At 58.1% G+C, this 55772-nt stretch carries 57 protein-coding genes and 3 tRNA genes (2 of these 60 running past the window's edge); 27 read left to right on the top strand and 33 right to left on the bottom strand.

Features of this window, described 5'->3' with window-relative positions; translation table 11 throughout:
• On the bottom strand, positions 1-743 hold the 5' portion of the coding sequence (gene ydiK / locus ACJ8OK_RS23000) for an AI-2E family transporter YdiK (protein WP_033633195.1). Its footprint begins 358 nt before the window's first position; only the first 743 of its 1101 coding nucleotides appear in the window; it begins with the start codon at positions 741-743; its stop codon lies beyond the left edge, outside the window.
• Positions 744-988: 245 nt separating this feature from the next.
• Between ydiK and ydiJ the strand changes: the two genes are divergently transcribed.
• Both ydiJ and menI read left to right on the top strand, forming a co-directional pair.
• Positions 989-4045 carry a D-2-hydroxyglutarate dehydrogenase YdiJ gene (gene ydiJ / locus ACJ8OK_RS23005; RefSeq protein ID WP_082997590.1) on the top strand — a complete coding sequence of 1019 codons (3057 nt, stop codon included), beginning with the start codon at positions 989-991 and terminating at the stop codon, positions 4043-4045.
• Complete coding sequence (gene menI / locus ACJ8OK_RS23010; RefSeq protein WP_016927938.1) at positions 4042-4458, top strand: 1,4-dihydroxy-2-naphthoyl-CoA hydrolase; 417 nt, start codon at positions 4042-4044, stop codon at positions 4456-4458. Before ydiJ ends, menI begins: the two co-directional genes overlap by 4 nt.
• 45 nt (positions 4459-4503) lie before the next feature.
• Here menI and ACJ8OK_RS23015 read toward each other — a convergent pair whose 3' ends face one another.
• A complete protein-coding gene (locus ACJ8OK_RS23015) occupies positions 4504-4908 on the bottom strand; it encodes a hypothetical protein (RefSeq protein WP_004931369.1) in 405 nt (134 codons plus the stop codon).
• A gap of 526 nt (positions 4909-5434) precedes the next feature.
• Here ACJ8OK_RS23015 and sufA point away from each other — a divergent pair.
• The 7 genes from sufA to ACJ8OK_RS23050 all read left to right on the top strand — a co-directional run bounded on the left by sufA (position 5435) and on the right by ACJ8OK_RS23050 (position 12353).
• On the top strand, positions 5435-5806 hold the full coding sequence (gene sufA, locus ACJ8OK_RS23020; RefSeq protein ID WP_004931368.1) for a Fe-S cluster assembly scaffold SufA: 372 nt from the start codon (positions 5435-5437) through the stop codon (positions 5804-5806).
• A 14-nt stretch (positions 5807-5820) separates the two neighbouring features.
• The gene (gene sufB, locus ACJ8OK_RS23025; protein WP_004931367.1) at positions 5821-7317 is read left to right on the top strand and encodes a Fe-S cluster assembly protein SufB; all 1497 of its coding nucleotides are present in this window, start codon (positions 5821-5823) and stop codon (positions 7315-7317) included.
• A gap of 43 nt (positions 7318-7360) precedes the next feature.
• A complete protein-coding gene (sufC, locus tag ACJ8OK_RS23030; RefSeq protein WP_004931365.1) occupies positions 7361-8107 on the top strand; it encodes a Fe-S cluster assembly ATPase SufC in 747 nt (248 codons plus the stop codon).
• Complete coding sequence (sufD, locus tag ACJ8OK_RS23035; protein WP_135638149.1) at positions 8082-9368, top strand: Fe-S cluster assembly protein SufD; 1287 nt, start codon at positions 8082-8084, stop codon at positions 9366-9368. The genes sufC and sufD overlap by 26 nt, the downstream gene beginning before the upstream one ends.
• The gene (sufS, locus tag ACJ8OK_RS23040; RefSeq protein WP_442531106.1) at positions 9365-10591 is read left to right on the top strand and encodes a cysteine desulfurase SufS; all 1227 of its coding nucleotides are present in this window, start codon (positions 9365-9367) and stop codon (positions 10589-10591) included. The genes sufD and sufS overlap by 4 nt, the downstream gene beginning before the upstream one ends.
• Positions 10592-10627: 36 nt before the next feature.
• On the top strand, positions 10628-11044 hold the full coding sequence (sufE, locus tag ACJ8OK_RS23045; RefSeq protein WP_004931358.1) for a cysteine desulfuration protein SufE: 417 nt from the start codon (positions 10628-10630) through the stop codon (positions 11042-11044).
• Positions 11045-11339: 295 nt separating this feature from the next.
• A complete protein-coding gene (locus tag ACJ8OK_RS23050) occupies positions 11340-12353 on the top strand; it encodes a L,D-transpeptidase family protein (RefSeq protein WP_033633191.1) in 1014 nt (337 codons plus the stop codon).
• 142 nt (positions 12354-12495) lie between these two features.
• On the opposite strand, the gene ACJ8OK_RS23055 is transcribed toward ACJ8OK_RS23050, so the two are convergent.
• The 7 genes from ACJ8OK_RS23055 to ACJ8OK_RS23085 all read right to left on the bottom strand — a co-directional run bounded on the left by ACJ8OK_RS23055 (position 12496) and on the right by ACJ8OK_RS23085 (position 17100).
• A complete protein-coding gene (locus tag ACJ8OK_RS23055) occupies positions 12496-12732 on the bottom strand; it encodes a major outer membrane lipoprotein (RefSeq protein ID WP_004931354.1) in 237 nt (78 codons plus the stop codon).
• Between the two features lie 308 nt (positions 12733-13040).
• A complete protein-coding gene (gene pykF / locus ACJ8OK_RS23060; RefSeq protein ID WP_004931353.1) occupies positions 13041-14453 on the bottom strand; it encodes a pyruvate kinase PykF in 1413 nt (470 codons plus the stop codon).
• Between the two features lie 393 nt (positions 14454-14846).
• Positions 14847-15152, bottom strand: a complete 306-nt coding sequence (locus ACJ8OK_RS23065; RefSeq protein ID WP_033633190.1) for a cupin — start codon at positions 15150-15152, stop codon at positions 14847-14849.
• A 119-nt stretch (positions 15153-15271) separates the two neighbouring features.
• Positions 15272-15348, bottom strand: a tRNA-Val gene (locus ACJ8OK_RS23070).
• A 20-nt stretch (positions 15349-15368) separates the two neighbouring features.
• Positions 15369-15445 (bottom strand) — tRNA-Val (locus ACJ8OK_RS23075).
• Between the two features lie 20 nt (positions 15446-15465).
• A tRNA-Val gene (locus tag ACJ8OK_RS23080) sits at positions 15466-15542 on the bottom strand.
• A gap of 181 nt (positions 15543-15723) precedes the next feature.
• Positions 15724-17100 carry an MATE family efflux transporter gene (locus tag ACJ8OK_RS23085; RefSeq protein WP_033633189.1) on the bottom strand — a complete coding sequence of 459 codons (1377 nt, stop codon included), beginning with the start codon at positions 17098-17100 and terminating at the stop codon, positions 15724-15726.
• A 239-nt stretch (positions 17101-17339) separates the two neighbouring features.
• Here ACJ8OK_RS23085 and ACJ8OK_RS23090 point away from each other — a divergent pair, with 239 nt between their 5' ends.
• On the top strand, positions 17340-17990 hold the full coding sequence (locus tag ACJ8OK_RS23090; RefSeq protein WP_033633188.1) for a riboflavin synthase: 651 nt from the start codon (positions 17340-17342) through the stop codon (positions 17988-17990).
• Positions 17991-18044: 54 nt separating this feature from the next.
• Positions 18045-18338: an I78 family peptidase inhibitor gene (locus ACJ8OK_RS23095; protein ID WP_085058657.1), complete on the top strand. Its 294-nt coding sequence runs from the start codon at positions 18045-18047 to the stop codon at positions 18336-18338.
• A 73-nt stretch (positions 18339-18411) separates the two neighbouring features.
• Here the strand turns inward: ACJ8OK_RS23095 and cfa are convergent, their stop codons facing one another.
• Positions 18412-19563 carry a cyclopropane fatty acyl phospholipid synthase gene (gene cfa / locus ACJ8OK_RS23100; RefSeq protein ID WP_004931341.1) on the bottom strand — a complete coding sequence of 384 codons (1152 nt, stop codon included), beginning with the start codon at positions 19561-19563 and terminating at the stop codon, positions 18412-18414.
• A gap of 344 nt (positions 19564-19907) precedes the next feature.
• Entirely contained in the window at positions 19908-21119 is a 1212-nt protein-coding gene (gene punC / locus ACJ8OK_RS23105) for a purine nucleoside transporter PunC (RefSeq protein ID WP_033633187.1), read from the bottom strand.
• Between the two features lie 123 nt (positions 21120-21242).
• Between punC and punR the strand changes: the two genes are divergently transcribed.
• A complete protein-coding gene (gene punR, locus ACJ8OK_RS23110) occupies positions 21243-22187 on the top strand; it encodes a DNA-binding transcriptional activator PunR (RefSeq protein ID WP_033633186.1) in 945 nt (314 codons plus the stop codon).
• Here the strand turns inward: punR and purR are convergent.
• Positions 22184-23209, bottom strand: a complete 1026-nt coding sequence (gene purR, locus ACJ8OK_RS23115; RefSeq protein ID WP_004931336.1) for an HTH-type transcriptional repressor PurR — start codon at positions 23207-23209, stop codon at positions 22184-22186. The genes punR and purR overlap by 4 nt on opposite strands.
• A 324-nt stretch (positions 23210-23533) precedes the next feature.
• Between purR and cydH the strand changes: the two genes are divergently transcribed.
• Positions 23534-23623 (top strand): cytochrome bd-I oxidase subunit CydH, encoded by a 90-nt coding sequence (cydH, locus tag ACJ8OK_RS23120; RefSeq protein WP_099032796.1) that lies wholly within the window; start codon positions 23534-23536, stop codon positions 23621-23623.
• A 64-nt stretch (positions 23624-23687) separates the two neighbouring features.
• On the opposite strand, the gene sodB is transcribed toward cydH, so the two are convergent.
• Positions 23688-24266: a superoxide dismutase [Fe] gene (sodB, locus tag ACJ8OK_RS23125; RefSeq protein WP_021505464.1), complete on the bottom strand. Its 579-nt coding sequence runs from the start codon at positions 24264-24266 to the stop codon at positions 23688-23690.
• Positions 24267-24465: 199 nt separating this feature from the next.
• A complete protein-coding gene (locus ACJ8OK_RS23130) occupies positions 24466-25284 on the bottom strand; it encodes a C40 family peptidase (protein ID WP_004931330.1) in 819 nt (272 codons plus the stop codon).
• 416 nt (positions 25285-25700) lie between these two features.
• Between ACJ8OK_RS23130 and ACJ8OK_RS23135 the strand changes: the two genes are divergently transcribed.
• Complete coding sequence (locus ACJ8OK_RS23135; RefSeq protein ID WP_004931329.1) at positions 25701-26048, top strand: Grx4 family monothiol glutaredoxin; 348 nt, start codon at positions 25701-25703, stop codon at positions 26046-26048.
• 68 nt (positions 26049-26116) lie between these two features.
• On the opposite strand, the gene rnt is transcribed toward ACJ8OK_RS23135, so the two are convergent.
• From rnt to ACJ8OK_RS23165, 6 genes are all read right to left on the bottom strand, one after another.
• Positions 26117-26800, bottom strand: a complete 684-nt coding sequence (gene rnt / locus ACJ8OK_RS23140; RefSeq protein ID WP_016927925.1) for a ribonuclease T — start codon at positions 26798-26800, stop codon at positions 26117-26119.
• 79 nt (positions 26801-26879) lie between these two features.
• On the bottom strand, positions 26880-27287 hold the full coding sequence (gene gloA, locus ACJ8OK_RS23145) for a lactoylglutathione lyase (RefSeq protein WP_004931325.1): 408 nt from the start codon (positions 27285-27287) through the stop codon (positions 26880-26882).
• A 341-nt stretch (positions 27288-27628) separates the two neighbouring features.
• Entirely contained in the window at positions 27629-28732 is a 1104-nt protein-coding gene (locus ACJ8OK_RS23150; protein ID WP_033633184.1) for an alkene reductase, read from the bottom strand.
• 91 nt (positions 28733-28823) lie between these two features.
• Positions 28824-29444, bottom strand: a complete 621-nt coding sequence (locus ACJ8OK_RS23155; RefSeq protein ID WP_021505463.1) for a TetR/AcrR family transcriptional regulator — start codon at positions 29442-29444, stop codon at positions 28824-28826.
• A gap of 102 nt (positions 29445-29546) precedes the next feature.
• Positions 29547-31184 carry a phosphoethanolamine transferase EptA gene (eptA, locus tag ACJ8OK_RS23160; protein WP_033633182.1) on the bottom strand — a complete coding sequence of 546 codons (1638 nt, stop codon included), beginning with the start codon at positions 31182-31184 and terminating at the stop codon, positions 29547-29549.
• A gap of 138 nt (positions 31185-31322) precedes the next feature.
• The gene (locus tag ACJ8OK_RS23165) at positions 31323-31964 is read right to left on the bottom strand and encodes an NAD(P)-dependent oxidoreductase (protein ID WP_004931317.1); all 642 of its coding nucleotides are present in this window, start codon (positions 31962-31964) and stop codon (positions 31323-31325) included.
• Between the two features lie 139 nt (positions 31965-32103).
• Here ACJ8OK_RS23165 and ACJ8OK_RS23170 point away from each other — a divergent pair, with 139 nt between their 5' ends.
• The 3 genes from ACJ8OK_RS23170 to ACJ8OK_RS23180 all read left to right on the top strand — a co-directional run bounded on the left by ACJ8OK_RS23170 (position 32104) and on the right by ACJ8OK_RS23180 (position 34292).
• On the top strand, positions 32104-33033 hold the full coding sequence (locus tag ACJ8OK_RS23170) for a LysR substrate-binding domain-containing protein (protein ID WP_187212313.1): 930 nt from the start codon (positions 32104-32106) through the stop codon (positions 33031-33033).
• Between the two features lie 23 nt (positions 33034-33056).
• Positions 33057-33296 (top strand): DUF1289 domain-containing protein, encoded by a 240-nt coding sequence (locus ACJ8OK_RS23175; RefSeq protein ID WP_015377731.1) that lies wholly within the window; start codon positions 33057-33059, stop codon positions 33294-33296.
• A gap of 99 nt (positions 33297-33395) precedes the next feature.
• On the top strand, positions 33396-34292 hold the full coding sequence (locus ACJ8OK_RS23180) for an aldo/keto reductase (protein WP_004931312.1): 897 nt from the start codon (positions 33396-33398) through the stop codon (positions 34290-34292).
• Between the two features lie 59 nt (positions 34293-34351).
• Here ACJ8OK_RS23180 and ACJ8OK_RS23185 read toward each other — a convergent pair whose 3' ends face one another.
• Complete coding sequence (locus ACJ8OK_RS23185) at positions 34352-36196, bottom strand: polyurethane esterase (RefSeq protein ID WP_082997583.1); 1845 nt, start codon at positions 36194-36196, stop codon at positions 34352-34354.
• Positions 36197-36437: 241 nt separating this feature from the next.
• On the opposite strand from ACJ8OK_RS23185, the gene sodC reads away from it, so the two are divergent.
• On the top strand, positions 36438-36959 hold the full coding sequence (gene sodC, locus ACJ8OK_RS23190) for a superoxide dismutase family protein (protein ID WP_033633176.1): 522 nt from the start codon (positions 36438-36440) through the stop codon (positions 36957-36959).
• Here the strand turns inward: sodC and ACJ8OK_RS23195 are convergent, their stop codons facing one another.
• The 3 genes from ACJ8OK_RS23195 to ACJ8OK_RS23205 are packed head-to-tail and all read right to left on the bottom strand — an operon-like array spanning position 36960 to position 40097.
• Complete coding sequence (locus ACJ8OK_RS23195; protein ID WP_060559599.1) at positions 36960-38990, bottom strand: FUSC family protein; 2031 nt, start codon at positions 38988-38990, stop codon at positions 36960-36962.
• Between the two features lie 3 nt (positions 38991-38993).
• Positions 38994-39857, bottom strand: coding sequence for an efflux RND transporter periplasmic adaptor subunit (locus ACJ8OK_RS23200; protein ID WP_015377735.1), 864 nt, complete (start codon positions 39855-39857; stop codon positions 38994-38996).
• Between the two features lie 3 nt (positions 39858-39860).
• Positions 39861-40097, bottom strand: a complete 237-nt coding sequence (locus ACJ8OK_RS23205; protein ID WP_004931303.1) for a DUF1656 domain-containing protein — start codon at positions 40095-40097, stop codon at positions 39861-39863.
• 180 nt (positions 40098-40277) lie between these two features.
• Between ACJ8OK_RS23205 and slyA the strand changes: the two genes are divergently transcribed.
• Positions 40278-40709 (top strand): transcriptional regulator SlyA, encoded by a 432-nt coding sequence (slyA, locus tag ACJ8OK_RS23210; RefSeq protein WP_004931301.1) that lies wholly within the window; start codon positions 40278-40280, stop codon positions 40707-40709.
• Positions 40710-40801: 92 nt separating this feature from the next.
• Here the strand turns inward: slyA and ACJ8OK_RS23215 are convergent, their stop codons facing one another.
• The gene (locus ACJ8OK_RS23215; protein WP_004931299.1) at positions 40802-41266 is read right to left on the bottom strand and encodes a glycine zipper 2TM domain-containing protein; all 465 of its coding nucleotides are present in this window, start codon (positions 41264-41266) and stop codon (positions 40802-40804) included.
• A 359-nt stretch (positions 41267-41625) separates the two neighbouring features.
• On the opposite strand from ACJ8OK_RS23215, the gene anmK reads away from it, so the two are divergent.
• The 4 genes from anmK (at position 41626) to tyrS (ending at position 45251) form a co-directional block, all read left to right on the top strand.
• Entirely contained in the window at positions 41626-42747 is a 1122-nt protein-coding gene (anmK, locus tag ACJ8OK_RS23220) for an anhydro-N-acetylmuramic acid kinase (RefSeq protein ID WP_033633173.1), read from the top strand.
• A 45-nt stretch (positions 42748-42792) separates the two neighbouring features.
• Positions 42793-43095: an MliC family protein gene (locus ACJ8OK_RS23225; protein WP_004931294.1), complete on the top strand. Its 303-nt coding sequence runs from the start codon at positions 42793-42795 to the stop codon at positions 43093-43095.
• Positions 43096-43184: 89 nt separating this feature from the next.
• Positions 43185-43838, top strand: coding sequence for a pyridoxamine 5'-phosphate oxidase (gene pdxH / locus ACJ8OK_RS23230; protein ID WP_004931292.1), 654 nt, complete (start codon positions 43185-43187; stop codon positions 43836-43838).
• Between the two features lie 138 nt (positions 43839-43976).
• Positions 43977-45251, top strand: a complete 1275-nt coding sequence (gene tyrS, locus ACJ8OK_RS23235; protein WP_048323245.1) for a tyrosine--tRNA ligase — start codon at positions 43977-43979, stop codon at positions 45249-45251.
• Between the two features lie 48 nt (positions 45252-45299).
• Here the strand turns inward: tyrS and ACJ8OK_RS23240 are convergent, their stop codons facing one another.
• Complete coding sequence (locus ACJ8OK_RS23240) at positions 45300-48353, bottom strand: DUF4214 domain-containing protein (protein WP_442531114.1); 3054 nt, start codon at positions 48351-48353, stop codon at positions 45300-45302.
• A gap of 283 nt (positions 48354-48636) precedes the next feature.
• Between ACJ8OK_RS23240 and pdxY the strand changes: the two genes are divergently transcribed.
• Positions 48637-49497 carry a pyridoxal kinase PdxY gene (pdxY, locus tag ACJ8OK_RS23245; RefSeq protein ID WP_318161179.1) on the top strand — a complete coding sequence of 287 codons (861 nt, stop codon included), beginning with the start codon at positions 48637-48639 and terminating at the stop codon, positions 49495-49497.
• Positions 49498-49536: 39 nt separating this feature from the next.
• On the opposite strand, the gene gstA is transcribed toward pdxY, so the two are convergent.
• The 4 genes from gstA to ACJ8OK_RS23265 form a co-directional block, all read right to left on the bottom strand.
• Positions 49537-50142, bottom strand: coding sequence for a glutathione transferase GstA (gene gstA / locus ACJ8OK_RS23250; protein ID WP_025302671.1), 606 nt, complete (start codon positions 50140-50142; stop codon positions 49537-49539).
• 92 nt (positions 50143-50234) lie between these two features.
• The gene (gene dapA, locus ACJ8OK_RS23255; protein ID WP_048323255.1) at positions 50235-51119 is read right to left on the bottom strand and encodes a 4-hydroxy-tetrahydrodipicolinate synthase; all 885 of its coding nucleotides are present in this window, start codon (positions 51117-51119) and stop codon (positions 50235-50237) included.
• Between the two features lie 356 nt (positions 51120-51475).
• Entirely contained in the window at positions 51476-51739 is a 264-nt protein-coding gene (locus tag ACJ8OK_RS23260) for a DUF3811 domain-containing protein (RefSeq protein ID WP_019455965.1), read from the bottom strand.
• Between the two features lie 95 nt (positions 51740-51834).
• Positions 51835-52530 carry an HD domain-containing protein gene (locus ACJ8OK_RS23265; protein ID WP_004938376.1) on the bottom strand — a complete coding sequence of 232 codons (696 nt, stop codon included), beginning with the start codon at positions 52528-52530 and terminating at the stop codon, positions 51835-51837.
• A gap of 201 nt (positions 52531-52731) precedes the next feature.
• On the opposite strand from ACJ8OK_RS23265, the gene ACJ8OK_RS23270 reads away from it, so the two are divergent.
• Complete coding sequence (locus ACJ8OK_RS23270; protein ID WP_004938379.1) at positions 52732-53124, top strand: nuclear transport factor 2 family protein; 393 nt, start codon at positions 52732-52734, stop codon at positions 53122-53124.
• On the opposite strand, the gene ACJ8OK_RS23275 is transcribed toward ACJ8OK_RS23270, so the two are convergent.
• Positions 53121-53390 carry a hypothetical protein gene (locus ACJ8OK_RS23275; RefSeq protein ID WP_004938382.1) on the bottom strand — a complete coding sequence of 90 codons (270 nt, stop codon included), beginning with the start codon at positions 53388-53390 and terminating at the stop codon, positions 53121-53123. The two genes, ACJ8OK_RS23270 and ACJ8OK_RS23275, sit on opposite strands and share 4 nt — an antisense overlap.
• A 276-nt stretch (positions 53391-53666) precedes the next feature.
• On the opposite strand from ACJ8OK_RS23275, the gene ACJ8OK_RS23280 reads away from it, so the two are divergent.
• Positions 53667-54047 carry a nuclear transport factor 2 family protein gene (locus ACJ8OK_RS23280; protein WP_015377744.1) on the top strand — a complete coding sequence of 127 codons (381 nt, stop codon included), beginning with the start codon at positions 53667-53669 and terminating at the stop codon, positions 54045-54047.
• Positions 54048-54054: 7 nt separating this feature from the next.
• Here ACJ8OK_RS23280 and ACJ8OK_RS23285 read toward each other — a convergent pair whose 3' ends face one another.
• A complete protein-coding gene (locus tag ACJ8OK_RS23285; RefSeq protein WP_028128181.1) occupies positions 54055-54435 on the bottom strand; it encodes a RidA family protein in 381 nt (126 codons plus the stop codon).
• Between the two features lie 190 nt (positions 54436-54625).
• On the opposite strand from ACJ8OK_RS23285, the gene ACJ8OK_RS23290 reads away from it, so the two are divergent.
• On the top strand, positions 54626-55471 hold the full coding sequence (locus ACJ8OK_RS23290; protein ID WP_370456260.1) for an aminoglycoside phosphotransferase family protein: 846 nt from the start codon (positions 54626-54628) through the stop codon (positions 55469-55471).
• Here the strand turns inward: ACJ8OK_RS23290 and ACJ8OK_RS23295 are convergent.
• Positions 55436-55772, bottom strand: partial view of a cupin domain-containing protein gene (locus ACJ8OK_RS23295; protein ID WP_004938395.1) — the 3' portion only. The gene runs 167 nt beyond the window's last position; 337 of the gene's 504 nt are visible here — the last part of the coding sequence; the start codon falls outside the window, past its right edge; the stop codon is at positions 55436-55438. The two genes, ACJ8OK_RS23290 and ACJ8OK_RS23295, sit on opposite strands and share 36 nt — an antisense overlap.

Raw genomic sequence — 55772 nt, forward strand, 5'->3', positions numbered from 1 at the left:
AGCATCGTCAGCAGGGTGGCGGCAGGAATGCCGCTTACCGCCAGACCGATGCCGCCCAGCACCGACTGCACCAACGCCGTCACCACCACGCCCAGCGCGACGGCGCGGATCGCCTGGCCGCCCAGCAGCACCGCCGCATCGCCGCGCGCGGAACCGAGGCGCACCGCAAAGTGGCGGATACCCAGCGCCACCTGCTCACCGCGCGCATACAACAAGGCGCTGAACAGCAGCATCAGCGCGCAGTGCAGCAGCAGGCGGCCGATATGCGCCGCCTGCGCCACGAACCAGGTGGCGGTTTGGCCAAAGTACGGCTGCACCTTCGCCAGCAGCGCAGCGCCGCCGGCGTTAACCAGCGTGTGGTAGCTGGTATAGAGTTTGTCGCCGATCATCGGCACGGACTGCAGCCAGGCGAGATCGGGAATATGCAGTTTGCCCGGCGAACTGGCCCAGGCGATCAGCGGCGCGCTGTTATCCACCACGCTGCTGATCAGCAGTGAGATAGGCAGAATGAACAGCAGGATCAGCAGCAGGGTCATGACCAACACCGCCAGCGAACGGCGGCCCCACAGCAGCTTTTGCAGTTTGAGCAGCAGCGGCCAGGTGGCGATCACCACCATGCCCGCCCAGGCGAAGCCGAGAATAAACGGTTGGATCACCCAAAAACAGGCGACGATCATGATGGCGATAAACAGCACGCCGAAAATAATTCGCGGTAAGTCGTAACGCGATTGCGGGAGTGGCATCAGTGGGTTCTCATCCTGGTCAATTAAATCCCTGGCACCGGCGAATCGGGGTGCCTGTCGGTCGGTTTCTCACCGCTAGGCGGCCGCCTGTGGCGGCGCTCGCAGGGCGGTAATAATGTGAATGCCTTCACTAAACGAGTATGTTAGTTTTTAGTGTCACTAAAAAATAGGGTGGGTCTGAATTAAAGGCCCGATTCAGCGTACATCAGCGCATAAAAAATAGACGGACAGGGTCAAAAAAGCGAATGATCCCACAGATTTCTCAGGCGCCCGGCCTGGTTCAACGGGTGCTCGACTTTTTGGAAGCACTGAAGCAAAACGGATTCAACGGCGATACCGCCACCAGCTATGCCGACCGGCTGACGATGGCCACCGACAACAGTATCTATCAGCTGCTGCCCGATGCGGTGGTGTTCCCCCGTTCCACCGCCGACGTGGCGCTGATCGCCCGTCTGGCCGGAGAAGAGCGCTTCAACACGCTGACCTTCAGCCCGCGCGGCGGCGGCACCGGCACCAACGGCCAGTCGCTCAATACCGGCATCGTGGTCGATATGTCGCGCCATATGAACCGCATTCTGGAGATCAACGTCGAACAAGGCTGGGTGAAAGTCGAAGCCGGGGTGATCAAGGACCAGTTGAATCAATACCTGCGGCCGTTCGGCTACTTCTTCTCGCCGGAACTGTCCACCAGCAACCGCGCCACGCTGGGGGGAATGATCAACACCGATGCCTCCGGCCAGGGCTCGCTGGTGTACGGCAAAACCTCCGATCACGTGTTGGGCCTGCGGGCGGTGCTGCTGGGCGGTGAGATGATCGATACCCGCGCCATGCCGACGGCGCTGGCGGAAACGATTGCTCTGGAAGAGACCGCCGAAGGGCGCATCTACCGCACGGTGCTCAACCGCTGCCGCGAGCAGCGCGCGCTGATCCTGGAGAAATTCCCCAAGCTCAACCGCTTCCTCACCGGTTACGATCTGCGCCACGTGCTGAGCGACGATCTGCAAACCTTCGATTTGACGCGTATTCTGACCGGCGCCGAGGGCACGCTGGCGTTTATCACCGAGGCGCGGCTGGACATCACGCCGCTGCCGAAAGTGCGCCGCCTGGTTAACGTGAAGTACGACTCCTTCGACTCGGCGCTGCGCAATGCGCCCTTTATGGTCGAGGCCAAGGCGCTGTCGGTGGAAACCATCGATTCCAAGGTGCTGAACCTGGCGCGTGAAGACATCGTTTGGCACTCGGTGAACGAACTGATCGCCGACGTGCCGGATAAAGAGATGCTCGGGCTGAACATCGTCGAGTTCGCCGGCGACGATCGGGCGCTGATCGACGGCCAGATGGAGGCCCTGTGCCAACGGCTGGACGAATTGATCGCGCAGCGGCAGGGCGGCGTGATCGGGTACCAGATCTGCGGCGATCTGGCTGGCATCGAGCGCATTTACAACATGCGCAAGAAGGCGGTCGGGCTGCTGGGCAACGCCAAAGGGCGCGCCAAGCCGATTCCGTTCGCCGAGGACACCTGTGTGCCGCCGCAACATCTGGCGGACTATATCGTCGAATTTCGGCAACTGCTCGATGACCACAATCTGAGCTATGGCATGTTTGGCCACGTCGACGCCGGGGTGCTGCACGTGCGCCCGGCGCTCGACATGTGCGACCCGCAGCAGGAAGTGCTGATGAAGCAGATCTCCGATCGGGTGGTGGCGCTGACCGCCAAATACGGCGGCCTGCTGTGGGGGGAACACGGCAAGGGGTTCCGCGCGGAATACAGCCCTGAATTCTTCGGAGAAACGCTGTATGAAGAGCTGCGCCGCATCAAGGCGGCGTTCGATCCGGATAACCGCCTGAACCCAGGCAAGATCTGTTCGCCGCTGGCGGTGGATGCGCCGATGATGCAGGTGGATGCGGTCAAACGCGGCACCTTCGATCGCCAGATCCCGGTCGAGGTGCGCACCTCGTTCCGTGGCGCGCTGGAGTGTAACGGCAACGGTCTGTGCTTCAACTTCGACGTGCGCAGCCCGATGTGCCCGTCGATGAAGATCAGCGGCAACCGCATTCATTCGCCGAAAGGGCGGGCGACGCTGGTGCGCGAGTGGCTGCGTCTGTTGGCCGAGCAGGGGGTCGATCCGCTGGCGCTGGAGAAACAGCTGCCGCAGCAGCGCCTCAGCTTGCGCGGCCTGATCGAGAAAACCCGCAACAGCTGGCACGCCGGCAAGGGCGAGTACGACTTCTCGCACGAAGTGAAAGAGGCGATGTCCGGCTGCCTGGCCTGTAAGGCCTGTTCAACCCAGTGTCCCATCAAGATTGACGTGCCGGGATTCCGTTCGCGCTTCCTGCAGCTCTACCACACTCGCTATCTGCGCCCGGTAAGCGACTACATGGTCGCCGGCGTGGAGAGCTATACCCCGTTGATGGCCCGCGCGCCGAAGGTGTTCAACTTCTTCTTCCGCCAGCCGTGGCTGCGGGAGATGAGCCGCAACGCCATCGGCATGGTCGATCTGCCGCTGTTGTCCAGCCCGACGCTGCGTCAGCAGCTGTCCGGCCACCGCGCGACCACGCTGACGCTGGAGCAGTTGGAAGGGCTGAGCGCCGAGCAGCGCGCAGAACACGTGTTGATCGTCCAGGATCCGTTCACCAGCTATTACGACGCCAAAGTGGTGGCGGACTTTGTCCGGCTGGTGGAGAAGCTCGGCTATAAACCGGTGCTGCTGCCGTTCTCGCCGAACGGCAAGGCGCAACATGTGAAAGGTTTCCTGACGCGCTTCGCCCGCACCGCGCGCAAAACCGCCGATTTCCTCAACCGCGTGGCGCAGCTGGGCATGCCGCTGGTGGGCGTCGATCCGGCGCTGGTGCTGTGTTACCGCGACGAATACCGCGAGATCCTCGGCGCCGAGCGCGGCGATTTCCAGGTGCAGCTGGTGCATGAATGGCTGCAGCAGCGGATCGCGGATCGCGCCGAACAGCCGGCGACCGGCGAGCCGTGGTATCTGTTCGGCCACTGCACCGAAACCACCGCGCTGCCGGCCAGCGGCCAACAGTGGGCGGCGATCTTCGCCCGTTTCGGCGCCAAACTGGAGAACGTCAGCGTCGGCTGCTGCGGCATGGCGGGCACTTACGGCCATGAAGCCAGGAACCTGCAAAACTCGCTCGGCATTTATGAGCTATCATGGCATCCGACGTTACAGCGTTTGCCGCGGCAGCGCTGCCTGGCGACCGGCTATTCCTGCCGCAGCCAGGTGAAACGCATCGAGGGCAATGGCGTGCGCCACCCATTACAGGCACTTCTGGAGATGATTGAGTGAAATTGTGGAAACGTGAAACATCGCTGGAGCAGCTGAACCGCGCCGGCGACGGCTGCATGGTCAGCCATGTGGGCATCGAGTTTACCCAATTGGGCGAGGATTTCCTCGAGGCCACCATGCCGGTCGATGGCCGCACCCGGCAGCCGTTCGGGCTGTTGCACGGCGGGGCGTCGGTGGTGCTGGCGGAATCGATGGGATCGATGGCCGGCTACCTGTGCAGTGAGGGCGAGCAGAAAGTGGTGGGGCTGGAGATCAACGCCAACCACCTGCGCGCGGTGTTCGATGGCCAGGTGCGCGGGGTGTGCCGCGCACTGCACGTCGGCCGTCGCCATCAGGTGTGGCAAATCGAGATCTTCGACGCGCGCGATCGGTTGTGCTGCACCTCGCGTCTGACCACGGCGGTCATCGACTGATCCCCGCCGCTTTCCGCAGGCGAGCGGCCTGCGGAGCCTTTCGCTTTACAGCTGAAACGGCACGCGTTTGACGAAGTCCTTCTGAAACGCGTTCGCCTTCTCCCAGGTGCCTTCCATTGCATATTTTTGGCAGATCAGCGTCAGCGTATGGCGGGCGAAGTGGTAGCTTTGCACCCGAAACAGCTGGCAACGCTGTGGGTTGTTGATCTCGACGATCAGCCGGTTGTGCAGCTTGCTGAGCGCGTGCAGGTAGCTGTCGTCGTCGCCGTTCTCCAGACACAAATTGGCCATGGTAAGGCTGACGCTGTTGTACCGCTTCAGGTGGTCGATATTGCATTCCGGGCGCCGTAGCGCCGCTTCGGCCATGTAAAAGTCCACCGTGGCGTCGCGCACGCTGAATTTGTAGTCATCAATCTTGCCCAGCAACCATGCGTTGATCGAAAGAGTCATTGGCTTCGCGCTCAAATTCAAATTGAATGATAATCATTATCATATAAACTGCCGCGTTGCCGATCAATCCCCGGCGTGGCGTTTTTTCATCGCGCGGGGTGTAAAACGCCGCCGACGACCCAACTTGATGCTGAGCGACTAAACTTTAACCTGAGGGCGCGCGCTTGCGCTGCGCCACGAAATGCCGATAAACGCACATTTACGACAGACAGAATGCAGAAATAGGTATTTTCTATGAATGTTTAGATCGGCAACGTACCGCGGCGCTGTAACGCTGACGGGCCACCGGGGAGTGCGGTACGGTGATGCAGGATAAAGAACAAATTCATAGGGATAGCATGCACACCTTGCCGCCAGACGCCGCAAGCCGCCACGGATGTCCCGCTGGCTTGCCGCACGCCGCAGCGAAAAACCGCGCTCGCGGCGGATACCCCCGCAAAACAAACGGTTGAAGTGATAATCGTTATCACTAACATATAAGCAACCCAGATTGGCTGTGGCCAAACACGAGTGTGAGGTAGACCCTATGCAAACGGAAAATGTCGGCACTTTTTCTCTGGATGAAAATGTCTGGCAAGGCATTTCGCTCAGCGACAGCGCCGTACGACAAATAACCAAACTGATGCAGCAGGATCCGCAGGTGAAAGGGCTGCAGCTAGGGGTGAAACAATCCGGCTGCGCCGGCTTTGCCTATGTGCTGGATCTGACCCGCGAACCCGCCGATGACGATCTGCTGTTTGAGCGCGACGGCGCCAAACTCTATGTGCCGCTGAAGGCCATGCCGTTCATTGATGGCACCACGGTAGATTACGTCCGCGAAGGGCTGAATCAGATATTCAAATTCAACAACCCTAAAGCTCAGCATGCCTGCGGGTGCGGCGAGAGCTTTGGCGTTTGAGCGATGCAATCAACATGACACGAAGCAATGTAGAAATGCCTAATGAAGTGCAGGCTTGGGTCAGCGAAGGTCGCTACAAAGAAGGTTTCTTCACCCAGCTGGCAACCGATGAGTTGGCCAAGGGCATCAACGAAGAGGTGGTGCGCGCCATCTCGGCCAAGCGCAACGAACCCGAGTGGATGCTGGAATTCCGCCTTGAGGCTTATCGCGCCTGGCTGCAGATGGAAGAGCCGCACTGGCTGAAGGCCAATTACGAACGCCTGAACTACCAGGACTACAGTTACTATTCGGCGCCGTCCTGCGGCAGCTGCGACGATGCATGCGGTTCGCAACCCGGCGCCGAGCAGCAACCGGGCGCGGCGACGGAAAAAGATTACCTGACCAGCGAAGTGGAGCTGGCGTTCAACCAGCTCGGCGTGCCGGTGCGCGAGGGCAGCGAGGTGGCGGTGGACGCCATCTTCGACTCGGTCTCGGTCGCCACCACCTACCGTGAAAAACTGGCGGAGAGCGGGGTGATCTTCTGTTCGTTCGGCGAAGCGATCCAGGAATACCCGGATCTGGTGCGTCAATACCTGGGGCGCGTGGTGCCGTCCAACGATAACTTCTTCGCTGCGCTGAACGCCGCGGTGGCCTCCGACGGCACCTTCGTCTATGTGCCGAAAGGCGTGCGCTGCCCGATGGAGCTGTCGACCTACTTCCGCATCAACGCCGCCAAAACCGGCCAGTTCGAGCGCACCATCCTGATCGCCGACGAAGGCAGCTACGTCAGCTATATCGAAGGCTGTTCCGCCCCGGTGCGCGACAGCTACCAACTGCATGCGGCGGTGGTGGAAGTGATCCTGCATAAAGACGCCGAAGTGAAATACTCGACGGTGCAGAACTGGTTCTCCGGCGGCGAGAGCAAGGGCGGTATCCTCAACTTCGTCACCAAACGCGCGCTGTGCGAAGGCGCCGGTTCGAAAATGTCCTGGACCCAGTCGGAAACCGGCTCGGCCATCACCTGGAAATACCCGAGCGTGATTTTGCAGGGCGACAACTCGATCGGCGAATTCTTCTCGGTGGCGCTGACCAGCGGTCATCAGCAGGCGGATACCGGCACCAAGATGATCCACATCGGCAAAAACACCAGGTCGACCATCATCGCCAAAGGCATCTCCGCCGGCCACAGCGAGAACACCTATCGCGGCCTGGTGAAAATCCTGCCGGGGGCGGAAAACGCCCGTAATTTTACCCAGTGCGACTCGATGCTGATCGGGCCGGACAGCGGCGCCCACACGTTCCCTTACGTTGAAGCGCGCAACAACAGCGCTCAGCTGGAGCACGAAGCCACTACCTCGAAGATCGGCGATGACCAGCTGTTCTACTGCCTGCAGCGCGGCATCAGCGAGGATGACGCCATTTCGATGATCGTCAACGGTTTCTGCAAGGACGTTTTCTCCGAGCTGCCGCTGGAGTTCGCCGTCGAGGCGCAAAAACTCCTGGCCATCAGCCTGGAACACAGCGTGGGTTAATCGCCGCATTTTTAGCGCCGTCGGCGCTATCTGAGGACACAGCATGTTAAGCATCAAGAATTTGAAAGTCAGCGTGGAAGGCAACGAGATCCTCAAGGGATTGGATCTGGAGATCAAACCGGGCGAAGTGCACGCCATCATGGGGCCGAACGGCTCGGGCAAGAGCACGCTGTCCGCCACGCTGGCCGGGCGTGAAGAGTACGAAGTGACCGAAGGGGAAGTCACCTTCAAGGGCAAGGATCTGCTGGAGCTGGATCCGGAAGATCGCGCGGGCGAGGGCGTGTTCCTGGCCTTCCAGTACCCGGTGGAGATCCCCGGCGTCAGCAACCACTTCTTCCTGCAGACGTCGGTCAACGCGGTGCGTAAATACCGCGAGCAGGAGCCGCTGGATCGCTTTGACTTCGCCGATTTCATCGAAGAGAAAATCGCGCTGCTGGATATGCCGGCCGATCTGCTGACCCGTTCGGTCAACGTCGGCTTCTCCGGCGGTGAGAAAAAGCGCAACGACATTCTGCAGATGGCGGCGCTGGAGCCGGATCTGTGCATTCTCGATGAAACCGACTCCGGCCTGGACATCGATGCGCTCAAGATCGTCGCCAACGGCGTCAACTCGCTGCGGGACGGCAAGCGCGCCTTTATCATCGTGACCCACTATCAGCGCATTCTGGACTACATCAAACCGGATTACGTACACGTGCTGTCCCAGGGGCGCATCGTCAAATCCGGCGATTTCTCGCTGGTGAAACAGTTGGAGGAGCAGGGCTATGGCTGGCTTACCGACCAACAGTAATTCAAACGCGCTGCAGCAGCTGTATCGCCTGTTCGAAGGCCGCGGCGGCGAGCGTTCGCCGCATGCGCTGGCGCACTGGCAGCAGGCGCTGCGCCTCGGCTGGCCGACGCGCAAGCATGAAAACTGGAAATACACGCCGCTGGAGAGCCTGCTGGAGCAGCAATTCCTCGAGCCGCAGCCCGCCCCGGTGAGCGCAGAGCAGCTCGATGCGCTGGCGCTCGGCATCGATGCCTGTCGGCTGGTGTTTATCGACGGCCGCTACAGCGCCGCGCTGAGCGATGGCGACCTGGGCGACTACCAGTTCGAGTTGACCGCCTATGGCACGCCGCAGGCGTTGCCGGAGCCGATCCAGCCGGAGATTTTTCTGCACCTGACCGAAAGCCTGGCGCAGGAAACCAGCCTGATTCGCTTGGCGGCCGGCAAGATCCCTGCACGCCCGCTGTATCTGCTGCACATCAGCAGCGGACGCGGCGCAGCCGGGGAAGTGAACACCGTGCATCACCGCCATCATCTGGAGATCGGGCGCGGGGCTGAGGCGGACGTGATTGAACACTATGTCAGCCTGGGCGAGGCCGCACACTTCACCGGCGCGCGCCTGACCGCCAATGTGGCGGACAACGCCGGGCTGTTGCACTGCAAGCTGGCGTTTGAGAGCCAGCCAAGCTACCACTTTGCCCACAACGATCTGGTGATCGGCCGCGACGCGCGGGTGAAAAGCGACAGCTTCCTGCTGGGCGCCGGCCTGACGCGCCACAACACCAGCGCGCAGTTGAACGGCGAAGGCGCGAATCTGGCGATCAACAGCCTGGTGCTGCCGGTGGGCAAAGAGATTTGCGACACCCGCACCTATCTGGAGCACAACAAGGGCTATTGCGAAAGCCGCCAGCTGCATAAAACCGTGGTCAGCGATCGCGGCAAGGCGGTGTTCAACGGCATGATCAAAGTGGCTAAGCACGCGATCAAAACCGACGGCCAGATGACCAACCATAACCTGCTGTTGGGCAAGGTGGCGGAAGTGGATACCAAGCCGCAGCTGGAGATCTACGCCGATGACGTCAAGTGCAGCCACGGCGCTACCGTGGGGCGCATCGATGAAGAGCAGCTGTTCTATCTGCAGTCGCGCGGCATCGACAAGCACGCGGCGCAGCAGATGATCATCTTCGCCTTCGCCGCCGAGCTGACCGAAAGCATCGCCAACGACACCATCCGGGAACGGGTGCTGGCGCGCATCGCCCAGCGCCTGCCGGGGGAGGCTGCATGAGTTATCCGATTGAACGCGTGCGCGGCGATTTCCCGCTGTTGGCGCGTGAGGTGAACGGCCAACCGCTGGCCTATCTCGACACCGCCGCCAGCGCGCAGAAACCGCAGGCGGTGATCGACCGCGAGCTGGAGTTCTACCGCCACGGGTATGCGGCGGTGCATCGCGGTATCCACACCCTGAGCGCCGAGGCGACTCAGCAGATGGAAGCGGTGCGGGAACAGGCGGCGCGCTTTATCAATGCTGCCTCGGCGGAAGAGATGGTGTTCGTCAAGGGCACCACCGAAGGCATCAATCTGGTGGCCAACAGCTTTGGCCGCCACCAGCTGCAGCCGGGCGATGCGATTCTCATCACCGAGATGGAGCACCACGCCAACATCGTGCCGTGGCAGATGCTGGCGCAGGAGCGCGGGTTGCAGCTGCGGGTGTGGCCGCTGCAGCCGGACGGTACGCTGGATCTGGCGCGGTTGCCGGAACTGGTCGACGCGTCCTGTAAACTGCTGGCGCTGACCGAGGTCTCCAACGTGCTGGGCACCGTCAACCCGGTGCGTGAGATCATCGCCCGTGCCAGAACCCTGTCACCGGATCTGACGGTGCTGGTGGACGGCGCGCAGGCGGTGATGCACCAGCGCGTCGATGTCCAGGCGCTGGACTGCGATTTCTACGTGTTTTCCGGCCATAAGCTGTATGGCCCTTCCGGCATCGGCATGCTGTATGGCCGCCAGGCGTTGTTGCAGCAGATGCCGCCGTGGGAAGGGGGCGGCTCGATGATCCGGCAGGTCAGCCTGACGGCGGGCACCACCTTCGCCGATCCGCCGTGGCGCTTCGAGGCCGGTTCGCCGAACACCGCCGGCATCATGGGGCTGGGCGCGGCGTTTGATTACGTCGAAGCCTTGAGCCTGAATGCGATCCACAATTATGAACAGTCGCTGATGCATTACGCGCTCGAGGCGCTCAAGCAGGTGCCGACGCTGAAAATCTATGGTCCGGCGCATCGCGCCGGGGTGATCGCCTTCAATCTGGGAGAGCACCACGCCTATGACGTCGGCAGCTTCCTCGATCAGTACGGTATCGCCATTCGCACCGGCCATCACTGCGCGATGCCGCTGATGGCGTTTTATCAGGTGCCGAGCATGTGCCGCGCTTCGCTGGCGTTATATAATACCCGCGAAGAGGTGGACCGGCTGGTGGCCGGGCTGCAACGCATTCATCAGTTATTAGGTTAGGCCGGGGCGCGTCCCCGGCGGTACAAAAGGATCCCCATGGCGAATTTGCCGGACAAAGATAAATTGGTGCGTAATTTCTCCCGCTGTCTGAACTGGGAGGAAAAATACCTGTACGTGATTGAACTCGGCGCTAAATTGCCGCCGCTGGACGAGGCGGAGCGGCAGGCCGGCAACCTGATCTCCGGTTGTCAGAGCCAGGTGTGGATCGTGATGCGCCGCGATGAGCAGGGGCAGGTCGAGTTTCACGGCGACAGCGACGCGGCGATCGTCAAAGGGTTGCTGGCGGTGGTGTTCATTCTGTATCGCCAATTGACGCCGCAGCAGATCGTCGATCTTGATGTGCGGCCGTTTTTCACCGAGCTGGCGCTCAGCCAACATCTGACGCCTTCGCGCTCGCAGGGGCTGGAGGCGATGATCCGCGCCATTCGCAGTAAAGCGGCGCAGCTGGCCTGAACCATAACGCCTTCATCCTCAAGACTCATTGATACCTTTGCTTTGTCAATGAGTCTTTACAATTCACGATTTTCCTCCGGGCAACGCGCCCAATTCAGTGATATTTCAGCAGCTTAACTGTTGACGTTTCGTTGACAATCAATGACGGCGATTACGTTATAACGTGTTGATTTTTAGAGGACTTATTGCCTTTGATACCAGCGTTGCTAGTATTAATCAGGTATTGTCTGATTTACCCACCACCTGGCGCTCGTTAGCCTTGTGGGCGAACCGTCATAAAAATATAGGGATGATAATGAAACGTGCGTTGAGTTTAATGGGCATGGTCTTCGCCACCGTATTGGCCGGCACGCAGGCCGCCAGTGCGACCGAGTACCCGCTGCCGCCGCCGGACAGCCGTCTGATCGGCGAAAACACCACTTATACCGTGCCAAACGACGGCCGCCCGCTGGAAGCCATCGCCGCTGACTACAAGATCGGCCTGCTGGGCATGCTGGAAGCCAACCCCGGCACCGATCCGTTCCTGCCCAAGCCGGGTACGGTGCTGACCATTCCGACCCAAATGCTGCTGCCTGACACTAAGCGTGAAGGGATCATCGTCAACCTGGCCGAGCTGCGCCTTTATTACTACCCGAAAGGCGAGAACAAAGTGATCGTCTATCCGATCGGCATCGGCCAGACCGGGATGCACACGCCGCTGGAGGTGACCTCCATTAGCCAGAAGATCCCTAATCCGACCTGGACGCCCACCGCCAACATCCGCAAGCGCTATCAAGCCCAGGGCGTGACGCTGCCTGCGGTGGTACCGGCCGGCCCTGAGAACCCGATGGGGCTGTTCGCCCTGCGTCTGGCGATGGGGCGCGGTGAATACCTGATCCACGGCACCAACGCCAACTTCGGTATCGGCATGCGCGTCAGCTCCGGCTGCATTCGTCTGCGTCCGACGGATATCGAGGCGCTGTTCAACATGGTGCCGCGCGGTACGCGGGTGCAAGTGATCAACGATCCGGTGAAGATTTCGGTCGAGCCGGACGGCAAACGTTATGTGGAAGTGCACCAACCGCTGTCGCGGGTGGAAAGCGACGATCCACAGACCATGCCGATCGCGTTGTCTAAAGCGGAGAAAGCCTTTGCGGCCGATGGTCAGACCGATCGCGCCGTGTTCGATAGCGCGGTTGTACGCCGTTCTGGCATGCCGGTGCTGGTCAACGTAGGCGAGAGTCCGTCTGCGGTGAGTTTGACGCCTGCAGCGGCTCCTGCGGCGAATAAGAGCCCATTCAAGGCAGCGCCAATCAGTTCGGTGAACTAGGTTTGCAGGATTGAGCGGTCGAAGAGGGGTTCAGCGTGCTGAACCTCTTTTTTTTGCCTGCCGTGCAGGAAACACCCAGGGTGACGGACAGACAAAAAAAAACGGCGCACAATGTGCGCCGTTTTCAATAACCAAAGCTATCTTACTTTTTGTAAGCGTGAGCTTGGTTGTCCAGACGCTGGTTAGCGCGTGCTGCGTCGTCTTTAGCAGCTTGAACGTCAGAACGCATTGCGTTCACGTCGTTGCTCAGCTGATCAACTTTAGCGTTCAGAGTCTGAACGTCAGAAGACAGTTGATCGATTTTAGCGTTGCTAGAGCAGCCAGCCAGCAGAGTGGAACCCAGGATTACCGCGCCCAGTACCAGTTTAGTACGATTCATTATAACACCCTCTAGATTGAGTTAATCTCCATGTAGCGTTACAAGTATTACACAAACTTTTTTCGAAAGAGAATAATTTTTTAGTGTTGAGGTGCTTTATTTTGATCGTTCGCTCAAACTTGCATCTGGTTTTACAAATTAGTTAAAAAAACGAGGGAAAACAGCCGGCTTCCATGGGACTACTCCGATTCTTTATTAGCTAAATAATGAGCGGATCGCGGTTGCGTTTTGAGAAAAATAGTTTACTGCTGATAAAAAAAACGCCGCAAAGCGGCGTTTTGATCAAGACAATTATGTCACGTTTTATATTACAGCACGTGTACCGAGGCGGTGTTGGTGGTGCCGCTCGGCACCAGCGCGCCGGAAACCATCACCACGACGTCGCCTTTCTGCGCCAGGCCGCTGGCCAGGGCGGCTTCTTTACCGATGCGGTAGAAGTCGTCGGTGGAGGCGATTTCCTTGACCATCTGCGGGATGACGCCCTTGCTCAGCACCAGCTGATGCGCGGTAGTCTCATTGGTGGTCAGCGCCAGGATCACCGCGTTCGGGAAGTATTTACGCACGGATTTCGCCGACTTGCCGCCGCTGGTGGCGACCACGATCAGCGGCGCGTCCAGTTTCTCGGCGGTTTCAACCGCGCCGCGGCACACCGCTTCGGTGATGCGCAGCTTGCGACGATCGTTCAGGGTGTCGATACGGCTTGGCATCACGCGATCGGTACGCTCGCAGATGGTCGCCATGATGTTGACCGCTTCCAGCGGGTATTTGCCCTTGGCGCTCTCGCCGGACAGCATGACGGCATCGGTGCCGTCCAGGATGGCGTTGGCAACGTCGCCGGCTTCCGCACGGGTAGGGCGTGGGTTTTTGATCATGGAATCGAGCATCTGGGTGGCGGTGATGACCACTTTACGCGCGCGGTTGCATTTCTCGATCATCATCTTCTGGGCGAAGATCACTTCTTCTACCGGGATCTCGACGCCCAGATCGCCACGGGCAACCATGATGCCGTCGGACGCTTCGAGGATTTCGTCGAAGTTGTTCAGGCCTTCCTGGTTTTCAATCTTGGAGATGATCTGGATCTGCTCGCCGCCGTGGGCTTTCAGGTGCTCGCGGATCTCCAGCACGTCGGAGCGTTTACGGATGAAGGACGCCGCCACGAAGTCGACGCCTTGCTCGCAGCCGAAGATCAGGTCGCGTTTGTCTTTCTCGGCCAGCGCAGGCAGCTGGATGGACACGCCCGGCAGGTTAACGCCTTTGTTCTCGCCCAGGTCGCCGTTGTTCAGCACCTTACAGATGACTTCGTTCTCGGTCACGTTGGTGACTTCCATGCCGATCAGGCCGTCGTCAACCAGCACGGTGTTGCCGATCTTCAGATCGGCGGCGAAGCCGGCGTAGGTGACCGCCACGCGCTCGCTGTTGCCGATCACGCTCTGGTCAGTGGTGAAGGTGAAGGTTTGGCCGGCGACCAGCGAGGCGTCTTTGCCGCCTTCCAGTTTCATGGTGCGAATTTCCGGGCCTTTGGTATCCAGCAGGATGCCGGCGTTGATACCGGTTTTCGCCATCACGGCGCGCATGTTCTTGATGCGGTTGCCGTGCTCTTCATAGTCGCCGTGAGAGAAGTTGAGACGCATCACGTTCATGCCCGCATTGAGCAGGTTGGTCAGCATTTCTTCCGATTCGGTTTTTGGACCGATGGTACAAACAATTTTGGTCTTTTTCATGGCGGAGTTTTCTACAAGTTGTGATGGATAAAAAAACGAATTTGACCGGCGCGGTTTACGCCGGTAGGGAATTTGGGCCGTGCCTGGTGGTGAAAAACATAGTTAAGGATAGGTGACGACAGTTGAAGTGGGGCGGAAAAATTCAGCCCGCGCGGGGGCGCGGGGATGCTGCGCAACGGGGTAAGATCACATCGTGTTATTATTGCGTTTTCGCAGATCAAGGGCTGAAACCATTCAACTGATAGACGTTGCGCATTATAAAGGCTAAGCGGCGGGAAACAAAATAAAAAACCGCGGCGGTGCGGCGGATATGTCAAAACGAGGGCAAATGTGGCGCAAATGCAACGCGTTGCGTACAGCTTGTTGCGCAAATAACCTTGCTGCAAATGCGGCTTAGCGCGTTTGCGGGATTTCCAGCAGCACACCGGCGCTCAGGCAGAAGCAGCCGCTGGCGACGTTGGCCGGCAGGGTCAGGCTCTCGCCAGCACGTACTATCCGGGTGTCGCCGCCGAGGGTGAACTCGAATTCGCCGGATATCACCCGGGTTTGCAGCGCGTGCGCGGGCTTTTGCAGCTGGCCGAAGGCGCCGGCCTCGAAACGCACTTCCGCCGCCGGCGAACCGTCGCTCATCACGCCTTCACGGCGTGCAAGGCCATTGTCGAGCGGCAAAAAGGCGGTTTTGGCGGTGAAGGTGGTCATGTGGCGTTCCTGATGGCTGATGGCGGTAGTTCGGCGCAATCGACATGAAAAATCGAACGGTCGGGCAGAGACGATACAACGGGAAGTATAACGTGACAGGGAGAGATGAATCAGCAATATGGTGCGTCCGAGTGGACTCGAACCACCGACCCCCACCATGTCAAGGTGGTGCTCTAACCAACTGAGCTACGGACGCACTGCGCTGCTTCTGAAATTTGGTGCGTCCGAGTGGACTCGAACCACCGACCCCCACCATGTCAAGGTGGTGCTCTAACCAACTGAGCTACGGACGCACTGTACTGCTTCAGGAATTTGGTGCGTCCGAGTGGACTCGAACCACCGACCCCCACCATGTCAAGGTGGTGCTCTAACCAACTGAGCTACGGACGCATCTTTTCCTGCCTGTCATGGCTGACAGCGGGGACGAATATTAACGAGCTACCTGCGTGCTGGCAAGGGGAAAAGCGCAATTTTATTCGGTATTTCACGCGATTGCTGAGGTTGTGCGCAGTCCGGCGTTTTTTTCCGCAAACCGCAACCCGGCCGGGGAGGAAACCGGCCGGGAGCGGATTCAGCGCGTGGATCGCTGCAGGATAACGGCAGTCGGCTGTTTCTGCAGCCAGCGCATGCGCAGCGCCATCATGATGGCGGCGAAGGTCAGGCCGATGATAAAGCCGATCCAGAAACCGCTTGGCCCCATCGCCGGCACCAGCGCATCGGTTAACGCCAGCAGATAGCCGCTCGGCAGGCCCAATACCCAATAAGCGATAAAGGTGATGAAGAAGATCGCGCGGGTATCTTTATAACCGCGCAGCACGCCGCTGCCGATCACCTGGACCGAATCCGAGATCTGGTACAGCGCCGCAAGTAGCATCAACTGCGAGGCCATCGCCACCACCGCCGGGCTGTCGTTGTACAGCAGGGCGATCGGTTCGCGGAAAGTGGCGGTAAACAGCGCGGTGCAGACGGCCATGGTGATGCCGACGCCGATGGCGGAGTAAGCGGCGACGCGCGCGCCTTCGACAGAACCTTCCCCCAGACGATAACCGACGCGGATGGTGGCGCCGACGCCCAGCGACAGCGGCAGCACGAACATCAGCGCGCTGAAGTTAAGCGCGATCTGGTGGCCGGCGACCGCGACGATCCCCAGCGGCGAAACCAGCAGCGCCACCACCGCGAACAGCGTGACTTCGAAGAACAGCGCCAGCGCCACCGGCATGCCGATGCCGATCAGGCGCCTTAGCGCCGCCCAGTCCGGGCCGCCGAGATCGCCGGCCTGGCGTTTGATGTCGCGCTGCGACGGCGCGCGCTTCACGTACCAGCGCATCATCAGGAACATGATCCAGTAGACGCTGCCGGTGGCGACGCCGCAGCCGACGCCGCCGAGTTCCGGCATGCCGAACTTGCCGTAGATAAAGATGTAGTTGATCGGGATGTTCACCAGCAGGCCGAGGAAGCCGATCACCATGCCGGGTTTGGTTTTGGACAGCCCCTCGCACTGGTTGCGCATCACCTGGAAGAACAGGTAACCCGGCGCCCCCCACATGATGGCGTGCAGATAGCCGACGGCCTTATCCGCCAACTGCGGATCGATGTTGTGCATCATGTCGATGACAAACTTGCAGTTATACAGCACGACGATCAGCAGCACGGAGACGCCGGAGGCCAGCCAGAAGCCCTGACGCACCTGATGGGCGATGCGATCGCGACGGCCGGCACCGTTGAGCTGGGCGATAACCGGGGTCAGCGCCAGCAGCAGGCCGTGGCCGAACAAAATGGCCGGCAACCAGATCGAGGTGCCGACCGCCACCGCCGCCATGTCGGTGGCGCTGTAAGCGCCGGCCATGATGGTATCCACCACGCCCATGGCGGTTTGTGATATTTGCGCGATGATGACCGGGATAGCGAGAGCCAATAAACTACGCGCTTCAATTAAGTACTTCTGCACGCATACACCTTTTCTATTTATATATGTGGGAGGGAGGGCTGCCGCGAGAGGACAACAATTAAAATAGCGGAATTTTGTCAAAAAGATTGTACCTGCTCGGCGTCGTTAAGCAAACGCCGCAGATAAATAGTTATTAAATGCGCAGCCATTCTTTTTTTGCCGTCGCGGATTTGGTTTTCAGCGCCAACTGGGGCAAACTGCCGGTAGCGTTTTAACCTATTTAGCAAGAAGAGGCACATATGTTCACCGGTATCGTACAAGGCACCGCGCCGCTGGTCGCCATTGATGAGAAACCCAATTTCCGCACCCACGTGATCGAAATGCCTGACGAGCTGCTGCCGGGGCTGGAGCTGGGCGCGTCGGTGGCCCATAACGGCTGCTGCCTGACCGTCACCGCGGTGGAAGGCAACCGCGTCAGCTTCGATTTGATCAAAGAAACGTTGCGCCTGACCAACCTCGGCGATCTGGCGCTGGGCGACATCGTCAATATCGAGCGCGCGGCGAAGTTCAATGACGAAATTGGCGGCCATTTGATGTCCGGCCATATTATCTGCACGGCGGAAGTGGCCAAGATTTATACCTCGGAAAATAACCGCCAGGTATGGCTGCGCATGCCGGATGCGGAATTGATGAAATATGTGCTGCACAAAGGTTTCATCGGCATCGACGGCATTAGCCTGACCATCGGCGAAGTGGTGAATAACCGTTTCTGCGTGCACCTGATCCCGGAAACGCTGGATCGCACCACGCTGGGTAAAAAACGCCTCGGCGACAAGGTGAACATCGAGATCGATCCGCAAACGCAGGCGGTGGTGGACACCGTCGAGCGCGTGCTGGCCAATCGGGAAGCGACGTTGGCCGCGGCGATGGCGCCGGCGCACAAAGACTGACAGCGATTCTGGCGTGACCGCCGGCATCGAATCATAAGCAGAGAGGAGAAACGCGTGAAGTTTTATGGGAAAACGTTGTTGTTAACCGCGTTGCTGACGCTGAGCGCTTGCAGCAGTTCGCCTGAGCAGGGCGCGGGCGCGCAAATGGCCGATGCGGACGATACCTGCGGCGCTTCGCAGTATCAAAATTTTGTCGGCAAACCGATGACCTCGCTGGAAGGCGTGCGGATCGACGGCAAGGTGCGAGCCATTCCGTACAACTCTGCCGTCACCATGGATTTCAACCTGCGCCGTCTGAACTTCCTTGGCGACAGCGACGATAAAATTATTCGCGTTTATTGCGGTTAACCCGCAGGGTTCGAAAGAGCAAAAAAAAAGCCCCGGCGAAGATGTTGCCGGGGCTTTTTTATCGGGAAAGCGTTCAGCGGGCGACGCGAATGCCGCCTTCAACGCCTTTCGGGCTGAACACCACCTGCCATAACTGCAGATCGCGCGCCCGGAACGCGCCGGCGCAGGCGTTCAGGTAATAGCTGAACATCCGTTCGAAGCGTTCGGAATAGCGCTCGGCGAGCTGCGGCCACGCCTGTTTGAAGCGTTCGAACCAGGCCATCAGCGTGCGATCGTAGTCGGCGCCGATGTTGTGCCAGTCTTCCATCACGAAATGGCCTTCGCTGGCCTCGGCGATATGTCTCACGGAGGGCAGGCAACCGTTCGGGAAGATATATTTGTTGATCCAGGGATCGACGTTCATGTCGGTCTTGTTGGAGCCGATGGTGTGCAGCAGGAACAGGCCGTGCGGCGCCAGATTGCGCTCCACCACGTCGAAATAGGTGCGGTAGTTTTTCGGCCCGACGTGCTCGAACATGCCGACCGAGACAATGCGATCGAACTGCTGGTGCAGATCGCGGTAATCCTGCAACAGGATCTGCACATCCAGCCCGGCGCAGCGCGCCTGAGCCAGCTTCTGCTGTTCGGCGGAAATGGTCACGCCGACCACCGACACGCCGTAATTTTTCGCCGCATAGGCGGAAAGGCCGCCCCAGCCGCAGCCGATGTCCAGCAAACGCATGCCCGGCTGCAGCTGCAGTTTCTCGCAGATCATCCGCAGCTTGGCTTCCTGCGCTTCCTCCAGCGTGGTGGCGTCTTTCCAGTAGCCGCAGGAATACTGCATGTAGGGATCGAGCATCAGGGTAAACAGATCGTTGCCGAGATCGTAATGTTCTTTGCCGACGATCCAGGCGCGCTTTTTCGATTGCAGATTGGTCAGGCGCGCGGCGGCGATACGCAGGGTATCTTTCAGGTGGTGGGGGAGTTTCTTCTCCAACCCGGCGCTGACCACGCGCTGGAAGAACATATCCAGCCGCTCGCACTCCCACCAACCGTCCATATAGCTTTCGCCCAGGCCCAGTGACCCTTGCTGCAAAACGCGTTTAAAGAATTCGGGATTTTTAACCTGAATATCGAAAGGGCGCGATCCGTTGATTTCGATACCGGCCAGACCGAGCATTTCGTGCGCGATACGGTACCACTGGTTATCCTGGATGCTCAGATCTTCTATACACGATGAACTCATAGCTTCTCCATCACCTTCTTCTGACTGATGACCCGTTAGGAAACAGCTTAGACAATTTCTGCGGGTGCATACCTATACCAACGGGAAATAAGCCCGCGGCGTCTGATATCCGACTATGAACAGAGGAAATTTAAAGAAACGGCCCGACGCAAACGGCGCAGGATAAACGCCCCTTTAAAAAAAGAGTGTGACGCAAGGCGCGTACACAATAGCTGATTGAGATATAGAGATTATAAGGTGTTACTTTACAAGGTTGTTTTTGAGTATAGGCGTGCCGAGGCGTTGACTCAACTGTAAATCGCACTCGGCACGCATATTCTTTAAGTGATTATTAATCTTGGCAATTATGACGCTGAGTTAGCATGTTCCCGCTGTGCCTTTTGCTGCGCATCGGCCGCTTTTCCCCGCTGCAGGAAATAACCCAGCGCGGCCAGGACTACCGTAGATACCATCACCGTCACCGTCGCCAACAGCGGCTGGGCAATAAACGCCGACACCAGCATGCTTGCCACAAAACACAGCCCCAATTGCAGCGTATTTTGCAGCGCGGCGGCTTTGCCGCTGCTTTCCGGGAACGGCATCAGCGCATTCGCCACCATGATCGGGTAGCCGGCGCCGTTGACCAGCGCCATCGCGCAGAACGGGATCAGCAGCGTGGTGAGCGTCGGGGAGGTCAGGGTCGCCACCAGATACAGCGCCACCATGCTGACACCATAAGCTACCAGCAGCCACGGCAGCAGGGTTTTGCCATTGATGCGCTTAAGCGCGGCGCGGCAGCCGTAGCCGCCCAGCAGGAAGGCCAGCGTTTGCGGCACATAGCTCAGACCGATGTCGCTCGGGCTATAGCCCATATCGCCGAGGATGAACGGCGAACCGGTCAGCCAGGCGAAGAAACCGGCCGAGCAGGCGGCGTACATAGCGACGTTGCCGCTGAACACCGGAGATTTCAACAGTTGCCAGAAGCTGACGCCGTTTTTCGGCGCGTCGGCGGCGGGTTGCGTTTTGGCGCGCTCTTTGAGCAGTAACGTCGGCAGCAGCAGCAGCGCGGTGATCACCAACAGCGCGGCGAAGATCGCACGCCAGCTGGCGTGGTTCAGCAGCCAGGCGCCAAGCAGCGGCGCCAGCGCCGGTGACAGCGCCACCAGCGGCATGATGGTGGCGAACACGCGGTTGGCCTGGCCTTCGCGATAACGGTCGACCACCAGCGCTTGCCAGATGGCGGTGGCGGAACAGACGCCGACGGCCTGAATAAAACGCAGTATCCAGAGCTGCACGGCATTTTCTACCCACAGCATGCCCAGGCAGCCGAGCGCGAACAGCGTCAGGCCAATCAATAATACCGGTTTGCGGCCCAGCCGGTCGGAGAGCGGCCCCCACAGCAGTTGCGCGAAAGCGAAGCCGGCCAGAAAGATGCTCAGGCTGGCGCTGACCGCGCCGGCGGAAATTTGCAGTTCCTCCCGCATGGCGCCGAAGGCGGGCAGGTACATATCGGTCGCCAGATAACCCAGCATGCTCAGGCCGGCGAGGTAGAACATAAAGCCAAAAGAATTTCGCATGGTATTTCTCGTTAATATTTTAGTGTTGCAGGTTTTTAGCGCCGGCCAGTGTATCCGGCTGGATCTCTGCTTGTGAAACGGTAATATTTGCAAAGTGCTGTTAAAAAAATTGAAGGCAAAGCGATGTGGTCTGAATATTCTCTTGAAGTTGTTGACGCGGTGGCGCGCACCGGTAGTTTCAGCGCGGCGGCTCAGGAGCTGCACCGGGTGCCGTCGGCGGTGAGCTATACCGTGCGGCAACTGGAACAATGGCTGGCGGTGCCGCTGTTTGAGCGGCGTCACCGTGATGTGGAGTTGACGCCGGCCGGCGCGCTGTTTATCAAGGATGCGCGAGTTGTTATCAAAAAAATGCTCGACACCCGTCGCCACTGTCAGCAGGTGGCCAACGGGTGGCGCGGCCAGCTGAATATCGCAGTCGACATCATCGTCAAACCCCAGCGCAGCCGCCAGCTGGTGCTGGATTTCTACCGCCATTTCCCCGATGTTGAACTGATGCTGCAACCCGAAGTGTTCAACGGCGTTTGGGATGCGTTGGTGGACGGCAGGGTGGACATGGCGATCGGCGCCACGCGCGCGGTGCCGGTCGGCGGCGGCTTTGCCTTCCGCGACATGGGCTACATGAACTGGCTGTGCGTAGTCAGCCCACAGCATCCGCTGGCGCAACTGGCGGGGCCGCTGCACGACGATCAACTGCGGCCGTACCCCTCGCTCTGCCTGGAGGACACCTCGCGCAATTTGCCCAAGCGCGTCACCTGGACGCTGGATAACCAGCGGCGGCTGGTGGTGCCGGACTGGACGTCGGCGCTCGACTGTTTGTGCGCCGGACTGTGCGTCGGCATGATGCCGGCGCATCGGGCGCTGCCGCTGGTGCAGCGCGGTGAGCTGAAGGCGTTGCAGCTGCAGCAGCCGTTTCCCGCCAGCCCTTGCTGCCTGACCTGGCAGCAGGATAAACCGTCGCCGGCGATGAGTTGGCTGCTGGCGTATCTGGGCGATGGGGAGACGCTGAATCAGGAGTGGCTGAGCGAGGCGGCGCCGGAAGCCGTGCAGGCTTCCGGCTCAGGGGATTAGCGGCGGTAGTCGATGAACGGACCGTCGGCGACCGAACGGCGTTCCACCAGCTTCGGATGCACCTCGATCACCTGCGATTCTTCGCGCTTGCTGATGATGCGATCCAGCAGCATGGTGAAGGCCATTTCTCCCAGGCGCTCTTTAGGCTGGTGAATGGTGGTCAGCGCCGGGGTGAAGTAGCGGGCGTTGCGCACGTTGTCATAGCCGATCACGGAAATATCCTGCGGCACTCGCAGCCCCAGCTCATCAGCGGCGCAGATGGCGCCCATCGCCATGATGTCGCCGCCGCAAAATACCGCGGTCGGCCGCTGTTTTTGCGACAGGATTTGGTGCATCGCCTTGTAGCCGGACTCCGGCTCGAAGTCACCCTGGACGATCCACTCTTCGCGAATGTCGATATGCGCTTCCTGCAGCGCCTTCATAAAGCCCTGATGACGGCCGCCGCCGGTGTTGCGCGACAGCTGACCCGGGATGGCGCCGATATCGCGGTGACCGCGCTCGATCAGGTAACGGCCGGCCAGATAGCCGCCTTCGAACGCGTTATCGATGATGGTGTCGGTGAAGTCGCCGCGCGCGGCGCCCCAGTCCATCACCACCATCGGGATATTACGGTAGTCCTCCAGCATGCCCAGCAGTTGATCCGGGTATTCGGAACACATGACCAGCAGGCCGTCGACGCGCTTTTGCGCCAGCATCGCCAGGTAGGCGCGCTGCTTGTCCAGATTGTTGTGAGAGTTGCACAGGATCAGGGTGTAACCTTTGCTGTAGCAGCTGTTTTCCACCGCCTCGATCACTTCGGCAAAATAGGGCGCTTCGCTCGAGGTGGCCAGCAGACCGATAGACTTGGTGTGATTGACTTTCAGGCTGCGCGCCACGGCGCTCGGCGAGTAGTGCAGCTCTTTGATCGCGGCCCACACGGCCGCTTTGGTCTCTTCGGCGACGAAACGAGTCTTATTGATGACGTGCGAAACGGTGGTGGTGGAAACGCCCGCGCGTTTGGCCACATCTTTAATCGTTGCCATGTAAGGAATGACTCCTGAACTCACATGTTTACAGCATGTAAGTGTGATGTTAATCGTTTGCCTACGTAGATCCTTCTCCAGAGAAGCGAAAACTGAGTTTTTAGTGTGTTGAAGTCTTCAGCGCTTAATCAGGAGGGGCATGGATGCCGGTACGCAGTTGTGAACTGCGAATTTTGTCGCATATTGAACAAAAGTGGAAGAGGTAATCGAGATTATAAACCGGGAAATGATAACAAGATTTTATCGGCGAACTGTGGGAAAATGATTTGACGTACTAATTGTGCGCCTTTTATCCTTAGGAAAGCCCATTTTAAAGGAGTTGTCATGGATACCGATCTGAAGATGTCTCTGTTCACTACCATCGGCGCGTTGGCGATGATTATCGCTTTCAGCTTTGTCGCCGCGTTGAACTGATCTCCCGCCAGTTATAAAAAAGGCGCAGCCTGGCTGCGCCTCATCACTTAGGCAAGGCCTGCGTTTACGCCAGGTTTTCCGCCGCAAATTTCCAGTTGACCAACGCCCAGAAGTTTTCCAGGTATTTTGGACGCGCATTGCGGTAATCGATGTAATACGCGTGTTCCCACACGTCAACGGTCAGCAGCGGTTTATCTTCACCGGTCAGCGGAGTTGCCGCGTTGGAGGTGTTGACGATCGCCAGCGCGCCGTCCGGTTTTTTCACCAGCCAGGTCCAGCCGGCGCCGAAGTTTTTCACGGCGGCATCGGTGAACTGCTCTTTGAACGCAGCGAAAGAGCCGAAGGATTTGACGATCGCCGCCGCCAGTTCGCCCTGCGGTTCACCGCCGCCCTGTGGCGACAGGCAGTGCCAGTAGAAGGTGTGGTTCCACACCTGCGCGGCGTTGTTGAACACGCCGCCGTTGGAGGTCTTGATGATCTCTTCGAGCGATTTGCCCTCGAACTCGCTGCCTTTCACCAGGTTGTTCAGGTTAACCACGTAGGTATTGTGGTGTTTGCCGTAGTGGTATTCCAGGGTCTCGGCGGAGATGTGCGGCTCGAGCGCGTTTTTCTCATACGGTAATGCAGGTAATTCAAACGACATTGCTTCCTCCTTTACAGCGCCACTTTCTTCCCGCCCAGGCGGGAGCCAGATGGGCCGTTTTTTATTGTGGTCATTCAATCTTAACAATTTTCATCATAAAAAACAGGAGGAAAAGCGAGAAATGCGCGTGGGGGAGTGCGATGGGCGATAGCTTGAGCAGGCGGTTGCGACCGGGGCCGCAACCGCGCAGAACAGGGAATTAACGAATGGTTTTCGGCGTCACTACGCGGCGTGCGCCGATGTAATGGTTTTGCCAATAATCGTTGTCGAGCTGGCTGATGCGGATCTCTTCGCCGGTGCGCGGCGACTGGATGAATTTGCCGTTGCCGAGATAGACGCCGACATGGTCCGCCACGCCGCGGTTGTTGATGCGGAAGAACACCAAATCGCCGCTTTCCAGTTCGCTTTTCTTGATCGGCGCCGCGTCGCGCAGGTGATACATTTCGTTGGCGGTGCGCGGCATCTTGATTTTCACCACGTCCTTATAGGCGTAATAGATAAGGCCGCTGCAGTCGAAGCCGGTGCGCGGCGAGCTGCCGCCCCAGCGGTAAGGCTTGCCCATCTGATCCATCAGCTTGGCCATCGCGGTCTGTTTGGCATGCTGGTAACGTTTTTTGTGCGCCGGGCTGAGTTTTAACGGCTTTTCTTCACGCGCCAGTTTGGCGGTGGCCATACCGGCGTCGCGGTGGCGGCCATAGCCTTTTTTATAGCCCTTTTTCGGCGGGGTGACTTTAATCTTGGCGGTTTTTTGCGCTTTGGCCTTGGGTTTGGCGCTGACGATCTTTTTCGCGCTTTTCTCGCTTTTGGCCTTGGCGGTCTTGGTTTTTTTCTCGGGGGCCGTCACTTTGGCTTTTTTGGCGGCTTTATCCGCTTTCTTTTTTCTGCGGTCATCGGGCCGCGCTTCATTAGCATGGCTTTTACGCTGCTCGGCGGCAACGCGCGCCTGTGGCGCAGCGTGCGCCAAATTGAAGAAGAGCTGCGTAAACAGCAGCGCAAAGAGCGTAAGAATTAAACGCATGTCGACGTCACCAACCTTGGCCCCGAAACGGATATCGAAAGAGTTACAGTATTCCCGAACTTCACCATATAAAACAGCGAAGAACTCATAAATAATAATCCATATTGTGAGAAAACGTTAATGACATTTTTTTTGGTTTAAAATCAGCCCGTTGATGTATAAAAAAGCGCCAGGCGACGGTGGCGGATATAATTAAGCCGCGCCGGCATCGCGGCGCAATATATTAGTGAAATGGTCGGATTAAAAATGTTATTCTCAACGTATGTTTTGACCGGAATGACGTGGCCGGTGAAACGCGATCGGCGGCGGGCGAATATCCTTGCAAAAGATGGCGTTTTCTTGCGACTGTTCCAGCCGCTACAATAGCCCGCGTGATGCATGTTGTAGCCATGAAATGTGGCTTGAGGAAGCAATAAATGACGACGACACTTGAAAAAATTCAGCACCAGATCGCTGAAAACCCGATTCTGCTGTACATGAAAGGTTCGCCAAAGCTGCCGAGCTGCGGCTTTTCCGCGCAGGCTGTACAAGCGCTGTCCGCCTGCGGCGAGCGTTTCGCCTATGTGGACATTTTGCAGAACCCGGACATCCGCGCCGAGCTGCCAAAATACGCCAACTGGCCGACGTTCCCGCAGCTGTGGGTAGATGGTGAGCTGGTCGGCGGTTGCGATATCATCATCGAGATGTATCAGCGCGGCGAACTGCAGCAACTGATCAAAGAAACGGCAGAAAAGTATAAAGCGCAGGAAGACCAGCAGTCTTAATCGACGGGCTTGCGATTATCGCGTAACGGGCGGCGCCAGTGCAAACTGGGCCGCCTTTTTTGTTGGTTTTATTCGGCGAGATCGCCGGCGGGCAGCGGCCAGCCGCCGAGACGTTTCCAGCGGTTAACCAGCTCGCAAAACAGCAGGGCGGTTTGCTCGGTGTCGTACAGCGCGGAGTGCGCCTGGCTGCTGTCGAACGGCATGCCGGCGGCGATGCAGGCTTTGGCCAGCACCGTTTGCCCCAGCACCAGGCCGCTCAGCGCGGCGGTGTCGAAGGTGGCGAACGGATGGAACGGGTTGCGCTTCAGGCCGGCGCGTTCGGCCGCGGCCATCAAAAAGCTGTGATCGAAGTTGGCGTTGTGCGCCACGATAATGGCGCGATTGCAACCGCGATCCTTGAGCCCTTTGCGCACCGCTTTGAAAATGGCGTGCAGCGCGTCATATTCGCTGACCGCGCCGCGCAGCGGATTGTGCGGATCGATGCCGTTAAACGCCAGCGCTTCCGGCTGCAGGTTGGCGCCCTCGAAAGGCTCCACGTGGAAGTGCAGGGTTTCGTCCCGCTGCAGCCAGCCGTCCTCATCCATTTTCAGCGTGACGGCGGCGATCTCCAGCAACGCATCGGTATTGGCGTTGAAGCCGGCGGTTTCAACATCTATTACTACGGGGTAAAACCCACGAAAACGACCACTCAGGGCGTTAAGATCACTTTTCTCGGCCATCAGTTTCTTATCTTCATCGAATGCAGCGCGCATTATGGCAAATTTTGCGCCCGGTTGCAGGCGCTATCGCGCGGAGAATCAGCAGGGCGCCAACGCGCCCTGAAGGGGAGGCTTAGTGGCCGAGACCCTGACCGGCGTGTTTGTTTTCGATCAGCTCGATTTTGTAGCCGTCCGGATCTTCGACGAAGGCGATAACCGTGGTACCGCCTTTCACCGGGCCGGCTTCGCGGGTGACCTTGCCGCCGGCGCGACGGATGCTGTCGCAGGTGGCGGCGACGTCATCCACGCCCAGCGCCAGGTGGCCGAAGGCGGTGCCCATATCGTAGCTGTCGGTGCCCCAGTTATAGGTCAGTTCGATAACTGCGCCTTCGCTCTCTTCCGTATAGCCGACGAAAGCCAGGGAGTATTTGTACTCCGGGTTTTCGCTGGTGCGCAGCAGGCGCATGCCTAATACCTTGGTGTAGAAGTCGATGGCGCGTTGCAGGTCACCGACGCGGATCATGGTATGGAGTAAGCGCATAATTCCTCTGAATTGACTGTGCCGTGGCAGACGGCGGGTGGATTGAAGCACAAGCGAGTATAGCCTTGTCCCGCAAGGGAATTCAACGTGACGAACTGGTGACAATGTCACTTTGTGGTCTCGCGTCGAGGGTGTCTAAATATTGATCGAGTGTACCGATCGATACAGAGTAATTGATCTGCACAATCAATTATCTATTCCAGCGGCGATCGTGTAAAAATCGAACGGCAATAAAGATCAACACCAGGGAACACCGGCCCGCCTCGTGCGGGCCTTTTTGCTTTGCGCGCGACGCATAAAAAACGGCCATGCGATTGCGTGGCCGTTGGGGTCAGGACAGGTTACTTCGCCAGAAACGGATAGTCGGTATAGCCTTCGGCGCCGCCGCCGTAGAAGGTTTCCGGCTTAGGTTCGTTCAGCGGGGCGTGCTGACGGAAACGCTCGACCAGATCCGGGTTGGCGATGTAGCTGCGGCCGAAGGCCACCGCGTCGATGAAACCTTTTTCGATCAAGGCTTCGGCTTTTTCGGCGGTGTAGGCGCCGGCACCGACGATTACCCCTTTAAAGTGGGCGCGCACCGAGTCGCGGAAGGCGTCGGAATACGGTTTGCCGCCGGCCCAGTCAGGTTCGGAGATGTGCAGGTAAGCGATATTGCGCTTATTCAGCTCTTCCACCAGATACAACGCCGCTTCTTCCTGATCTTCGCCGTTGTCCAGCCCGTTGAACGGCCCCAGCGGCGAGATGCGGATACCGATGTGTTCGGCGCCCCATTCGGCTATGGTGGCGTCGACCACTTCCAGCGTCAGGCGGGTGCGATTCTCAATGTTGCCACCGTATTGATCGGTACGTTGGTTGGAAGCCGGTGACATGAACTGGTGCAGCAGATAGCCGTGGGCAGCATGCAGTTCGATGAAATCGAAGCCGGCTTCGCGCGCGTTGGCGGTTGCCTGGCGGAAATCGTTGATGATGCCCGGGATCTCGCTGGTTTCCAGCGCGCGCGGTGTGGAGGTCGGCACGCGCACCCAGGCGCCGGTTTCATCACGCACGGTGGTGCGGGTTTCGGCGTTGATGGCCGAAGGCGCGACCGGTGCTTGCCCGCCTGGCTGCAGGCTGGCGTGGGAAATGCGGCCTACGTGCCACAGCTGTACGGCGATGTGGCCGTTGTTGTCATGCACTGCCTGCGTGATGTTTTTCCAGGCGGCGATCTGCTCCGGGGTATGCAGGCCCGGCGCGCCGGCGTAGCCTTTCGCCTGGAAGGAGATCTGCGTCGCTTCGGTCACGATCAGGCCGGCGCTGGCGCGCTGTGCGTAATATTCCGCCATCAGCGGCGTAGGAATATCGCCCGGCTCGATGCTGCGCAAACGCGTCAGCGGAGCCATAAACACGCGGTTGGGCAGGGTGATGGCGCCAACCTTCAGCGGAGAGAGCAATTTTTCAGTCTTCATAGTGCATCCTGTATTTAATAGACTGGTCGTCTAGTAATGGGCGATAAAAAACCATGAACTGCATTTTTTCAATAAAAATAAGTTGTTACAGTTACGGTTGCGGCGGGCGCAGCAGCAACTCGATGCTTTCCAGCGCGCTGGTCAACGGCGCCAGCGAGTGACGGATCTTGGCGCGCAGCGTGGCGCCGAGCCACAGTGAATACAGCGTTTCTGCGGTTGCCGCCGGGCTCATGGCTACCGACAGCGAGCCCTCGGCGATACCGCGCTCGATGGCCTCCTGAAGGTGGCCGATCACGCGAGCGGTGCCCGTTTCCAGCGCATGGCGCATCGGTTCCGACAGATCGCTCACCTCGGCGGAAAGCTTCACCGCCAGGCAGGCGTTGTGGCATTCGCTGCGGCAGTGGTAGCTGATAGCCTGGGCGTAATAGCCGAGCAGCTGGTGGCGGGCATCACCGCGTCTGTCGGCAAACAGCGCCTGCATTTCTGCATCATAATGCGCGAAATAGCGCTGCAGCATCGCTTCGCCGAAGGCTTCCTTCGAGCGAAAATAGTGGTAGAACGAGCCTTTCGGCACGCCCGCGGTGGCCAGCAGTTCGCTCAGCCCCATGCCGGTAAAGCCCAGGCGCAGGCTGAGGGTTTCGCCGGTGGCGAGCAGATGTTCACGTGTATCCACGTTGCAATGCGTTGATTTGGTCATCATGGTGCCGAGCATAATAGACCGATTGGTCTAGGTCAATGGGAATAAAAAAACCGGCGCACAAAACGCCGGTTGTCTGTGAACTATTGTGCCCCAGCGGCACGCGAAAGTTAAGCGCTACGCCGCGTTGCGGCAGCGTTGCAGGATATCCAACTGGGATTGATATTCGCGGGTTTGTACGTTCAGCATGCCCAACAGGGTGTGGAACAGGTTGTCCTGCGAAACCTCGTCCTTTTCCGCCAGCGTATTCAGACACTGGCGATCGATGCCGAAATTGCGCTGATAGTCGGCCGACATCCACATCAGGAAAGGCACGTGCGTTTGCTGGCTCGGCGCGAAGACATAAGGCGTGCCGTGCAGATACATGCCGTTTTCCCCCAGCGATTCGCCATGATCGGACAAATAGACCAGCGCGGTATTGAAACGGTCGTCATACTGCCGCAGCAGCTTGATGGTGGCATCGAGCATCGCGTCGGTATACAGGATTGAGTTGTCGTAGGTGTTCACCAATTGTTCATGGCTGCAATCCTGGATCTGATTACTGTTGCAGGTCGGCGAAAACGCCTGGAATTCTGGCGTGCTGCGGCGGTAGTAAGCCGGGCCGTGGCTGCCCATCTGGTGCAGCACGATCACGCCGTCGTCTTTCAGGCTATTGATGTAGTCGTTCAGCTTGTACAACAGCACGTTGTCCATGCAAACCTCGCCGTCGCAGTCCTGCTGCGGTTTCAGCTTGGTCATGTCGATGTGCGGCACCCGGTCGCAGGCGCCTTTGCAGCCGCCGTCGTTATCGCGCCACAGCACATTGACGCCAGCATGCGCCAGCACGTCGAGCATGCCTTCCTGGTGCGTCGCCTGAGTCGCGTCGTACTCCTTGCGTGGCATGTTGGAGAACATGCAGGGCACGGAGATCGCCGTTTCGGTGCCGCAGGAGCTGGCGTTTTTGAAGTAGACCACGTCGTCCTGCTTCAGGCGCGGGTTGGTTTCGCGTTCATAGCCGCCGAGGGAGAAGTTTTCGGCGCGGGCGGTTTCGCCCACGACCAGGATCACCAACGTTTTCTTGGCCTGCCTGGCGATCAGCGGCCCTTTACGCGCATCTTCGCCGATCTTGACCAGCGGCAGATTGCGGGTGAAGTAACGCTGTTCGGTAAACTTGATGGTGCCGGCCACGAAGTTGGACGGCGTCAACATCTTCACCACGCTTTTATTGTTGCGGATCAGCGAAGCGTAGTCTTTGTAGAACAGCGCGGCGACGATCAGGATCACCACCAACGACAGCATGACGTTGGCGGCGCGCAGTCCGACCATGTACCACCAGGGGCGAGTTTGGCGAATTTGGGTGAAGCAGACCGCCACCGCCGGCAGAATGCCGAGCAGCGTCAGCCACAATCCCATGCGCGGCGTCAGCAGCGCGGTCGCCTCCTGAGGGTTGGTTTCGAAGGCGTTTTGCATCATGTTGCCGTCGATCACCACACCATAGCTGAACATGAAATAGTTGGCTGCGGCGCTGCCGAGCAAGAAAAAGATGATCAGCGGCTTGCGCAGGTAGGGCACGGTCAATACGCTGAAGATGATATTCAACGCACAGAAGATCACCACCGGCATGCTGGCGGCGAAAATCACGCTGTGGGCGCTATCGAAGGTGATATACGACCAGGCGCGCTGCAGGAATAAGGCGTTCTGAAATAAAGTGAAGAACAGGGCGGCGGCGAGGGTAAAACCGAGGCTGTTGCACCGTAAGCGTTGACGTAACCACATTGCCAAATCGGGATCCTGAAAGTAGATAATGCCTTGAAATCTACCGGATGAAACTTAAGAAAACCTTAGAAACTCAGATTACTGGCGGCGGAGAATACGCGGAAAACGCCAGGCCGAGCGGCCTGGCGGCGGAGCGGTTTAGTAGGCGGCGGTGAATTGCGCGCGAATAAACTGAGGCTTTTCAATCTCATCAACGATAGCGACCGCCAGGTCTTCCACCGAAATGCTGGCCGGCGCTTCGCCGTTCATCAGCAGTTGCGTGGTGCCGAGGCGGAACTGGCCGGTGCGTTTGCCCGGCTCCAGCAGGGCGGCCGGCGAAAGATAGGTCCAGTCGAGTGCCGACTCGTTACGCAGTTTGTTGCGCAGATCGCGCACCGCCTGCGCGCCGGGGCGGATATTTTCCGGGAACTGCGGCGTATCCACCAGTTCAACGCCCGGCGCCACTTCCAGGCTGCCGGCTCCGCCGACCACCAACAGGCGTTTGACGCCGGCCTGCTCGACCGCGGTGAGGATCTGCTGGGCGCCGCGGGTGGTTTTCTCATACAGGTTGTCTTCGCCCCAGCCGGGGTTGTAGGCGCTGATCACCGCATCCTGGCCGCGCAATTGTCCCGCCAGCCAAGCCGTATCGGCGACGTCGCCCAGTGCGACGGTCAGATTGGCGTGCTCCGGCAACTCTTTTTTCTGGCGCGCGATTGCCGTCACCTGAATACCGCGAGCCAGCGCTTCATCCACCACGCGGCGGCCAACAAAACCGGTTGCTCCAATAATGGCTACTTTCATCTGTGTGCTCCTTCGGGGATAGGTTCAGTATCGTGAGGCAGGCCGAGGTGCCTGCCGCGTGGTTTCTACTCTAGTCCTTAACAATAGCCGTGATTAGTGCCATATTCATGCTTTCTTGATTAAGTAAAACTTCATAATCGTGGATAAACTCAATCGAATGGCGGTATTCGCCACCGTGGTGGCGGAGGGCTCGCTGGCCGGTGCGGCACGGCGACTGGGCATGACGCCGTCGGCGGTCAGCCAGCACATGCGCTCGCTGGAGAAGGCGCTTGGGGTGCCGTTGCTGCATCGTTCCACCCGCCGTCTGGCGCTGACCGAGGCGGGAGCGGCGTTCTATCCCGGCTGCGAGGCGATGTTGCAACAGGCGCTGCAGGCGGAGCAGCGGTTGGCGGAGCTGCGGGATACGCTGGTGGGGGAGCTGCGCATCGCCACCCCGGTCGGCATCGGCGGCCGATCGCTTGCGGAGGCGTTGTCGCCGCTGTTGCAGGCGCATCCCAAGCTGACGCTGCGAGTGCTGGCGGACGATCGCATCGTCGATATGATAGAACAGCGGGTCGACATTGCGCTGCGGGCCAACCGGCAGCTGGCGGACGCCAATATGATTGCGCATCCGCTGACCGCGTGGCCGATGGTGCTGTGCGCCGCACCGCGTTACCTCAGCCAGCATGGGGTGCCGGAAAAACCGCAGGATTTGGTACAGCACCGCTGGATCTCCAGCGGCTACAGCGGGGCGCATCTGGATTTGCAGCACCAGTCCGGCCAGCAGGTCAAGCTGCGGCTGGCGGAAGGACAGATCGTCAGCGAGAGCATGAACGTGATGCGCGCCTTTACCCGCGCCGGGCTGGGCATTTCTGTTCAGCCGCTGTATGAAATTGGCGACGAACTGCAGCGCGGCGAACTGTTGCTGCTGTTGCCGGAGTGGCGGCCGGCGGCGCTGCGACTGCACGCGCTGACGCTCGAACGCAATGTGCCGGAAAAAAGCCGCCAGGCGCTGCGCTATTTGCGCGACTATTTTCGCCGCAATGGCGAAAAGGGACTTGCCAGCGGCGGCGATGGCGTCTTCAATTAGCAAGAGAACGCAGGAGGAGCCCCGTGGCGCAGCAGCTTGAGTTTTTCGACATCCCCAGCCCGTGTCGCGGCATTTGTCAGGCCGACGATCGTGGGTTCTGCCGTGGCTGCCTGCGCAGCCGCGAGGAGCGTTTCGGCTGGATGAACATGAGCGATGCGCAAAAGCGCGAGGTGCTGCGCCTGTGCCGTCAACGCTTCCTGCGGCTGCAGCGCGCCAATAAAGCGCCCGACGAGCCGTTGCCGGAGCAGCCGTCGTTGTTTTAACCTTTCCTGATCTGCCGCACGTTCGTGTGGCTTACCGCTTCCCTGTGCCTCACCGGCTTGTGTATGATGGCTGACAACTAATGTCATGAGGTTTTCGCAATGGTAGAACGTATTCGTCTCGCGCCGCAGGGGCCTGAATTTTCCCGCATGATTTGCGGTTACTGGCGGTTGATGGAGTGGGGCATGTCACCGCAGCAGCTGCTGACGTTCATCGAACAGCATGTCGAACTGGGCGTCACCACCGCCGATCACGCCGATATCTACGGTGGCTATGCCTGCGAACAGGCGTTCGGCGACGCGCTGCGTCTGAAGCCGGCGCTACGCCAGTCGCTGGAATTGGTGACCAAGTGCGGCATCGCCACCACCGCCAAGCCCGGTAACCCGATTGGGCATTACATCACCGACCGCGATCATATCGTGCAGAGTGCGGAACAGTCACTGCGCCATCTGCATACCGATTACCTCGATCTGCTGCTGATCCACCGCCCGGATCCGTTGATGGACGCTGACGACGTAGCCGAAGCCTTCGTTGCGTTGCACAAAAGCGGCAAGGTGCGCCATTTCGGCGTATCCAACTTTACGCCCGCGCAGTTCCAACTGCTGCAGTCGCGTCTGCCGTTCACGCTGGCGACCAACCAGGTGGAGATCTCGCCGATTCACCAACCGGCCATTCTCGACGGCACGCTCGACCAGTGCCAGCAGCTGCGCATCAAACCGATGGCCTGGTCCTGCCTGGGCGGCGGGCGCCTGTTCAACGACGCCGAGTTTCAGCCGCTGCGCGACGAGTTGCAGCGGGTGGCGCAAGAGATCGGCGCGGAGACCATCGAGCAGGTGGTGTACGCCTGGGTGATGCGCCTGCCGTCGTCGCCGTTGCCAATCATCGGTTCCGGCAAGATTGAGCGGGTGCGTTCGGCGCTGAAGGCGCAGAAACTGGTGCTGAGCCGCCAGCAGTGGTTCCGCATTCGCAAGGCGGCGCTGGGGTATGACGTGCCTTAAGGCGGGCAGAAAGAGGAAAGCCGGGCGGCGAAAGCGCCCGGCTTTTTTTATGCCGATTTTTAGGCCAACACCACCTGATCGGTGCTGATGTGATCGAGCGAGACGCCGATCAGCGTGACCTGGCTGTGGCCGAAGGCCAGCACCAGATCGTCGTTTTGCTGCGTGGCGTAGTCGCGGATATTGCCGCTGGCGCCTTCGGTGCCGATAAATACCAGTTTATCGCTGGCGTTGAAGCCATACAGCTGGTCGCGGCCGAAATCGCCGCTGAACAGGAAGGTGTTGCCGTTGCCGACGCCCTTCAGGATGTCATCGCCGCTGCCGCCGACGAAGGTCAGGTTGCCGCCGGCGTGGCCGATCAGCGTGTCGTTGCCGGCGTTGCCGAACAGCCAGGCGTCGTGGCTGCGAGCCTGCAGGACGTCATCGCCGTCACCGCCGGTGGCGGCGGCGGCATAGGCTTTGAGGCCTGAGTCCGATTTCAATCCGGCGGCGGTTACCTGATGATCCACTTCTTTGTTGAAGATAAGCCAGGAGGTTTCTTTGCTGCGCAGGGTGCTGATGTCGTCCGCCAGCGTAATGCCGCCCTTGGCGTCGCGCAGGTAAAGCGTGTTGCCGTCGTAGGCGACCTCGGTATTCTTCAACGCCTGCTGGGTATCGAAGATATTGTGGCCTTTGCCGCCGGCGATCAGGTTATAGCCGCCGGCGTCGCGGAAGATATCGTCGCCGTCGCGGCCCTCGAGATAATCGTTGCCTTTGCCGCCCTTGATCAAATCATTGCCGTCGCTGCCGATGATAAACGTCGGCCCGCTGTGCGTTTCCGCGTTGCGGTTCAGGTCTTCCACCCAGGTATTGCCGCGCGTCACGTTCGACAGGTTGGAGACGATAATGGTCGAGTCTTTGTCGGTCAGCGAATAAAACTCGGAGTTCAGCACCCGCATCAGGCCATCCTGATAGAAGAACGGCAGGTGGGATAGCCAGGTCGGAATGTTGAGAATGGAGAACGGCAACAGATTCCAGGCGTCCGACGCGTAGTGATCGTTGAAGTTGACGATATTGTTGGTGGCGGAGGTATGCGGCGCATCGTGAACGCCCAATGACGGCAGGGTCAGCGAGGTGCCGTCGAGCGCGCGGAACACCGGATCGTTCTCGTAGCCGATGTTGATCACCTTGCCGCCGTTTTCGTACTGGGTCGGCGAGGCGAAGGCGACATAGTTGGACTGCGCGTAGAAGCCGCCCCAGTTGGCGTCGCTCTGCGCCGCCATGCTGTTGACCGCCAGCCCGCCGAGGCTGTGGCCGCTGACCACCACGTCCTCGCCGCTCAGCCCGTGGGCCTGCGCGAATTTCGCCACGTCGCCCAGCAAGTTGCCGAACGCCTTCAGCGTATAGCCGTCGGCGTAGCCTTTCGGCCCGAACCCGGCCAGCAGATCGTTAATCACATCGCCGATGGTATCGCCGATCAACGACTCGCGCGGGCCGCTGGTGCCGCGAAATGAGATGCCAATGGCGGTGATATTGCCTTCGCTGTCATATTTGCCCAGCACTTCGGCCTGCGCGGTGGTGTAACCGGCGGTCTCGCCGTAGTAGGTGCCGCGCGCATCGGTTTTGCCGGCGTAACCCAGCTGCGCGGCGCTGATCACTGACCAGCCGGCATTGTTCACTGCGTCCTGCGCGGCCTGTTCGGAGTCGGGGTTCCAGGGGAGACCGGGCAGGCCGCCCTGCGACTGGGTGCTACCGATGAGCGCCGTGATCAGCGTCAGCGGCAGACCGAGCCCGAAACCGGTCTGGTGATAGCCTTCATCGAAGCCGTTATCGATATTGTGGTAAGCGTAGGTAGAGATGGCCAAGGCGTCGGAAAACAGCACCTTTGACGCGTTTTCGTCCAGATCCTTATAGCTAAAGATGCCCATATCAGTTCCTTATGAAGTATGCCGCCTGGCCGGGAAGTGAACTCTCGCGCGTCGGCGGTGGAAACAGGGAAACAACGTTAGCCGAACGACAGCTGGTCAGAGGACCAACATCGGTAGAATTATTATTGGTGCTAAATATTAGGCCCGCGAATCAAATTGGCGAGATTGTGCGTTGGTTAACAGTGCTGGCGTTGGCTCTCCTATACTGATAACTCGATATAGTCATTAAGGAGACTGATTGATGAAACGTTATTGGTATGCGGCGCTTGGCCTGATGGCCTGCGGGGTCGCTCAGGCGGCGACGGTCGACGTTGAGATGAATTTGGTGACCGGGCAGGGTATCGGTCAGGATATCGGCAAAGTGGCCATCAGCGAAACGCCTTACGGCTTACTGTTCACGCCGAGCCTGAAAGCCTTGCCGGTCGGGGTGCACGGTTTCCATGTGCATGAGAAAGGCAGCTGCGAGCCGGGCATGAAGGACGGCAAGGCGGTGGCGGCGCTGGCGGCTGGCGGGCATTTTGATCCGCAAAAAACCGGGAAACACCTCGGACCCTATGCCGACGGGCATCTGGGCGATTTGCCGGCCATCTATGTAACCGCCGACGGCATGGCGAACGATCCGGTGTTGGCGCCGCGGCTGAAAAAAATCAGCGAAATTGAGGGCAAGGCGCTGATGGTGCACGCCGGCGGCGATAACCACTCGGATCATCCACAGCCGCTCGGCGGCGGCGGTGCGCGCTTCGCCTGCGGCGTGATCAAGTGATCACCCGCCGCTAACGGCCGGTGCGGCGGCGGGCTGGCCCATCGCCTGTTGCAACTGCTGCAGCGAGCAGTAGAGCCGCCAAATCAGGCCGGCCAGATCGCGCGCCGCCTGTTCCGGGTGGTGCGCCAGGGCGTTGCTCATGCGCAGCAATTCCTGCAGCGTGGCGTCCAGCGAACTGTGCTGCACGCCTTTCTCCGTCATGATGCCGCGCAGGCAGTGGATACAGACGTTGCGCACCGCCGACAGCGGATCTGAGCGGGTTTGCCAGTCGCGCAGTTGCCAGACGATATGGCTGCAGTTGAGCAGCACCACGCCCCAGCGCAGCAACCAGGTGCGCGCCTCCTGATCCTGACTTTGATTGAGCTGGCTGATGCGATGGTAGATCAGCGATTCGAACTGGCTTTCGTTCTGCTGCGGCCGTTTGCTCAACTGATCGATAAAGTCGCGCCGCAGCGCGCGGATAATGCGGCGGCTTTTGCGTTTGTCCGAGCTGGGACGCAGGATCTGAAACGCCAGCCCGGCCAGCAGCACGCCGACGACTTTAGCGATGTTGTCATTGATAAAGGACTGGTAGTCATAGCTCGGCGGATTGCTGACGGTCAGAAACGAGCCCATAAAGACGATCAGCTGCCCCCAAAGCGCGGCATAAGGCGGGTTCTGCAGCTTGAGCATCTGCATGGTCACCAGGATCGGGAACAGGAAGGCGCAGAACACCCAGAAATCGTCAATCTGGATCATCAAACCGAATTTCACCACGAAGCAGGCGACCGAGAGCAGCAGCACCGCCTTGAGCAAGGTGCTGACGCTGTTGATCGGCGAAGGCGTGGAGGAGTAGAGCACGCAGCTGATGGCGGTGAGCGTCAGCGCCGCGCTGCCGGCGTCCCATTGCGTGTTGATCCAGTAGGCGCAGCCGATCACGATGCACAAAAAGGTGCGCAGGCCGTTGTAGGCGGCTTCATAGCTGTCGGTATGGCGCGCCAGCGAAGTGGCGCGCGGCGGTTGGAGATCGCTGACCGCCGTGGCGCTTTCCAACCGCCGCAGCCAGCGGCTGCAGCGCAGGTAAAGCCAACAGAAATCGCGCAACCGCAGCCAGAAGGCGCGATGGCGATAGTCCGCGGGATCGTGCGGCGCGATCTGCTGGAGCAGGCGCGCCAAGCGATATTTATCGGTGGCGGGATCGCGCAGCTCGTCCAGCAGTTGCGTCAGCACCGGCATCAGATTGACGGGGCGATCCGGCCAGTTCAGCAGCATGCGGCGCAGGCTGGAGATGACGCTGGTAATGCGCAGCTGCTGGTGCAGCAGATAGTTGAGCAGGTTATTTTGCCGCCGCAGCCGGTAGTGGCTCCAGAATGCCTGAATGCGCAGCAGGTTCATGGTCAGGATCTGGCCGATGACCCCTTCGTGCGATGTGCGCATCTGCGCGGTGACCTCCGGCTGCCACAGCATGGCGGCGTGCTCCAGCAGGCGCAGTTGCATGCGCCGCAGCGAGGTCAGCAGGGCTTCGCCGTCGGAGGTGCTGGGCAGGATCATCATCATCAACCCGCCGCACAGAATGCCGGTGATCACTTCGCAAACCCGCGCCTGGGCGATGTCGAAGATCTGCTGGGTATCGGTGACGTTGACCGTGCCGAAGGCGATGATGGCGGCGGTATAGCCCGCCAGCGCGAAGGCATAAGAGACGTTGTTTTGGTAATGGTTGGAGACGTAGGTGCATAGCCCGATCCAGGCGGCGATGAACAGCGTAAACAGCCAGGGATCGTTCAGGCAGTGCCCGGCGATCGCCACCGAGGCGGCGGCGCCCACCAGGCTGCCGAAGATGCGGCCGATGCTTTTGCTGATCACGCCGCCGATGGTGGGGAAGCTCACCACCGCGGCGGAGGTGAGCGCCCAATAGGGTTCGTCGAGCTCGAGCACGAACGCGACCCACAGCGCCAGACACATCGCCAGCGAGTTGCGCAGCGCATAGCGCCATTGGCCGCCGGTCGCCTTACCCCAGGGGGTACGGCTCCACTCCAGAAAGGGCAGGTTCACACTTTAGTTCCGCTGATGAATCGAAATGGTGCAGGTGGTGCCGGCAACCAGCGTCAAATCGGCGGGCACGTTGAGCAATTTTATCCGCACCGGCACGCGCTGAGCCAAACGCACCCAGGGAACATTAGGCTTAACGTCCATTAATAGATCGTTGTTGCTGTCAACGCTCTGATCGTAAATGGCACGGCCGATACTCTCTACTTCCCCCTGCAGCGGGGTGTTGCCGTTATATAAGACAATATCGGCTTTATTGCCTTCTTTTATATGTTTCAGCTTGGTTTCTTCGAAATAACCGAGTACATAAAACGAATGGACATCCACCAGCGCGACCAAAGGCGTGCCGGCGTTGGCGTAGTTCCCGACCCGCGCCTGCAGATTGGTGATATAACCGTCGGTCGGCGCGTAAATTTTGGTTTTGCTCAAATTCCATTTGGCCTGTTCCAGGTTGGCCAGGGCGGCTTTATAGGCGGCCTTCATTGCCTGAGCGGCTAAATTGGACTCATCCAAATCTTCAGCGGAAATAACGTTGCGCGGCAAGCCGCGGCGGCGGGCAGCCTCGTGGTCTGCTTTGGCCAGATCCGATTGCGCTTTTGCCACCGCGGCCTCGGCATTGTCCAGCGCGATCTGGTAGGGCACCGGGTCGAGGGTAAAAATCAGACTTCCCGCAGGTACGAACTGATTGTCATTCGCGCTTATTTTCTCTAATCTTCCAGAGACTTCAGGGGTGATATTGACGAGTTCGGCGCGCACTTTTCCATCACGGGTCCATGGGGATTGCATATAATAATTCCAGAGCCACCAACCGGCGCAGACGGCAATGGCGCAGACGATCACCGTAGAGAAGTATTTTAATGTTTTATGCTGCATGGGTTACCAACTCGCTAAAATCCATAAGGAACCGCTGACGGTCAGAACGAAAATGGACAGGTCCATCAACATGGGATGCCAGATTTCACCGGAATACATCCAGTCTCTCAGCAGTTGATGAATCAGCAGCCATAAGACCAGTCCTAGTAAAAAAGCTTTAAATATAGGTGGAAAATAAAGCGATGCCCCCAGGACCAAATCGGGTAAGGGGGATGAGGTGTGTAACCATGATGTATTCACATTAACAATCCCTAAGGGTGAATATGTTGAATATTTGCATAACGATTAAACGATAACGGCCGAAAATAGTGGCTATTTCCACAATATACATTATATACATTTGTGTTTTTAATGTGAGTTACCCAAAATAGTCTAAACTCTGGGAGGTAATGTTAGCATGCTAATTATAAGGAGGGAGAAGTGGAGTCAACATTAGGTTCAGATTTAGCACGATTAGTTCGTGTTTGGCGCGCGCTCATCGATCATCGGCTCAAGCCGTTGGAGCTGACCCAAACGCACTGGGTCACTTTGCACAATATCAATCGTTTGCCGCCGGAGCAGTCGCAAATCCAGTTGGCCAAGGCGATCGGTATCGAGCAACCGTCACTGGTTCGCACGCTGGACCAATTGGAGGAGAAGGGGCTGATCACGCGTCACACCTGTGCCAACGATCGCCGCGCGAAGCGCATCAAGCTGACCGAAGCGGCCGATCCGATCATCAGGGAAGTGGACAGTGTGATCACGTCTACACGCAGTGAGATTTTAAGCGGCATTACCGCCGACGAAGTGCATCTGTTGGTAGGGCTGATTGGCAAGTTAGAACAAAATATCACCGAACTGCAGAACAAATAATAATATTCTTATTTTCTACGATTACAGTTTCACAGCATCAGAAATAAAACCGGAGGCGATTGCCTCCGGTTTGCCGTTTGTCGCCGACTGACTTACAGCGGGGAAACGGTGATGGTGTCGCCCATGCGCGCCATGCGCACACGCTGGCCAGGGCTGAACTTGCTGTCGCCCGCTTTCTGTACCACCACGATGTTCTCTTTCTGGTCGGTCTTGATTTCCAGCTCGTAGCCGGAGGTACGACCGGCCACTTCACCGATGCTGTTACCTGCCGCGCCGCCGGCAATAGCGCCCGCCGCGGTAGCCAGCGTACGACCGGTGCCGCCGCCAACGGTGTTGCCCAACAGCCCGCCAATCACCGCGCCGCCGATCATCCCCATGGCGTTGGAGCCTTCGCCGCCCTGAATTTTAACCGGACGTACGGAAACCAGCGTCCCGTAGGTGACGGTCTGTACCTGTTTGGCCTGCGAGGACGAGTAGACATCGCCGGACATGGATTCATTGGCACAGCCGGCCAGCGTAACGGCGGCGACGGCGACGACGAGAAGACGCTTGATCATATAAAACTCCTGATGGTAGTAGTCCATAGCCTGGCAATGCTCACCAGGCAAGATTCAGTGAAAATGATAGACAAAGTATGGCTGAAAGTTGACACACCGCCATGCTTCATCGCTGCATGCAGCTTAACTTTTCTCTGTTCAACCAATAATAAACCGCGGTTTACCTTTATGACAGCCTTGGCGACATTCCGTCGCCTGTTATGGCACGGTTTAACACATAGCCCGTGCCACAGCGGCGCCAGAAGGCATCTGGCTCACGATGCGTAAAAAAAGCATCATAATTCATGGCGTTAATCCGGCAATTCTGGTTTATTTGTCAGGATAAATTTTGCTTACTGCGCGGGTTAGAGGATGTTGCTATGAAGTCAGGCCGCTATATAGGCGTCATGTCCGGCACCAGTCTGGACGGAATCGATGTGGTATTGGCCGCGATCGACGATCGCATGGTGGCGCAGCAGGCCAGCTATAGCCATCCGATGCCGATGGCGTTGAAAAAAGAGATCCTGGGGATGTGCCAGGGGCAGCAAACTACGTTGGCCGCCGTCGGCCGGCTGGACGCGCAGTTGGGTACGCTGTTCGGTGAGGCGGTGCTCGGCCTGCTAAAGCAAACCGGCATCGACGCGGAGCAGGTCACCGCCATCGGTTGCCACGGGCAGACGGTGTGGCACGAGCCGGAAGGCGACGCGCGTTTCTCGATGCAGCTCGGCGATAACAACCGCATCGCCGCGCTGACCAATATCACCACCGTCGGCGATTTCCGCCGGCGCGACATGGCGTACGGCGGGCAGGGCGCCCCGCTGGTGCCGGCGTTTCATCAGGCGCTGCTGGGGCATCCCGTCGAGCGGCGCATGGTGCTAAACGTCGGCGGCATCGCCAACCTTTCTCTGCTGTTGCCCGGTACGGCGGTACGCGGTTTCGATACCGGGCCGGGCAACATGCTGATGGACGCCTGGGTGTGGCGCCACCGCGCGCAGCCTTATGATCAGGACGGCGGCTGGGCGATGCAGGGGCGAGTCTGCTTGCCGTTGTTGCAGCAGATGCTGGCGGATCCGTACTTCGCGCAGCCGGCGCCGAAAAGCACCGGCCGCGAGTATTTCAATATCGCTTGGCTGGAGCGGCAGCTGGCCGGATTGCCGGCGATGGCGCCGGTCGACGTTCAGGCCACGCTCACGGAACTGACCGCCGTCAGCATCAGCGAACAGGTGCAGCTGGCCGGCGGGTGCGAACGTCTGTTGGTGTGCGGCGGCGGGGCGCGCAACACGCTGCTGATGGCGCGTTTGTCGGCGCTGCTGCCGGGCACGGAAGTTGGGCTGACCGACGATTTCGGCGTCAGCGGTGACGACATGGAGGCGTTGGCCTTTGCCTGGCTGGCCTTCCGTACGCTGTCCGGCCAGGCCGGCAACCTGCCTTCGGTAACCGGCGCCAGCCGTGAAACGGTGCTGGGTGGGATTTATCCGGTTTTGCCATTGGGGGGCCGTTAGCTCTGTTAGGATAGCCGGTGAAGGATTTTTCTAAGGAGCAACAGCATGAAAAAAGTCATTTTCGTCGCCGGCGCGCTGGCGCTGTCCGGCTGCAGTTACATCCTGCCGCAGAGCAGCCAGACGATGCACTATCAGTGTGGCACCACGCCGCTGACGGTGGCGCTCGACGGCAAGGCGAGTGAAGTCAGCCTGCTGATGGATGGCGAGCAGCTGCATCTTAAGCAGGTGCTGGCGCTGACCGGCGCCAAATACAGCGACGGTAAATACACTTTTTGGTCGAAAGACCGTAACGCCTATCTTGAGCGCAACGGTAAGGTAGTCATGAGCGACTGCGTGTTGACGGAGTGAGGGTTGACGGCGGCGTCGGAGCGATTGAGTTCCTGACGCCGCAGGCGCAGAATGTAACGACGGATTTTTTCAGTTGGTCGATAACCCAGATGATTGAAAAGAATGAGTTTGATGTTGCGGACCTGCGCCGTGAATACACCCGGGGCGGCCTGCGCCGCAACGATCTGACCGCCAGCCCGCTCGAACTGTTCGAGCGTTGGTTGAAACAGGCCTGCGACGCGCGCCTGGCGGATCCCACCGCCATGTGCGTCGCGACCGTCGACGAACACGGCCAGCCTTATCAACGCATCGTGCTGCTGAAGCATTTCGATGAGCAGGGGCTGGTGTTTTACACCAACCTCGGCAGCCGCAAGGCGCAACAGCTGGCGCACAACCCGCATATCAGCCTGCTGTTCCCCTGGCACATGCTCGATCGCCAGGTGATTTTCCTCGGCCAGGCGGAGCGTCTGTCGACGCTCGACGTGCTGAAGTATTTCAACAGCCGGCCGAAGGACAGCCAGATCGGCGCCTGGGTCTCGCAGCAATCGTCGCGCATTTCCGCGCGCGGCGTGCTGGAGAGCAAATTCCTCGAGCTGAAGCAGAAGTTCCAGCAGGGCGAGGTGCCGTTGCCGAGTTTCTGGGGCGGATTCCGCGTGAAATTCGACTCCGTCGAGTTCTGGCAGGGGGGCGCCCATCGCCTGCATGACCGTTTCCTGTATCAGCGGGACGGGAATGACTGGAAAATTGACCGACTGGCACCCTGAAGGCGGAAAATCCTCTCTAAGCGCTGGTGCTGATGCCGCCGGCGCTTTATTCTATGCGTTACCCTGAATTTTTATTTCGCCACTGGGCGAAAGGCCGTGTACCGGCAAAGGTGCATTCGTTTATACATGGAGTCATTGATGGCAAGCAGCAACTTGATTAAACAACTGCAAGAGCGGGGCCTCGTTGCCCAGGTTACGGATGAGGAAGCGTTAGCGGAGCGACTGGCGCAAGGGCCAATTGCACTGTATTGCGGTTTCGATCCGACCGCTGACAGCTTGCATTTGGGCCATCTGGTTCCTCTGTTGTGCCTGAAGCGCTTCCAGCTGGCCGGCCACAAGCCGGTAGCGTTGGTGGGCGGCGCCACCGGCCTCATCGGCGATCCGAGCTTCAAAGCGGCGGAGCGCAAGCTGAACACCACCGATACGGTGAACGAGTGGGTCGAGAAGATCCGCAAACAGGTTTCCCCGTTCCTCGATTTCGACTGCGGCAGCAACAGCGCTATCGCGGCCAACAACTACGACTGGTTCGGCGGCATGAACGTGCTGACCTTCCTGCGTGATATCGGCAAGCACTTCTCCGTCAACCAGATGATTAACAAGGAAGCGGTTAAGCAGCGTCTGAATCGCGACGACTCCGGCATCTCCTTCACCGAGTTCTCTTATAACCTGCTGCAGGGCTACGATTTCTCCGAGCTGTATAACCGCCACCAGGTGGAGCTGCAGATCGGCGGTTCCGATCAGTGGGGCAACATCACCTCGGGTATCGATCTGACGCGCCGTCAGCATCAGAAGCAGGTGTTCGGCCTGACCGTGCCGTTGATCACCAAAGCCGACGGCACCAAGTTCGGTAAAACCGAGGGCGGCGCGGTCTGGCTGGCGCCGGAAAAAACCAGCCCGTACAAGTTCTACCAGTTCTGGATCAACACCGCCGACGCCGACGTCTACCGCTTCCTGAAGTTCTTCACCTTCATGAGCCTGGAAGACATCAACGCGCTGGAAGAAGAAGACAAGAACAGCGGTAAGGCGCCGCGCGCCCAATACGTGCTGGCGGAAGAAGTGACCGGCATGGTGCACGGTGCGGAAGGCCTGGCGGCCGCCAAGCGCATCACCCAGAGTCTGTTCTCCGGTGCGCTGCACGACATGACCGAGGCGGACTTCGCCCAGCTGGCGCAGGACGGCATGCCGACCATCAAACTGGACCGCGACGCCGATCTGCAGCAAGCGCTGGTGAATGCCGAACTGGTGCCGTCACGCGGCCAGGCGCGCACCATGATCGGCTCCAACGCGGTAACCATCAACGGCGAGAAGCAGTCCGATGCCGAATACCGCTTCAGCGATTCAGACCGTCTGTTCGGCCGCTACACGCTGTTGCGTCGCGGCAAAAAGCATTACTGCCTGGTGGATTGGCAGTAAATAAAATAGTCCCATATGAATGGCCCGAAATATTTCCGGGCCATTTTTTTAAGCAAAATAGTCCGGCGCAAAACCGTTAAGATCAATTGTAGGAGCTTGATAATGAAGAGTATTTGCTAATGAATAGATATTTTCATTTGCGATAGAAAAAACAGTATCATTTTCGTCGAATTTCTGATTGTGGTTTTTGTCGATAATAACATAGATGTTGTCACCCATTCCCACTGCGCCCACCTCAGCTAAACTATTTTCACTGGCACCTTTGGTGATTTTTGACATTGCCTTGGCTAAAACATCAAACGCACGATCAGTGTTATTTATTGCCAATGAATTAAATAACGTATTAATTTGATTAGGTTGACTAATGTTACCATAAATTTCAATGTTACCTTTTTCATTCGGCCCAAAATTCCACTTTCTATCAGCTGACCCAGCATGTATTTGATCGTAACTGTATCTATTTAAGGTGACCAAATCCTCTATATTACTATTTTCGAAGGATACGTTTCGCACGCCAGTTGTTGAGTTTCCAATGATTGTATTGCCATGTACCGTAAAGTTACCGCCGTTGAAGGTTTCTATATCCAATAAGTTACCAAAAAGACTGCTAATGACATGCTCGTAAGGGGATATGTTGTTTAGAGAAGACAGAAGCGAATAGAAAGCGCCACCACCACTACCACCTTTCTCGAGGAAAAGATCAATGACGGCATTGTGGCGTGGATCATTTTCAGGTAATTCTATGGATTGCAGCGTATCACTAAAATCCTCTTTAATGGTTAGGTATAGTCGTGTACTGGCGGTAACTGTGATATTTGATATATTGTTATCGCTTCCCCCGAGTGAAATTGTATTTATTGTGTTTCCACTTGACTCTAATTTCAGGATTTCTTGTGTCGTTTTATCTTGACTAATTATATTTATTTCTCCTGCATTAATCCATCCGCCATTATTAGCGCCTATGTTGATTTTGAAAGCATCATCGACGAGGTGTTTTGCCATTTCAAGCGTCAATTTACTGCTAGCAGAGGCATCCCCATTTATCGTAAGCATACTGGACCAACTGGTATTAATTACCTTTACATCATCAGCCATACCGGACAAGATTAATCCCGAAGAGCCAGTGGCTTTACCTCCATCGGTAGGTGTTTTCGGTAGTTCACCTTGAGCCAGAATCTTTATTGGCTGAGGATAAGTGCCATAGACCTTGGCAGTTTGGTTTAATAGACCGAAATCAAAAATATTTTTCCCCTCGGTTGAGATTAACTCACCGTTAAGATAGATGTTTCCTGTACCACGATAACCACCAAGTTCTATACCGCCAAAATACAAAAACTGATTTATATTACTTATAATTTCGGCGTCATATCCATTGCCGCCGTTAGATGTCAAGTATACGTTTTTGCTGATAAAATTAGCAGAAATACTGCTCTGCGAAGAAGAAGACTTGGCTAAAAACGTTGCCAGAAACTCTTTATCGATAGCGTTTGCTCCCCCTGCAATACTATTGCCATTCCATAGCAATCGAGTGAGTTCGTTTCCACTGAGACTCATATTTATTTTCGAGTCGGCAATATTGAGTTGATCGGCTATCAATCGGCTACTGGCAAGTTCGGTGAGCTCAATGATATTGTCTGCATTTAACAGATTGTTTTTGTTGAGGTAAAGAGTTATCGATCTTCCACTCAATGAGTTAATAACAATGGCATTGGCGGCGTAATCGCCTTGTAATGTTAAGTTTTTTAATGATTTTGCAAATCTAAGATCGATTGCGCTGGCATAATTAACATCCAGAGAAGCAGAGTTAAGGACGCCAATTTCGGCATGTGATAATCTATGAATGCTCCCTGAGTTAATATCGCCAATCAATGCGCCGTCTCGATCCAGTGTGATTTTTCCATTCTCCTGGTAACCTAATTTTTCGCCTATCTGTTGTTCAAGTGTGGCAATGTCTTTGGTTAGCGGGAGAGGGCCATCATTCAATGGTGATTTCCCATTGCGATATGCCTCTATAATATTTAATGTCGCCTGTAAGGCGTTGTTCTCCGCTTGTTGCAATATAACGTTTTTTTGCTCATTAGTTAAAGCTTGGCCATATAGTTTGATATAAAGTGAACTAAAATCTGAGGCGGAACTAAAATGTGAGGTAGACTGCGTAAGAAGTGTCAATAATGCTAGTTCAGATTTTCCACTGTCTAACATTCTACTAAAACTGTCAAGTCCTCTGGCATCTAATCCGGTAGTTGTCGTCAGTAATTGGAATAATACCGCTACATTTTCTTGCATCTTTAATGGCGTGAATTCTCCAGAGCCATAGACGTGCGTGGCTTTTAGAAAGTTTTGTTTGGCAATACTGTTATCTACATCATTGCGAACGTCGGTCATTAAACGGATGATGACGTCGCCTCGTGTTTCGCTATTGTTATTTAGACCTGAGGTGTATTTAGCTACGATTGTAGTATCGGGGGTTAAGTCGTAAATGCACTTGTATATTCTCTTGACGAATTCGTCATTATTCAATGAAAGCAACCATGCTCGTGATTCTACAAAGTTATTAGCGACATAATTAACACTAACCCGTCCATCCGCAATAGCCTTGCTCCAATAATTGACGCCATCAGCATTAAATAGACTGCCAATAGTATAATAAATCCCTTGTACGTCAGCTGCAGCACTAGTAGCCGAGGTCGCTGGTGTTGGATATAGCGTAGCGTTAATAGTCCCGAACATGTGTTTTTGCTGAGCTGTTGTAGTGGGGTCGTTGCCGATGTAATGACGAGTGTCGTTGATTAAGTTACTGACTAACTGACCTAAAGAGAGTCCCGCGTTGACTTGATTGACTAACAAGTCCAACTTGGTCGGTGAAGGAGATTGGCCGGTCGCATTATGATAGATATATTCTACTTTTTGCACAGTAGTTAAGCCGTTATAGCGAAGATGGCCACTGGGAGAGTCAATAAGCTGGTTAGCCAAATATACATTGTCGTATAACGCTTTCTCGATTTGCCTTGTAAAGTATGTCAATTCTTGGTTGTCTGCATATCGGCCCATGATTGCATAGAAAATAATGGCTGTATCTTGTTGTAATGAAATGAAATTCATTTTTCCTCCCCAAATGCAAGACTCAGTTAACTTTAAGTACAGCCAAGAATGACAAAAAAGCAAATCGGTTGTTTTGAGTGCACATACGCCGTTGGTACGGTTACCTGTAGGATATGCGCTTTTTTTGCCGATGTGTTTTCGCTACAATATGCCGCCGTCGAAAGCATAAAAATTCCTCTTATTTCTTGTTTTTAACAGCGCCGGCATGACGTTTTCGCGTTGTGCACCCATTATCATTTCGCCGCGGGCTGATGCACACGGCATGGCGAGGTCAGTTGTTCCGATGAAAAACATTCTTTCTATCCAGTCGCACGTGGTGTTTGGTCACGCCGGCAACAGTGCGGCTGAATTTCCGATGCGCCGCATGGGCGTCAACGTCTGGCCGCTGAACACGGTACAGTTCTCCAACCATACGCAATACGGCCGGTGGACCGGCTGCGTCATGCCGGCCAATCACCTGACCGAGATCGCGCAGGGCATCGCCAATATCGATCAACTGAAGCGCTGTGATGCGGTGTTGAGTGGCTATATCGGTTCGCCGGAGCAGGGCGACCATATTCTGGAGATCGTGCGCCAGGTTAAGCAGGCGAACCCGAATGCCTGGTATTTCTGCGATCCGGTGATGGGACATCCGGAAAAAGGCTGCATCGTGGCGCCGGGCGTGGCCGAGTTTCACTGCCGCCAGGCGTTGCCGTGCAGCGACATGATGGCGCCGAACCTGCTGGAGTTGGAGATGCTGAGCCAGATGGCCGTCGCCAACGTGGCCGATGCGGTGCAGGCCGCCCGCGCGCTGATCGCCAAAGGGCCGCGGCTGGTGCTGGTCAAGCATTTGGCCCGGGCCGGCTATCACGCCGACTGTTTTGAAATGCTGCTGGTGACGGCGGACGAAGCCTGGCACATCAGCCGGCCGCTGGTGGACTTCGGGGCGCGTCAGCCGGTCGGCGTCGGCGATTTGACCAGTGGTCTGCTGCTGGTGGATCTGCTGAAGGGCGAGGCGCTGGATAAAGCGCTGGAGCACGTGACCGCCGCCGTGTATGAGGTGATGCTGACCACGCAGGCGATGGGAGAATACGAGCTGCAAGTAGTGGCGGCGCAGGATCGGATCGTGCAACCGCGCAGCGAATTCAAAGCGGTAAAACTGTAAGCGGCATCGGGCCCCGGCGAGAGCCGCCGGGGCTGAACCTTACTTCAATCCTTCGGCGTTCAGCGCTGCATCTACCGCCGGGCGTGCCGCAACGCGATCGAACCAGGCCGCCAGATGGGCGTGCTTGCGCACATCGAACTGCAGGGCGAATGCCCAGCGCAGCACGGTGAACAGGTAGGCGTCGGCCACGCTGAAACGGCTTCCCAACAGGAAGTGCTGCTTCGCCAGTACCGAATCCAGATAGCTGAACTGCTGCTCCAGCCTGGCGCGCGCGATGGTTTTATATTCCTCGGGCGTTTTCGGGTTGAACAGCGGGCTGAATCCTTTGTGCAGCTCGGTGGCAATGTAGTTCAGCCATTCGATCGCGTGATAGCGCGACAGGGTGCCCGCTGCCGGGATTAGGTTGCGATCCGGCACACGGTCCGCCAGATATTGCACGATCGCCACGCCTTCGGTCAGCAGGCTGCCGTCATCCAGCAGCAGCGCCGGGACCTGTCCCTTGGGGTTGATGGCGAGGTAATCGGCGCCGCTCTCGGTTTTCTTCTGCGCCAGATCGACCTTCTCCGCCGTAAAATCCAGCCCTGCCTCACGCAGCACGATATGCGGGGACAGCGAACAGGCGCCGGCTTTATAGAACAGTTTCATCGGAAGCTCCTTGTTGATGACGAATGACGGGCATGCTTAACCTCTCATCGTAGTCCCATAGCACCAAAATTACAGCGGCTTAGCTAACAAATTTAACCGACGATCGCCTCGGCGGGCTGCAGCTGCGCCAGCGTCGCGGCGATCTGCTGCTGCAGCGCCGGCGGCGCCACCTGCATCGGCGAACGCAACTCGTTGGCGATCAGCCCCTGCTGGGTCAGCACCGTCTTGACCGGCGCCGGATTCGGGAAGCTGAACATCTGGTGGATCATCGGCAGCAGCTCATAGAAGTTGCTGCGCGCCGCAGCCAGATCGCCGGCGGCGACCTGCTGCACCAGCTGGACGAAACGTTCCGGGTGAACATGCGCGGCGGCGGAGATGGCGCCGGTGCCGCCGAGGCACAGCGTGGTGAGGATCAGATTGTCTTCTCCGGTCATCACATCGATTTCGCCATCGGCGATCAGCGCCATGGTGGTGTCAGGGTTGCCGCCGCAGTCCTTGATGGCGGTGATGCGCGGATGGCGTGCGAGCCGGCGCAGCGTGGCCAGCTCCATGACGATGCCGGTGCGCTGCGGAATGTTATACAGGATCACCGGCACGGTGGAGGCGTCGGCCAACTGGGTAAAATAGTCGATCAGGCCGCATTGCGAAGGGCGGATATAGTAAGGCGCCGGGATCAGCACGCCGGCGATGTCGCGCAGCTGAATGGCCTGCTGCATTTGCAGCGTGGCGGCCATGTTATTGCCGGAAAGGCCCATTACCACCTGGCGTGCAGGCGCCACTTCCAATACGGCGTCGAGCACCGCCAGCTGTTCTTCTTTGCTCAGCGCGGCGGCTTCACCGGTGGAGCCGCAGACCACCAGACCATCGATGCCGGCGTCGAGCAGGTGCCGCGCCAGGCGTTGCACCGCCGGCAGATCGACGGCATCGTGATTGAAAGGGGTAACCATCGCCACCCAAATACCCGAAAATGAGGCCATAAAATATTCCTTCTGTGTGACCGACAGAGAAGCCAGATGAGAAAATTGAAGGCGGGGCGTTGCGTGCCATCCAGTCAGCTCATCTGACGGGACAGCGCGCCCCGGTCAAATGAGCGTCTGTTTCTTCGATGTAACCGCCGCCAAACCGCCAAGGGGCAACGCAGGCGTCATCAGAATATCAGCGTTGCGTGGGTAGGCCATGGCAGTCTCGCGAAAAGGGGAAGTGGGGTGATAATGAATATTCTTCATCAGGCTGTCAATTTACAACAGATTGATAACATTGTTATTCATGATTCGCCGGTGAGGATGAGTTTGGCTAATAAATAAAAATCCCCGCCGCGGCGGGGAGGGTTGGCTCAGCGCGGCGGGCGGGAGCCGATGGTGGCAGACCAACTGAAAGTGTCGCCACTTGGCCGGTAGCGGTTGGCTTTGCGTTCTGCACGCTCCGCCTTGGCGAGCTTCGCTCTGGCGGCCATGATGCGCGCCACCGCCTCATCCTTGACCTTGTGCTGTTCGGCGTTGGTCAGCGGCCTGCCATGGCTTTTACGCGCCTTGTCCAATTCGGTTTTCACTTCCCGCTGTTCGCTTTCCGTCATCTCTTTCAACGTCAACTTTTTCATCTGTGCCGCCCGTTCGGTGAAGTTGACTTACAGTTTAGCGGCGTTATATGACCGAAAATGTTATGGGCATAACGAAAATGCCCCGTAGGCCGGCATTACACCTCTTCCAGCAGATCGTCGACAAAGCGCCGCATGCGTTCGGTGCGCTGTTCGGCCATCTGCCGCCCGGCGGCGGTCTGGAAGCCGTCTTGCAGCTTGAACAGTTTGGTTTCGAAGTGGTCGAGGCAGAAACGCTTGTCGTCGTATTGGCGATGTTCAGCCCGCGGATCGGCGGCGTCATACAGCGCGCTGCGCATGCGGCCGCCGATATAGAAGCAGCGCGCCACGCCGATAAGGCCGATAGCGTCGAGGCGATCGGCATCCTGCAGGATCTTCGCCTCCAGCGTTTGTGGCGGGATGCCGGCGGAAAAACTGTGCGCTTCAATGGCGTGAGCCACCGCCGCGATGTCCGCCGGCGCCCATTCCAGCCGGGCCAGCGTCAGCGTGGCTTGCTCCGCCGCCATGCGCGAGGCCAGATGGCGCTGCGGCGAATTCTTTTCCACCGCGACGGCGTCGTGCAGCAGCACCGCCGCGCAGAGAATGCGCCGGTCGCCGCCTTCCAGCTTACTGATCCGACGGCAGTTCTTCCAGACCCGGTGCAGGTGCGCGACGTCATGCGAACCGTCGTCCGACTCGAGGGTGAGCGGCAGCAACGTTTGTGCCAGCGCCTGGTAAGGGGAGAAAGGTTGTAACAGCTCTTGCGTCAGCGAGGGTAAAGACACGTTCAGCTCCTGTTGGGGGAAATCGGTCAATCAGCATAGCCGTGCCGGATGCCGGGAGGATGACAGTAAAACGGCTATTGTTTACTAAAGTGCAACCCACTATTGTCATAACTGCGGTTTTTGCAGCGAAACAAGCAACCTAGAATAGCCGAATTCCGCCGTCTCCGCTTGGTGAGAGCCTGTGTCCGCGGGGATGGCCGGAATATCCTCATCAGCCATGGGAGAAGAGACATGCCAACCCCTCTTGAAATAGTGCGCGCAACCTATGAAGGCAGCTCCGAAGAAAACGGCCGTAATCTGCTGGCGGCGCTGGCCCCCGATGCCGAGTGGACCGAAGCCGCCGGTTTCCCTTACGCCGGTACCTATATCGGCCCGGAGAACATCATCAAGAACGTGCATCAGCGCCTGGGCAGCGAATGGCAAGGTTACCGCGCCGACGTCGATCACTTTTACGACGCCGGCGACAATGTGATCGCTCAGGGTTTTTATCACGGCACTTACCGGGCCACCGGCAAATCCTTCAGCGCCTCTTTTGCGCATATTTATACGCTGCGCGCCGGCAAAATCGTGAAGTTCGTGCAGATCGTCGACAGTGCTAAAGTGCTGGAGGCGATGCAGCCTTAATCGCCGCTGCGCTTGCCGAATTTGCGATCAAACTCGCGCCGGTAACCCCGGGCCTTGTTGCGATCGCGGATCCACAAATAGCCGCACACCAGCGCAACCGCTCCCGAGAAGGTGACGTTGCGCATATCCCGGTCATACCAAAACACCAACAGCGCATCCAGCGCCGCAATCAGCGCGATCCATTTGTACATATGGGATTGGCGCCGCGTGGCGGCGTTGAGTCGTTTTAACTGTCTGGCTTCGTCCAACACCGGTTTTTGCTGCATAGCGTTTCGTTATCGTCAGGCTGTTCACGCTAAATTAGCAGAATTTCCCTCACCGTCGCAAAGATTAACGCGCGGCGTCATGCGGTTTTCACCGCCCCTGGCGCGGCGCAGAAAATTTATGCGTGGGCGCTTGAATTGTTCATTGGGCGTGATAGGTTATTTATTCGCTATTTTTGGGTTTTTATTCAGATCTCGCCGTGTCATCAAGCTGCAGCACTGGGCGGTTAACGTGATGGGTTCGACGCATGCGGCGGTTAATTTCGGCAGGAGGATGTGATGAACGATAAAACGGCACGCCCGCAGGATGTGGTTCAACAACAGCTTGACGCCTATAACGCCCGCGACATCGAGGCCTTTATGGCCTGCTGGGCGGACGACGCCCAGTATTACGAGCATCCAGACACGCTGCTGGCCAGCGGCAAGGCGGCGATCCGTGAACGGCATCTGGTGCGTTTCCAGGAGCCGAGTCTGTATGGCGAACGGATAAAACGCATGGCGGTAGGCAATATGGTGGTCGATCAGGAAGTGGTGACGCGCAATTTCCCGCAGGGGCGCGGCAAAATGGATGTCATCGCCATCTATGAAGTGGAACAGGGGCGGATCGCCAAAGCCTGGTTCAAGATCGGCCCCTGCGTGCCGGATGAGGGCGCGCTCTAGCCGCGCATTACTGCAACGCCATCACCGCCTCTATTTCCACACACACCGCGGGTGAGAACAACGCGCTGACCGCCATCAGTGAACAGGCCGGCAGCGCGCCATCGAAATAGTCAAACAGCACCGGGCGCACGCCCGCCAGATCGGCGATGTCGGTCAGGAACACGCTGATTTTAATCAATGCCTTGAGGTTGACGCCTTCGCTGGCGGCAATGGTGGCCAGCTGTTCGAGGATCTCCTGCGTTTGCTCCGGCGCGCTCAACCCCTGAGCGTCGGTGGCGAAGGCCGTCAATCCGGAAACGTATAAGCGATCGCCGTGGCGCACCGCATGCACATAGGGGCCGCCCGGCGTCGGCAACTGCGGATAATTCGTGCGTTTTAATGATGTCATGGTCAAACCCCGCGCAAGACCGGTTAATAAAATCGACAAACTTGGTTAGGATACTGAAGAAACGGCGGCCAGGCGCCGCGCACCGATGATATTTGAGAGTATCATCCCTCTTTATTTTATACGTCGTCTTCACCCGAATGTGACAGTGCGGCGCAGCTCGGCCACAAGGACGCATGAGACGATGAACCCGATTTTTACTCCCTACCTGCAACGCTGGCAACTGGAACAGGATGGCAAAGCCTTCGAAACCCACAGCAGTCTGCTGATGCCGGTGCGTTACCGGGGCGAGGCCGCCATGTTGAAGATCGCCCGCGAGCAGGAGGAGCGCTTCGGTGGCCGGCTCATGTGCTGGTGGCGCGGGGAAGGCGCCGCGCTGGTGCTGGCGTGGCACGACGACGGCATTCTGCTGGAGCGCGCGCAGGGCGAAGGTTCGTTGGCGCAGCTGGTGCGTGATGGCGACGATGAGCAGGCCACGCAGATCCTGTGCCGGGCGATCGCCGCCTTGCATGCGCCGCGAGAGGCACCGCTGCCCGAATTGATCCCGCTGCAGGAGTGGTTCAGCTCGCTGTGGCCGGCGGCGCAGGCGCACGGCGGCATGCTGCGTCTCAGCGCCACAACGGCGGCGGAATTGCTCAGCAGCCCGCGAGAAGAAAGCGTGCTGCACGGCGACATCCACCATGACAATGTGCTCGACTTTGGCGAACGCGGCTGGCTGGCGATCGACCCCAAGCGTTTGTACGGTGAACGGGGTTTCGATTACGCCAATATCTTCTGCAATCCCAACTATGGTATCGCCACCGATCCAGCCATTTTCCAGCGCCGCGTGGAACAGGTGTGCCGGTTGGCCGGGTTGGATCGCCGGCGCTTGCTGCAATGGATCCTGGCCTGGTCGGGGCTCTCCGCCGCCTGGTTCATGGAAGACGGGCAGGCGGCTGACATTGACTTTCGCGTGGCCGAACTGGCGGCGCGCGCGTTGGATATCCCGTTGCCGGACGGCGATTCAGGGTTCATCCTGCCAGTAATCGAGCGAGGTTGAAGGGCGCTGCAGGTAGCGCACCTGCTCGCCGTCTGCGCTGCGCGCCATCGCCTGGTATTTGCCGGAATCCGGGTACATCACCAGTTCCGGCTGTTCGCGCGTGCTGACGGACAGGTACTTCAGCGGCGCATCGGAAGTGTTGATGATCTGGTGCGGGTATTCCGGGCCCGGCGGAATGAAAATGACATCCCCGCTGACGATCGGCAGCATTTCTCCTGCCACCCGCAGCGTACCGCTGCCTTCCAGAATGATGAACATTTCCTCCTGAGCGTAGTGAAAATGGTAGGGGCAGGAACGCATG

This window comes from Serratia sp. CY71090 (assembly GCF_052166845.1).
Taxonomy (GTDB): Bacteria; Pseudomonadota; Gammaproteobacteria; order Enterobacterales; family Enterobacteriaceae; genus Serratia; species Serratia nematodiphila.

Coding starts and splice junctions, on each gene's coding strand:
- ydiJ (WP_082997590.1), top strand. CDS start 989: ATGATCCCACAGATTTCTCAGGCGCCCGGCCTGGTTCAACGGGTGCTC.
- ACJ8OK_RS23015 (WP_004931369.1), bottom strand. CDS start 4,908: ATGACTCTTTCGATCAACGCATGGTTGCTGGGCAAGATTGATGACTAC.
- sufA (WP_004931368.1), top strand. CDS start 5,435: ATGCAAACGGAAAATGTCGGCACTTTTTCTCTGGATGAAAATGTCTGG.
- sufB (WP_004931367.1), top strand. CDS start 5,821: ATGACACGAAGCAATGTAGAAATGCCTAATGAAGTGCAGGCTTGGGTC.
- sufC (WP_004931365.1), top strand. CDS start 7,361: ATGTTAAGCATCAAGAATTTGAAAGTCAGCGTGGAAGGCAACGAGATC.
- sufD (WP_135638149.1), top strand. CDS start 8,082: ATGGCTGGCTTACCGACCAACAGTAATTCAAACGCGCTGCAGCAGCTG.
- sufS (WP_442531106.1), top strand. CDS start 9,365: ATGAGTTATCCGATTGAACGCGTGCGCGGCGATTTCCCGCTGTTGGCG.
- sufE (WP_004931358.1), top strand. CDS start 10,628: ATGGCGAATTTGCCGGACAAAGATAAATTGGTGCGTAATTTCTCCCGC.
- ACJ8OK_RS23050 (WP_033633191.1), top strand. CDS start 11,340: ATGAAACGTGCGTTGAGTTTAATGGGCATGGTCTTCGCCACCGTATTG.
- ACJ8OK_RS23055 (WP_004931354.1), bottom strand. CDS start 12,732: ATGAATCGTACTAAACTGGTACTGGGCGCGGTAATCCTGGGTTCCACT.
- pykF (WP_004931353.1), bottom strand. CDS start 14,453: ATGAAAAAGACCAAAATTGTTTGTACCATCGGTCCAAAAACCGAATCG.
- ACJ8OK_RS23065 (WP_033633190.1), bottom strand. CDS start 15,152: ATGACCACCTTCACCGCCAAAACCGCCTTTTTGCCGCTCGACAATGGC.
- ACJ8OK_RS23090 (WP_033633188.1), top strand. CDS start 17,340: ATGTTCACCGGTATCGTACAAGGCACCGCGCCGCTGGTCGCCATTGAT.
- cfa (WP_004931341.1), bottom strand. CDS start 19,563: ATGAGTTCATCGTGTATAGAAGATCTGAGCATCCAGGATAACCAGTGG.
- punC (WP_033633187.1), bottom strand. CDS start 21,119: ATGCGAAATTCTTTTGGCTTTATGTTCTACCTCGCCGGCCTGAGCATG.
- punR (WP_033633186.1), top strand. CDS start 21,243: ATGTGGTCTGAATATTCTCTTGAAGTTGTTGACGCGGTGGCGCGCACC.
- purR (WP_004931336.1), bottom strand. CDS start 23,209: ATGGCAACGATTAAAGATGTGGCCAAACGCGCGGGCGTTTCCACCACC.
- cydH (WP_099032796.1), top strand. CDS start 23,534: ATGGATACCGATCTGAAGATGTCTCTGTTCACTACCATCGGCGCGTTG.
- sodB (WP_021505464.1), bottom strand. CDS start 24,266: ATGTCGTTTGAATTACCTGCATTACCGTATGAGAAAAACGCGCTCGAG.
- ACJ8OK_RS23130 (WP_004931330.1), bottom strand. CDS start 25,284: ATGCGTTTAATTCTTACGCTCTTTGCGCTGCTGTTTACGCAGCTCTTC.
- ACJ8OK_RS23135 (WP_004931329.1), top strand. CDS start 25,701: ATGACGACGACACTTGAAAAAATTCAGCACCAGATCGCTGAAAACCCG.
- rnt (WP_016927925.1), bottom strand. CDS start 26,800: ATGCGCGCTGCATTCGATGAAGATAAGAAACTGATGGCCGAGAAAAGT.
- gloA (WP_004931325.1), bottom strand. CDS start 27,287: ATGCGCTTACTCCATACCATGATCCGCGTCGGTGACCTGCAACGCGCC.
- ACJ8OK_RS23150 (WP_033633184.1), bottom strand. CDS start 28,732: ATGAAGACTGAAAAATTGCTCTCTCCGCTGAAGGTTGGCGCCATCACC.
- ACJ8OK_RS23155 (WP_021505463.1), bottom strand. CDS start 29,444: ATGCTCGGCACCATGATGACCAAATCAACGCATTGCAACGTGGATACA.
- eptA (WP_033633182.1), bottom strand. CDS start 31,184: ATGTGGTTACGTCAACGCTTACGGTGCAACAGCCTCGGTTTTACCCTC.
- ACJ8OK_RS23165 (WP_004931317.1), bottom strand. CDS start 31,964: ATGAAAGTAGCCATTATTGGAGCAACCGGTTTTGTTGGCCGCCGCGTG.
- ACJ8OK_RS23180 (WP_004931312.1), top strand. CDS start 33,396: ATGGTAGAACGTATTCGTCTCGCGCCGCAGGGGCCTGAATTTTCCCGC.
- ACJ8OK_RS23185 (WP_082997583.1), bottom strand. CDS start 36,196: ATGGGCATCTTTAGCTATAAGGATCTGGACGAAAACGCGTCAAAGGTG.
- sodC (WP_033633176.1), top strand. CDS start 36,438: ATGAAACGTTATTGGTATGCGGCGCTTGGCCTGATGGCCTGCGGGGTC.
- ACJ8OK_RS23200 (WP_015377735.1), bottom strand. CDS start 39,857: ATGCAGCATAAAACATTAAAATACTTCTCTACGGTGATCGTCTGCGCC.
- ACJ8OK_RS23215 (WP_004931299.1), bottom strand. CDS start 41,266: ATGATCAAGCGTCTTCTCGTCGTCGCCGTCGCCGCCGTTACGCTGGCC.
- anmK (WP_033633173.1), top strand. CDS start 41,626: ATGAAGTCAGGCCGCTATATAGGCGTCATGTCCGGCACCAGTCTGGAC.
- ACJ8OK_RS23225 (WP_004931294.1), top strand. CDS start 42,793: ATGAAAAAAGTCATTTTCGTCGCCGGCGCGCTGGCGCTGTCCGGCTGC.
- pdxH (WP_004931292.1), top strand. CDS start 43,185: ATGATTGAAAAGAATGAGTTTGATGTTGCGGACCTGCGCCGTGAATAC.
- tyrS (WP_048323245.1), top strand. CDS start 43,977: ATGGCAAGCAGCAACTTGATTAAACAACTGCAAGAGCGGGGCCTCGTT.
- ACJ8OK_RS23240 (WP_442531114.1), bottom strand. CDS start 48,353: ATGAATTTCATTTCATTACAACAAGATACAGCCATTATTTTCTATGCA.
- pdxY (WP_318161179.1), top strand. CDS start 48,637: ATGAAAAACATTCTTTCTATCCAGTCGCACGTGGTGTTTGGTCACGCC.
- gstA (WP_025302671.1), bottom strand. CDS start 50,142: ATGAAACTGTTCTATAAAGCCGGCGCCTGTTCGCTGTCCCCGCATATC.
- dapA (WP_048323255.1), bottom strand. CDS start 51,119: ATGGCCTCATTTTCGGGTATTTGGGTGGCGATGGTTACCCCTTTCAAT.
- ACJ8OK_RS23260 (WP_019455965.1), bottom strand. CDS start 51,739: ATGAAAAAGTTGACGTTGAAAGAGATGACGGAAAGCGAACAGCGGGAA.
- ACJ8OK_RS23270 (WP_004938379.1), top strand. CDS start 52,732: ATGCCAACCCCTCTTGAAATAGTGCGCGCAACCTATGAAGGCAGCTCC.
- ACJ8OK_RS23275 (WP_004938382.1), bottom strand. CDS start 53,390: ATGCAGCAAAAACCGGTGTTGGACGAAGCCAGACAGTTAAAACGACTC.
- ACJ8OK_RS23280 (WP_015377744.1), top strand. CDS start 53,667: ATGAACGATAAAACGGCACGCCCGCAGGATGTGGTTCAACAACAGCTT.
- ACJ8OK_RS23285 (WP_028128181.1), bottom strand. CDS start 54,435: ATGACATCATTAAAACGCACGAATTATCCGCAGTTGCCGACGCCGGGC.